The sequence below is a fragment of the Variovorax sp. EBFNA2 genome (assembly GCF_033802765.1).
Taxonomy (GTDB): Bacteria; Pseudomonadota; Gammaproteobacteria; order Burkholderiales; family Burkholderiaceae_C; genus Variovorax; species Variovorax paradoxus_H.
In genome coordinates this window covers 5,127,760-5,183,677 of the sequence record NZ_CP138496.1, presented here as the reverse complement: position 1 = coordinate 5,183,677, position 55,918 = coordinate 5,127,760, and the positions used below count along the sequence as shown (strand labels likewise).

The 55,918-nt window shown below is 68.5% G+C and carries 52 protein-coding genes and 1 riboswitch (2 of these 53 running past the window's edge); of the genes, 21 read left to right on the top strand and 31 right to left on the bottom strand.

The genetic code is table 11. The features are described 5' to 3' along the window. The 3 genes from RZE79_RS24350 to RZE79_RS24340 all read left to right on the top strand — a co-directional run. On the top strand, positions 1-765 hold the 3' portion of the coding sequence (locus tag RZE79_RS24350; protein WP_319357184.1) for a class I adenylate-forming enzyme family protein. 744 nt of this gene lie to the left of the window's left edge; 765 of the gene's 1,509 nt are visible here — the last part of the coding sequence; its start codon lies beyond the left edge, outside the window; the stop codon is at positions 763-765. A gap of 111 nt (positions 766-876) precedes the next feature. Further along, positions 877-1,056: a DUF3606 domain-containing protein gene (locus RZE79_RS24345; protein ID WP_056572234.1), complete on the top strand. Its 180-nt coding sequence runs from the start codon at positions 877-879 to the stop codon at positions 1,054-1,056. A gap of 173 nt (positions 1,057-1,229) precedes the next feature. Next, positions 1,230-1,910 carry a hypothetical protein gene (locus RZE79_RS24340; protein WP_319357183.1) on the top strand — a complete coding sequence of 227 codons (681 nt, stop codon included), beginning with the start codon at positions 1,230-1,232 and terminating at the stop codon, positions 1,908-1,910. On the opposite strand, the gene RZE79_RS24335 is transcribed toward RZE79_RS24340, so the two are convergent. Then, positions 1,856-3,022 carry a DNA topoisomerase IB gene (locus RZE79_RS24335; protein WP_319357182.1) on the bottom strand — a complete coding sequence of 389 codons (1,167 nt, stop codon included), beginning with the start codon at positions 3,020-3,022 and terminating at the stop codon, positions 1,856-1,858. The two genes, RZE79_RS24340 and RZE79_RS24335, sit on opposite strands and share 55 nt — an antisense overlap. Positions 3,023-3,130: 108 nt before the next feature. On the opposite strand from RZE79_RS24335, the gene RZE79_RS24330 reads away from it, so the two are divergent. Then, positions 3,131-4,192 carry a purine nucleoside permease gene (locus RZE79_RS24330; protein ID WP_319357181.1) on the top strand — a complete coding sequence of 354 codons (1,062 nt, stop codon included), beginning with the start codon at positions 3,131-3,133 and terminating at the stop codon, positions 4,190-4,192. A 6-nt stretch (positions 4,193-4,198) separates the two neighbouring features. Here the strand turns inward: RZE79_RS24330 and RZE79_RS24325 are convergent, their stop codons facing one another. Both RZE79_RS24325 and dinB read right to left on the bottom strand, forming a co-directional pair. Continuing rightward, positions 4,199-4,882 (bottom strand): TIGR02117 family protein, encoded by a 684-nt coding sequence (locus RZE79_RS24325; RefSeq protein WP_319357180.1) that lies wholly within the window; start codon positions 4,880-4,882, stop codon positions 4,199-4,201. Positions 4,883-4,892: 10 nt separating this feature from the next. After that, entirely contained in the window at positions 4,893-6,077 is a 1,185-nt protein-coding gene (dinB, locus tag RZE79_RS24320; RefSeq protein WP_319361280.1) for a DNA polymerase IV, read from the bottom strand. A gap of 210 nt (positions 6,078-6,287) precedes the next feature. Between dinB and RZE79_RS24315 the strand changes: the two genes are divergently transcribed. Further along, entirely contained in the window at positions 6,288-6,566 is a 279-nt protein-coding gene (locus RZE79_RS24315) for a contact-dependent growth inhibition system immunity protein (RefSeq protein ID WP_319357179.1), read from the top strand. Positions 6,567-6,581: 15 nt separating this feature from the next. Here the strand turns inward: RZE79_RS24315 and RZE79_RS24310 are convergent, their stop codons facing one another. After that, entirely contained in the window at positions 6,582-7,199 is a 618-nt protein-coding gene (locus tag RZE79_RS24310; RefSeq protein ID WP_319357178.1) for a YiiX family permuted papain-like enzyme, read from the bottom strand. A gap of 63 nt (positions 7,200-7,262) precedes the next feature. Between RZE79_RS24310 and RZE79_RS24305 the strand changes: the two genes are divergently transcribed. Then, positions 7,263-7,823 (top strand): putative glycolipid-binding domain-containing protein, encoded by a 561-nt coding sequence (locus tag RZE79_RS24305; RefSeq protein WP_319357177.1) that lies wholly within the window; start codon positions 7,263-7,265, stop codon positions 7,821-7,823. 44 nt (positions 7,824-7,867) lie between these two features. Next, a complete protein-coding gene (locus RZE79_RS24300; RefSeq protein WP_319357176.1) occupies positions 7,868-8,986 on the top strand; it encodes a hypothetical protein in 1,119 nt (372 codons plus the stop codon). Here the strand turns inward: RZE79_RS24300 and RZE79_RS24295 are convergent. Continuing rightward, positions 8,983-9,981 carry a tripartite tricarboxylate transporter substrate binding protein gene (locus tag RZE79_RS24295; RefSeq protein ID WP_319357175.1) on the bottom strand — a complete coding sequence of 333 codons (999 nt, stop codon included), beginning with the start codon at positions 9,979-9,981 and terminating at the stop codon, positions 8,983-8,985. The two genes, RZE79_RS24300 and RZE79_RS24295, sit on opposite strands and share 4 nt — an antisense overlap. Further along, complete coding sequence (locus RZE79_RS24290; protein WP_319357174.1) at positions 9,978-10,901, bottom strand: LysR family transcriptional regulator; 924 nt, start codon at positions 10,899-10,901, stop codon at positions 9,978-9,980. Before RZE79_RS24290 ends, RZE79_RS24295 begins: the two co-directional genes overlap by 4 nt. A 119-nt stretch (positions 10,902-11,020) precedes the next feature. Here RZE79_RS24290 and RZE79_RS24285 point away from each other — a divergent pair, with 119 nt between their 5' ends. From RZE79_RS24285 to RZE79_RS24275, 3 genes are read left to right on the top strand one after another with little or no spacing between them, the layout of a single operon-like run. Next, positions 11,021-13,798 carry a tannase/feruloyl esterase family alpha/beta hydrolase gene (locus tag RZE79_RS24285; protein WP_319357173.1) on the top strand — a complete coding sequence of 926 codons (2,778 nt, stop codon included), beginning with the start codon at positions 11,021-11,023 and terminating at the stop codon, positions 13,796-13,798. Then, positions 13,795-15,147: a hypothetical protein gene (locus RZE79_RS24280; RefSeq protein WP_319357172.1), complete on the top strand. Its 1,353-nt coding sequence runs from the start codon at positions 13,795-13,797 to the stop codon at positions 15,145-15,147. Before RZE79_RS24285 ends, RZE79_RS24280 begins: the two co-directional genes overlap by 4 nt. Positions 15,148-15,176: 29 nt before the next feature. Continuing rightward, positions 15,177-16,151: a tripartite tricarboxylate transporter substrate-binding protein gene (locus RZE79_RS24275; protein ID WP_319357171.1), complete on the top strand. Its 975-nt coding sequence runs from the start codon at positions 15,177-15,179 to the stop codon at positions 16,149-16,151. A gap of 71 nt (positions 16,152-16,222) precedes the next feature. Here RZE79_RS24275 and RZE79_RS24270 read toward each other — a convergent pair whose 3' ends face one another. Beyond that, a complete protein-coding gene (locus tag RZE79_RS24270; RefSeq protein WP_319357170.1) occupies positions 16,223-16,570 on the bottom strand; it encodes a hypothetical protein in 348 nt (115 codons plus the stop codon). Between the two features lie 231 nt (positions 16,571-16,801). On the opposite strand from RZE79_RS24270, the gene RZE79_RS24265 reads away from it, so the two are divergent. Beyond that, on the top strand, positions 16,802-17,242 hold the full coding sequence (locus RZE79_RS24265) for a hypothetical protein (protein ID WP_319357169.1): 441 nt from the start codon (positions 16,802-16,804) through the stop codon (positions 17,240-17,242). A 122-nt stretch (positions 17,243-17,364) separates the two neighbouring features. Here RZE79_RS24265 and RZE79_RS24260 read toward each other — a convergent pair whose 3' ends face one another. The 5 genes from RZE79_RS24260 to RZE79_RS24240 all read right to left on the bottom strand — a co-directional run bounded on the left by RZE79_RS24260 (position 17,365) and on the right by RZE79_RS24240 (position 21,919). After that, on the bottom strand, positions 17,365-17,781 hold the full coding sequence (locus tag RZE79_RS24260; protein WP_101493227.1) for a type II toxin-antitoxin system HicB family antitoxin: 417 nt from the start codon (positions 17,779-17,781) through the stop codon (positions 17,365-17,367). Between the two features lie 200 nt (positions 17,782-17,981). Then, on the bottom strand, positions 17,982-18,860 hold the full coding sequence (locus tag RZE79_RS24255; protein WP_319357168.1) for a hypothetical protein: 879 nt from the start codon (positions 18,858-18,860) through the stop codon (positions 17,982-17,984). Positions 18,861-19,116: 256 nt separating this feature from the next. Next, positions 19,117-20,274 (bottom strand): alpha-hydroxy acid oxidase, encoded by a 1,158-nt coding sequence (locus RZE79_RS24250; protein WP_319357167.1) that lies wholly within the window; start codon positions 20,272-20,274, stop codon positions 19,117-19,119. A gap of 135 nt (positions 20,275-20,409) precedes the next feature. Continuing rightward, the gene (locus RZE79_RS24245; protein WP_153282406.1) at positions 20,410-21,303 is read right to left on the bottom strand and encodes a LysR substrate-binding domain-containing protein; all 894 of its coding nucleotides are present in this window, start codon (positions 21,301-21,303) and stop codon (positions 20,410-20,412) included. Positions 21,304-21,337: 34 nt separating this feature from the next. Then, positions 21,338-21,919: a TetR/AcrR family transcriptional regulator gene (locus tag RZE79_RS24240; protein ID WP_153282407.1), complete on the bottom strand. Its 582-nt coding sequence runs from the start codon at positions 21,917-21,919 to the stop codon at positions 21,338-21,340. A gap of 88 nt (positions 21,920-22,007) precedes the next feature. Here RZE79_RS24240 and RZE79_RS24235 point away from each other — a divergent pair, with 88 nt between their 5' ends. Together RZE79_RS24235 and cynS are read left to right on the top strand one after the other, a co-directional pair. Then, complete coding sequence (locus RZE79_RS24235; protein WP_319357166.1) at positions 22,008-22,430, top strand: nuclear transport factor 2 family protein; 423 nt, start codon at positions 22,008-22,010, stop codon at positions 22,428-22,430. 200 nt (positions 22,431-22,630) lie between these two features. After that, positions 22,631-23,074, top strand: a complete 444-nt coding sequence (gene cynS, locus RZE79_RS24230) for a cyanase (protein WP_319357165.1) — start codon at positions 22,631-22,633, stop codon at positions 23,072-23,074. Positions 23,075-23,084: 10 nt separating this feature from the next. Here the strand turns inward: cynS and RZE79_RS24225 are convergent, their stop codons facing one another. From RZE79_RS24225 to RZE79_RS24210, 4 genes are all read right to left on the bottom strand, one after another. Continuing rightward, entirely contained in the window at positions 23,085-23,849 is a 765-nt protein-coding gene (locus tag RZE79_RS24225) for an SDR family oxidoreductase (protein ID WP_319361278.1), read from the bottom strand. Between the two features lie 161 nt (positions 23,850-24,010). Beyond that, entirely contained in the window at positions 24,011-24,613 is a 603-nt protein-coding gene (locus RZE79_RS24220) for a Pr6Pr family membrane protein (protein ID WP_319357164.1), read from the bottom strand. Between the two features lie 13 nt (positions 24,614-24,626). Beyond that, the gene (locus RZE79_RS24215) at positions 24,627-24,977 is read right to left on the bottom strand and encodes a DUF1161 domain-containing protein (protein ID WP_319357163.1); all 351 of its coding nucleotides are present in this window, start codon (positions 24,975-24,977) and stop codon (positions 24,627-24,629) included. A 184-nt stretch (positions 24,978-25,161) separates the two neighbouring features. Further along, positions 25,162-27,396: an NADP-dependent isocitrate dehydrogenase gene (locus RZE79_RS24210; RefSeq protein ID WP_319357162.1), complete on the bottom strand. Its 2,235-nt coding sequence runs from the start codon at positions 27,394-27,396 to the stop codon at positions 25,162-25,164. A gap of 266 nt (positions 27,397-27,662) precedes the next feature. Beyond that, positions 27,663-27,787: riboswitch (glycine riboswitch) on the top strand. A gap of 141 nt (positions 27,788-27,928) precedes the next feature. On the opposite strand from RZE79_RS24210, the gene RZE79_RS24205 reads away from it, so the two are divergent. The 6 genes from RZE79_RS24205 to RZE79_RS24180 are packed head-to-tail and all read left to right on the top strand — an operon-like array spanning position 27,929 to position 35,856. Then, complete coding sequence (locus RZE79_RS24205) at positions 27,929-29,512, top strand: ABC transporter substrate-binding protein (protein WP_319357161.1); 1,584 nt, start codon at positions 27,929-27,931, stop codon at positions 29,510-29,512. Positions 29,513-29,534: 22 nt separating this feature from the next. Further along, a complete protein-coding gene (locus RZE79_RS24200; RefSeq protein ID WP_319357160.1) occupies positions 29,535-30,476 on the top strand; it encodes an ABC transporter permease in 942 nt (313 codons plus the stop codon). A 20-nt stretch (positions 30,477-30,496) separates the two neighbouring features. Beyond that, positions 30,497-31,468: an ABC transporter permease gene (locus tag RZE79_RS24195; RefSeq protein ID WP_319357159.1), complete on the top strand. Its 972-nt coding sequence runs from the start codon at positions 30,497-30,499 to the stop codon at positions 31,466-31,468. 3 nt (positions 31,469-31,471) lie between these two features. After that, positions 31,472-33,091 (top strand): ABC transporter ATP-binding protein, encoded by a 1,620-nt coding sequence (locus RZE79_RS24190; RefSeq protein WP_319357158.1) that lies wholly within the window; start codon positions 31,472-31,474, stop codon positions 33,089-33,091. A 37-nt stretch (positions 33,092-33,128) separates the two neighbouring features. Then, positions 33,129-34,631, top strand: coding sequence for a M81 family metallopeptidase (locus RZE79_RS24185; protein ID WP_319357157.1), 1,503 nt, complete (start codon positions 33,129-33,131; stop codon positions 34,629-34,631). 40 nt (positions 34,632-34,671) lie between these two features. Next, positions 34,672-35,856, top strand: a complete 1,185-nt coding sequence (locus RZE79_RS24180; protein ID WP_319357156.1) for a M20 aminoacylase family protein — start codon at positions 34,672-34,674, stop codon at positions 35,854-35,856. 3 nt (positions 35,857-35,859) lie between these two features. On the opposite strand, the gene RZE79_RS24175 is transcribed toward RZE79_RS24180, so the two are convergent. From RZE79_RS24175 to RZE79_RS24145, 7 genes are all read right to left on the bottom strand, one after another. Beyond that, positions 35,860-37,173: an MFS transporter gene (locus RZE79_RS24175; protein WP_319361276.1), complete on the bottom strand. Its 1,314-nt coding sequence runs from the start codon at positions 37,171-37,173 to the stop codon at positions 35,860-35,862. Positions 37,174-37,178: 5 nt separating this feature from the next. Then, positions 37,179-37,859 (bottom strand): FadR/GntR family transcriptional regulator, encoded by a 681-nt coding sequence (locus tag RZE79_RS24170; RefSeq protein ID WP_319357155.1) that lies wholly within the window; start codon positions 37,857-37,859, stop codon positions 37,179-37,181. A 99-nt stretch (positions 37,860-37,958) separates the two neighbouring features. Continuing rightward, positions 37,959-39,389 (bottom strand): TPM domain-containing protein, encoded by a 1,431-nt coding sequence (locus RZE79_RS24165; RefSeq protein WP_319357154.1) that lies wholly within the window; start codon positions 39,387-39,389, stop codon positions 37,959-37,961. A 17-nt stretch (positions 39,390-39,406) separates the two neighbouring features. Then, complete coding sequence (gene pbpC, locus RZE79_RS24160; RefSeq protein ID WP_319357153.1) at positions 39,407-41,659, bottom strand: penicillin-binding protein 1C; 2,253 nt, start codon at positions 41,657-41,659, stop codon at positions 39,407-39,409. A gap of 85 nt (positions 41,660-41,744) precedes the next feature. Next, positions 41,745-44,138, bottom strand: coding sequence for an excinuclease ABC subunit UvrA (locus RZE79_RS24155; RefSeq protein WP_319357152.1), 2,394 nt, complete (start codon positions 44,136-44,138; stop codon positions 41,745-41,747). Between the two features lie 86 nt (positions 44,139-44,224). Continuing rightward, a complete protein-coding gene (locus tag RZE79_RS24150) occupies positions 44,225-44,635 on the bottom strand; it encodes a VOC family protein (RefSeq protein WP_153282417.1) in 411 nt (136 codons plus the stop codon). A gap of 31 nt (positions 44,636-44,666) precedes the next feature. Then, on the bottom strand, positions 44,667-45,113 hold the full coding sequence (locus tag RZE79_RS24145; protein WP_099795507.1) for a helix-turn-helix transcriptional regulator: 447 nt from the start codon (positions 45,111-45,113) through the stop codon (positions 44,667-44,669). 183 nt (positions 45,114-45,296) lie between these two features. Here RZE79_RS24145 and RZE79_RS24140 point away from each other — a divergent pair, with 183 nt between their 5' ends. After that, positions 45,297-45,503 (top strand): hypothetical protein, encoded by a 207-nt coding sequence (locus RZE79_RS24140; RefSeq protein ID WP_056572175.1) that lies wholly within the window; start codon positions 45,297-45,299, stop codon positions 45,501-45,503. Between the two features lie 79 nt (positions 45,504-45,582). Here RZE79_RS24140 and RZE79_RS24135 read toward each other — a convergent pair whose 3' ends face one another. The 8 genes from RZE79_RS24135 to RZE79_RS24100 all read right to left on the bottom strand — a co-directional run bounded on the left by RZE79_RS24135 (position 45,583) and on the right by RZE79_RS24100 (position 55,583). Next, complete coding sequence (locus RZE79_RS24135) at positions 45,583-46,209, bottom strand: LysE family translocator (protein WP_319357151.1); 627 nt, start codon at positions 46,207-46,209, stop codon at positions 45,583-45,585. A gap of 66 nt (positions 46,210-46,275) precedes the next feature. Next, positions 46,276-46,566 carry a DUF2277 domain-containing protein gene (locus RZE79_RS24130; protein WP_319357150.1) on the bottom strand — a complete coding sequence of 97 codons (291 nt, stop codon included), beginning with the start codon at positions 46,564-46,566 and terminating at the stop codon, positions 46,276-46,278. 112 nt (positions 46,567-46,678) lie between these two features. Then, positions 46,679-47,044 (bottom strand): nuclear transport factor 2 family protein, encoded by a 366-nt coding sequence (locus RZE79_RS24125; RefSeq protein ID WP_319357149.1) that lies wholly within the window; start codon positions 47,042-47,044, stop codon positions 46,679-46,681. A 75-nt stretch (positions 47,045-47,119) separates the two neighbouring features. Beyond that, positions 47,120-47,467, bottom strand: a complete 348-nt coding sequence (locus RZE79_RS24120) for an NIPSNAP family protein (protein WP_319357148.1) — start codon at positions 47,465-47,467, stop codon at positions 47,120-47,122. 19 nt (positions 47,468-47,486) lie between these two features. Then, positions 47,487-48,323: a hypothetical protein gene (locus tag RZE79_RS24115; RefSeq protein ID WP_319357147.1), complete on the bottom strand. Its 837-nt coding sequence runs from the start codon at positions 48,321-48,323 to the stop codon at positions 47,487-47,489. Then, entirely contained in the window at positions 48,320-48,832 is a 513-nt protein-coding gene (locus RZE79_RS24110) for a tyrosine-protein phosphatase (RefSeq protein ID WP_319357146.1), read from the bottom strand. Before RZE79_RS24110 ends, RZE79_RS24115 begins: the two co-directional genes overlap by 4 nt. A gap of 27 nt (positions 48,833-48,859) precedes the next feature. Continuing rightward, entirely contained in the window at positions 48,860-49,504 is a 645-nt protein-coding gene (locus tag RZE79_RS24105) for a hypothetical protein (RefSeq protein ID WP_319357145.1), read from the bottom strand. An 88-nt stretch (positions 49,505-49,592) separates the two neighbouring features. Next, positions 49,593-55,583 (bottom strand): MG2 domain-containing protein, encoded by a 5,991-nt coding sequence (locus RZE79_RS24100; protein WP_319361275.1) that lies wholly within the window; start codon positions 55,581-55,583, stop codon positions 49,593-49,595. Positions 55,584-55,766: 183 nt separating this feature from the next. Here RZE79_RS24100 and opgC point away from each other — a divergent pair, with 183 nt between their 5' ends. Further along, positions 55,767-55,918, top strand: partial view of an OpgC domain-containing protein gene (gene opgC, locus RZE79_RS24095; protein ID WP_319357144.1) — the 5' end (the start) only. 991 nt of this gene lie beyond the right edge of the window; only the first 152 of its 1,143 coding nucleotides appear in the window; its start codon is at positions 55,767-55,769; the stop codon falls past the right edge of the window.

Below are 55,918 nucleotides of genomic sequence, written 5' to 3'. Positions count from 1 at the left end.
ATGTACGCGCGGCTGCTGGCGCACATCGAGGCGCAACAGCTCGCGCCGCGCTTTCCGAATCTGCGCTACGTGTACACGGGCTCGGCGCCGCTCGACCCCGCGCTCAAGCAGCGCGTGGAGCAGTTGTTCGGCCAGCCGCTGCACTACGGGTATGGCCTTTCAGAGTACGCGGGGTCGGTGTTCCTCACGCGCACCGAGGCGCCGCGCGCCGACACGTCGGCGGGCTACGTGGTCGAGGGCGGCGAGGGGCGCATCGTCACGGCCGAGGGCACCGAAGCCGCACCGGGCGACACCGGCGAGATCTGGCTGCGCGGCCCGGGCCTGATGCTGGGCTACTTCCGCGACGCGGCCGCCACGGCGCAGGTGATGCGCCCGGGTGGCTGGTACGCCACCGGCGACCTCGGCCGGTTCGACGCCGACGGCGCGCTGTTCGTGGTCGGGCGGCTCAAGGAAATGATCATCCGCTCGGGCTTCAACGTGTACCCGGCCGAGGTCGAGGCGGTGATCGGCCGCTTTGCCGGCGTGCACCTGTGCGCCGTGGTCGGCGTGCCCGAGGCCGACGGCAACGAGCAGATCGTCGCGTTCGTCGAGCTGAACCCGGGCGCGTCGCTCGACGAGGCGGCCTTGCGCGCGCACCTGGCCGAGCACCTGTCGCCTTACAAGCGGCCGGCGCGCATCGAGGTGATCGACGCGATGCCGACCACGGCCAACGGCAAGCTGCTCAAGCGGGAGTTGCAGGCGCGGGCGCGCGCTGCCATGTCCTGAAGCGCATCGGCACGCGCTTCGGACTTTTCCTGCACGGGCGCGCGCCCGTGTCCTCTAACGGAGGGCGCGATCGGGTGCCATGGTGAAAGCATCTACCGAGGAGATCTTTCCATGGCCGATGACCTGAGCAAGCGCGGACCGCAGGATGCGAGCCGCATCAACGTCAATGAACTCCACGAGGTCCGCTACTGGACCCAGACGCTGGGCGTCACCGAGGCGCAGCTGCGCTCGGCCGTCGCGGCGGCGGGGGTCGAGGTGAAGGACGTGCGCGCGTACCTCGGCAAGCCCTGAGCGCACGGCGGCGCACATCGCAGGACGGGCGTAGGCAGGCTCCTACAGCCGCGGCGCGGAGCGGGCACGATACTCGTGGGCTTGTTTCCCGCCATCAGGAATCTTCCCTTGACCGTGTGTCCTGCCGCCTCCCGCCTTGCGGGCCGCGTGCCCTTGCGGGCCGCCGCGCCGCAATGAAGTCCTCGCCCAGCGCCCGCAGCTGGATCGCCGCCGGCGTGCGCCACGAGTTGCTCACGCGCGCGCTGCCGGCGCTTCGCCACGACATGACCGCGCCTGTCTCGGTGATCCGCATGGCGGTGCTGATGCTCAAGCGCCAGGTGGCGGCCGATCCCGTCGACGGTGCCGCCTGCGAGGAGCGCGTGAACCTCATCGACAGCCAGGTGTCCGAACTGGTCGGTGCGATCCGCTCGCTGCGCGACTGGGAGCTGGCCACCACCGACGACGGCGTCACGCGCAGCGCGCTGGTCGCGCAATGCATGACGCTGATGCGTTCGGCCTTCGACCTGCACGGCGTGACGCTCGAGGTCGACGAAGCACTCGCTGCCCCGCAGGCCGACGAGCCCCGCTGGCCCAATGCCGCCGCGCTGCGCTACCTGTTCCTCGGCGCGCTGGGCTACCTGCACGACGGCGTGGACGAAGCCGGCACGATCCGCATCGAAGCCGACGGCACCGACGCGCTGCGCCTGCACGCGCAGCTGCGCGCGCAGGGTGGCGCCAGCGCGGTGCTCGATGCACACCGTGCACCGCGCGCCCTGGCCATCGATCCCGTGGCATTGCAGAACCTGGCCGAAGACCTCGGCTATGCCGTGGTGCTCGACGCCGACACCGTGCGCTTCGGCCTCGCGGCCGGCTGAGCCGGGCGGCGTTTCGCGCGCAGGAAGGCGAGCAATCGCCGCTCCGCCGCGACCAGTCCGCGGGCCGGGCCAGCGGTCGCCGCGCGCGCCGCGATCTTCTCCAGCAGCGTGCCGGTGACCGCCGTGTCGTCCTCGCGTGCGAGTGTCTCGCCCAGGGCCAGCACGGCGGGATGCACGTACGCCTTCTTGCAGACCGCCGGCGTGTTGCCGAGCTGCCGCGCGACGGCCGCGAGGATGTCCCTGGCGCCGGGCCGGCGCTCTTCGCCTTCCCACGCGCAGGCCAGCCGCGTGAGTTCCAGCGCCTGCACCGTGCCGTGCCAGGTGCGGAAGTCCTTGGCGGTGAAGCGCTCGCCGTCGCCGCTGTCGGTGGCTTCGGCGATGTAGTCGTTCACGTCGTTGGACGACACGCCGCGCACCTCGCCCGCCTCGTCCGTGTACTGGAACAGCGCCTGGCCCGGCAGCTGCTGGCACTGGCGCACCACGCGGGCCACGCGCGGGTCGTCGACGCGCGCCTCGTGCGCCACGCCGCTCTTGCCGCGAAAGCGCAGCCGCAGCGCCGAGCCCTGCACCGCCGCGTGGCGATTGCGGAGCGTGGTGAGCCCGAACGATCCGTTGCTGCTCGCGTAGGCCTCGTTGCCAACGCGCAGCAAGGTGGTGTCGAGCAGCCGCACCAGCGTGGCGATGACCTGCGCACGCCCGGGGGTCTTCGTGCCGGCGCGCAGGTCGCGCGCCACGCGCGCACGCAAGCGGGGCAGGGCGCGCCCGAAGGCTTCGAGGCGCTCGAACTTGGTGCCGTCCTGCAGCGCGCGCCAGTCGGGGTGGTAGCGGTATTGCAGCCGGCCGCGCGCATCCAGGCCCGTGGCCTGCAGGTGGCCATGGGGCAGCGGGCAGATCCACACGTCGGTGTAGGCCGGCGGAATCGCCAGGCTGCGGATGCGCGCGAGCGTGTCGGCGTCGCGCACCCAGCGGCCTTGCGCGTCGCGGTAGCGAAAGCTGTCGCCCCACTTCAGGCGGCGGATGCCCGGCATGCCGGGGTTCACGTAGACCAGGCCGCGGGCCAGGGGCAGGGCGGACGCCGGTGCGGGCCGGCATGGGGTTTGCATCGAAGGCATGACATCGCGCTTGTGCCAGCATCGACAATCGTGCGGTGTAGGACGCCGCATGCTCACGCTGTTACCGAGGTGCGCTTTCCCTTCCTTCTTTCTCTTCGGATTCCACCCATGTCCCTCCTCAACTCACGCCGCTTTTCCCTCGGCGCCCGCGGCCTGACGCTGTGCGGCGCCGTGCTGCTTGCCACGGCCTGTGCCTCCACCTCGCCCACCGCCGACACCCGCGCAGCCGCAGCCACCGGCGCGCCCGTCAAGGTGAAGGTGTTCGTCGCCGCCATGTTCGAGATCGGCCAGAACACCGGCGACCGCGCCGGCGAGTTCCAGCACTGGTACGAGCGCTACTGGAAGGGCGCCAAGCCGATGGCCGTGCCCGGTGCGCTGCAGCCCGTGTACTGCAACACCGACGGCGTGTGCGGCGCGGTGCTGGGCATGGGCAAGGTCAACTCGTCGTCGTCGATGCAGGCCATTCTGCTGAACCCGCAGTTCGACTTCTCGCAGGCCTACTACGTGATCTCCGGCGTGGCCGGCACGCCGCCCCAGCGCGGCACCATCGGCGAGGTGAGCTGGGCCACCTGGCTCGTCGACTACGACCTCGGCCACCGCTGGGCCCCCGAAGAGAACAAACCCGGCGAACCCACCTTCATGCCGCGCAAGGGCTACGAGGAGTACCGCCGCTTCAAGCTCAACCCCGACCTCGTCGGCTGGGCCATGAAGCTGTCGGCCGACACGCCGCTGAAAGACTCCGAATCGGCCCGCAAATACCGCCTGCGCTATCCCGACGCGGCCGCACGCCGCGCGCCCTTCGTGGGCACCGGCACGCACATGACGGGCGACACCTTCTTCCACGGCCCCGGCATGTCGAAGCAGGCGCAGTACATCGCCAAGCTCTACGGCGCCGACGACTATGTGATCACCGAAATGGAAGCCGCCGCCATCACCCTCGTGATCAAGCGCACCCACGGCACCGACCGCGTGATGAGCCTGCGCGGCGCGGTCAACTTCGACCAGGGCAACCCGAAGGAAAGCACGCTGCAGCACCTCGACCCGGCCCCGGGCGAGACGGCGGGCGGCTTTGCCGAGACGGTGGAGAACATCGCGCTGGTGGGCACGCGCGTGGTCGATCACATCGTGAAGAACTGGCCGACGTGGTCGGCGGGCGTGCCCAAGCCCTGAAGATCGTCAGGGCTGCAGCACGGGCTGCAGATGCCACGTCACGTTGAAGTCGAACGGCGTCCATCGGCTCACCGTGACGCCTGCCTGGCGCAGGCCGCGGCCGGTCCAGGTGTTGCAGGTCTCGAACAGGTGGTAGCTGCCTTTCGCTTCGTAGAAGGCATCGTCATTCGCGTAGTGCGCACCCGCGATCGGCGTGGCGCGGCCTGAGGGCAGCGTGGCGCGCACGTGGGCCACGAGCTGCGCGTACTGCGCCTGCGAGAGAGGCAGCTTGTAGGCCCCGCGCCGCAGCTGCGCGCGCTGCAGGTAGGTCACGTGCAGCAGCGAACGATTGCCGCCCGACAGCGCCCCGAAGGCGCGCGCGGCCGTGAGGTCGGCCCAGGTCGGCGTGTGCAGGTAGAACTCGCGGTCGCCCCAGCCGATGGCGACGAACTCGGCATCGGGCGGCGGCGCCTTGAAGTCGGACCGCGGAAAGAGCTGCAGCCAGTCGACCGTGGCCGAGCGGACCGGAAACACCAGGTCGGTGTGCACGCCGTTGCTCAGCACCCAGGCCTCGACGGCCGGCGGCTCGGCCGGTGGTTTCGCGTTCGCCGGCAGGAAGACCAGCGCGCAGGCCACGGCCCCGTACAACGTGATCGCGAGCAGCAGCCCCAGCAGTGTGAGGGCGATGCGTCGCAGCCAGCGTCGGAGCATTGGGAAAGTGTCAGAAGAGCGACGCCGTGGTCGCCACCGGCTCCGCGCCGCGGGCGCTTGCGGCGGGCGCCGTCGCCTCGGGGCTGCCGGCCTTGGCCAGCGCGCCCACGCGCACGCCCAAGAGGCGCAGCGGGCGTTCCAGCGGCACGCGCTTGAGGCACTGCCCGCCGATCTGGCGGATGGTCTTGCCGTCGTCGGTGTAGCGGTCGATGGTCTGGTCGCGCGTGGCGATCTTGAAGTCGTCGTAGCGCAGCTTGATGCCGATGGTCTTGCCCACGTAGCCCTTGCGCTGCAGGTCTTCGGCCAGCTTCTCGCACAGGTGGGTGAAGATCGCGCCCAGCTCGGCGCGGTCGCGCACGGCGTGCAGGTCGCGCTCGAAGGTGGTTTCGCGGCTCATCGACACGGGCTCGCTCTCGGTGACCACGGGGCGGTTGTCGCGACCCCAGGCCACCTCGTGCATCCACGCGCCGGTGGCCTTGCCGAAGGTGTCGATGAGCCAGCCGCGCTCGCGCGCCGCGAGCTGGCCCACGGTCTCGATGCCGAAGCGCTTGAGCTTCTCGTCGGCCTTCGGCCCGATGCCGTTCACCTTGCGGCAGGGCAGGGGCCAGATGCGGGTTTCGAGGTCGTGTTCGTAGACCACCGAGATGCCGTTGGGCTTCTCGAACTCGCTGGCCATCTTGGCGATGAGCTTGTTGGGCGCCACGCCGATGGAGCACGTGAGGCCCGTGGCGTCGAAGATGGCTTTCTGGATCAGCCGCGCCAGCGAGCGCCCGCCGTCGCGCTGGCCGCCGGGCACGTCGGTGAAGTCGATGTAGACCTCGTCCACGCCGCGGTCTTCCATGAGCGGCGCGATCTCCAGGATGACCTGCTTGAAGGTGCGCGAAAAGCGCCGGTACTCGTCGAAGTCGACCGGCAGGATGAGCGCCTGCGGGCACAGCTTGGCGGCCTTCATGAGCCCCATGGCCGAGCCGATGCCGAACTGCCGCGCGGGGTAGGTGGCGGTGGTGATCACGCCGCGCCCCGTGTAGTCCTTCAGCCGCGGAAAGGCCTCGATGGGAATGTCGGCCAGCGTGGCGCCTTCGGGCAGGTCGCGGATCGCCTCGTCGACGCGGCGCCGGCCGCCGCCGATCACCACCGGCAGGCCCTTGAGCTGCGGATAGCGCAGCAGCTCGACCGACGCGTAGAACGCGTCCATGTCGAGGTGGGCGATGCGGCGGATCGGAGGGGCGGGGGGCGCTGGCTGGGAACTCACGGTGACAATTGTCTCGCTCTCGGCGCATGTTCGCCCGCGCCCGTGTCGCGTGCAAGAATGCGGCGGAGTTTCAATCCCCACCCGCGGGACGACGGGGCGCACTGCAGACATACGACGGCCGGCCGTCCCGACATTTCTTCCTCACGACCCACGATGCGATTCGAACTGATCGACCACCTCACCAAGGTTTATTTCGGCCAGGACGCCGACATCCTCTTCGGCGAAACCGGCGCCGAGATCATGGCCTCGTACCGCGAGTCGAGCACCCCGGCCGAACTGGCCGCGCTGCGTGCCGAGATTGCGGACTACCTCGGTTCGCGCGACGACATCGAGGCGGCCTTTGCGCGCGACTTTTCGCGCGACTACATCCCTGAAGATTTCGGCACGACGGCGAAGCAGTTTCTCGACAGCGTGCTGGCTGCGGTGCAGTAACGGGTCGGCGCGGGTTCAACGCGATTCGACCGTCACCAGCAGCGGCGAGTCGAACATCGCCACCGGCGAGATCACCGGCTCGTCCATCGGCACGGCGTCGCCGTAGCGCTCGCGCATCTTCGCGCGCACGGCCGGGTCGGCGAGGTTGAAGCTGCGGATCTTCTGCAGCTCGCCGATGCGCACGCCCAGTGCGCGGTCGTAGAGCTTCCACACCAGTTCCGAGCAGTAGATGCGCGAATCCGACCACTCGAAGGTCAGGTCGTACGGACGGCCCGCGAAGTCGGACGTGCGCGCATGCAGGCGCGCCACGGCGCCGGGCGTGAGCCGCGTGCCGGCGTCGCGCAGGCGCTTCACCACGTACTGCCCGCCGTTGCCGCGCGCCGTCCATTGCGCCAGCGGCGTGTAGCGCACCGTCGAGACGGCCTCGAACACGTAGGGTTTGCCCTCTCGCAGCAGCACGATGCCCATGTGGCTGTAGCGCGAGCCGGTGGCGCGCTGCACGGCGACGCTTTGCGCCGAGCGCGAGGTGTGGAAGATGATGTCGCCGTCTTTCAGCGCGGTGGCCGCGTGGCCGGTGCTGGCCATCAGGAGGGTGAAAAGGGCAGACAGCGACACGGAAAGGGCTTTCGACATGCAGGGCATTTTGCGGGATGCCGCTTGCGCCCCGCGGCATGCCGGTGCCATGATCCGCGCCATATGCAAACCGTCGCCTCCATCCTCTGGCGCAGGCTCGATGCACCGGGCCACGATGCCTGTCGCCTCGAACGCAACGCCTCGGCCTGGCAGCTCGACGGCGCGGCGGTGTTCCGCACCGAAGGCGGTCGCATCGCACAGCTGCACTACCGCGTGCGCTGCGACCTGCTCTGGCACACGCAATGGGGCACGGTGCGCGGCTGGCTCGGCGAATCGGCCATCGACCTGTCGATCACGCGCGACGCGCGCGGCCACTGGAAGCTCAACGACGAAGCGGTGTCCGACATGTCGCACTGCGTCGACCTCGACCTGGGTTTCACGCCCGCCACCAACCTGCTGCAGCTGCGCCGCCTGAACCTTGCCACGGGCGAAAGTGCCGATGCGCCGGCGGCCTGGGTCGATATCGAAGACGGCGGGCTCAGCGAGCTGATGCAGCGCTACGAGCGGCGCAGCGACAGCACGTACGCGTACGAGGCCAAGCGCTTCGATTACGCAGAGGTGCTGGCCGTCACGGCCGAAGGCTTCGTGCGCGACTATCCGCGGCTCTGGCGCGCGGAGGACTGACGCGTTGTCGGGAGTCATCGGGCGCTGCGCCTGAACGCAGCGGCATGGGCTTTCTGAGTTTCGCCTTCAACGCGGCCACCGTGGTGCTGCTGATGGTCGGCGTCGTGATCGTCGGCGTCGTCCTGCTGCGGGTCTTCGGGGCACTGGAGCGGCGGATGAGCTCCCGGGCGGCCGGGCGCTTCTTCAAGTTCGCGGGCTACTTCACGCTGGCGACCTGCGTTGCCGCGCTCGTGGGCGGCTTCGTTCTCTATGTGACGCGCGCGCCGGACAAGGCGGAACTCGAGCGGGGCATGGCCAAGCTCTTCACCTACCCGTCGAACCGCATCCGCATCGATCTGAACGAGGTCAGCGACGCGCAGCGCCAGGAACTGGTGCGCGCACTGCAGCCGCTGCTGACGAGCACGTCGCGCGAGTTCTACCAACGCGTCACCACGCGCCGCGGCGGCTACGGCGTGAAGGCGACGCTGCCGAGCTACTACCGCCTGACCGCCGATCGCCTGGAGATCGCCACGGGCGAGAGCTTCGGCAGCGGCAGGACGCTGCCCCCGCTGTTTCCGCAGGTGCTGGCGCACGCGGCCGACGCCGCCACCGTGCCGGCGCTGCCTGCCGCGATCGACGCACGGATCGTGACGGGCGACCAGGCACCGGTCCCGCTGTCGCTGGTGTCGAAGACCGCCGAGCTGATGGTGCTCACGCGCCAGACGCTGCGGGGCACGCAACCCTTGCCCGCGCCCTGCCTGATGGCGATCCAGGCGCAGGTGCCCACCGATCACTTCGAGTGGCTCTTCGACGCCGACCGGAACGGCCTGGGCAAGGACGTGCGCCTGCAGGTGAACGCCGTGCCCGGCGTGCTGCCGGCCGGCGAGTACGAACTGCGCCAGCTGACACTGCTGGGCTCCGAGCGCCGGCGCGTGCTCTGGGAACGCGCCGCCGCGCAGGGGCACGTCGCCGTGCAGCTGGGCCTGGCGCCGGTCGGCCTGCGCGAGAGCCCCGGCTGCGAGGCGCGCCTGCTCAAGCAGCTCGACCGCGCATGGACCGTGACGGCGTTGCGCAACGTGTCGTCGGCGCTGGCCAGCGCGGTGAAGCAGGTCGACATCGAACAGCGCCCCTCGCGCTTCAGCCCCTGGTACGCGGGCTTCGGCTGGACGGCCGCGCAGCCCTAATCGAACTGCGCCCGGGCGCCCGCCACCAGCGCGCGGTTGCGCCGCCGTTCCGCCGCAATCTCCTGCGCGAAGTCGTCGATGCTTCCTTCGGCCGGCAGGTTGTAGGCCTCGCGCAGGCGCGCGCGCAGCGTGTCGCCCTGCAGCAGCCGGTTGATCTCGGCGTTGAGGCGCTGCACCACCGCCGCCGGCGTGCGCGCGGGCGCGAAGATGCCGAACAGCGAATCGCGGTTCGCCTTCTCGTAGCCCAGCTCCGCGAGCGTGGGCACCGCAGGCAGCGCCTCGATGCGCGCGGGCGCGCCGACGGCCAGCGCCTGCAGCCGGCCGCTCTCGATGTACTGCAGCTGCTGCGCCGCGACGTTGGTCGACAGCACCTCGAACTGCCCGCCGAGCGCATCGTTGAGCTGCGGCCCGCCGCCCTGGTAGGGGATGTGCGTGATGTCGGTGCGGCTTTGCAGGCGCACCTGCGCCAGCACCATGTGGCCGATGGTCGCCATGCCCGAGGTGGCCCAGCGCACCGCGCCGGGCTGGCGACGCGCCAGTGCGATCAACTCCGCAAAGCCACGGCCCGCGAACGCCGGCGTGCCGACGACCAGCACCGGCGTGCGCATCACGCTGGCCACGGGCGCGAAGGCGCGCAGCGGGTCGTAGGGCGCGCGCGCGAGCAGCGGGTGCAGGGTGAGGGGGCTGATGGCGGAAAAAGCCAGCGTGTGGCCGTCGGGCGTGGCGCGTGCGAGCGCGTCCATGCCCAGGCTGCCGCCCGCGCCGGCGCGGTGTTCGATGAGCACCGGCACGCCCAGCGACTGCGCCAGCGGCTCGGCCAGCGCGCGCGCCATGCCGTCGCTCACGCCGCCCGGCGGGTAGACCACGATCAGGCGCACGGGGCGGCTGGGCCAGGGCGACGAGGCCGCGTGCGACAAGCGCGGCAATGCGCACGCGGCTGCAAGGCCAACGCCGACGCGTTGCAGGAAATGGCGGCGCAACAGCGGCAGGGTCATGCGACGGGCTTCCCCTCGGCCAGCCCACGCAGCAGCGCCGCGAAGTGCCGCGCCGGCAGGTTGTCTTCGTCCGCGCGCGACACCAGCGTGAGCGGCGCATCGAGCTGGCCGCCGTCGGCCAGCCGCGTGTAGGCGATGGCGTGCGCGTGCACGCCGGTCATCGAGGTCGGCACCACCGACAGGCCGACGCCCGCGGCCACGAGGTTCAGGTTGGTCATCATGCGATCGACTTCGGCCACCACGCGCGGGCGCAGGCCCTGCGCGTGGCACAGCGCGAGCAGCTCGGCATAGAGGCCGGGCGCGCCCGGGCGGCGCACGAGGATGATGCCTTCTTCGCAGAGCTTCGACAGCGACAGTGGCTTCGCCGGCTTCTTGCCATTTGTAGGTGCGAAGCGGTGGTCGCTCGGCATCGCGACCCGCACCGGCTCGCGCAGCAGCGTCTCGAACACCAGCCCCTCGGGCCGCGCCACCGGCACGCGCAGCAGGCCGCAGTGCAGCCGCCCCGCGGCCAGCGCCTCGGTGAGTTCGGCGGCGTTGTCTTCGCGCAGCTGCAGCTCCACGCCGGGGTGCGCGCGGCGGAACGCGCGCAGCGCCTCGGGCATGAAGCGGTGCGCCGCGGCCGAGCTGGTGAAGCCGACCGCGAGCGTGCCGGTCTGGCCCTGGGCCACGCGCGCCATGCGCTGCTTCATGGCCTCCATGTCCTGCAGCATGCGCAGCGCCTCGGCCTGGAACAGCCGGCCGGCGTCGGTGAGCGCCACGCCGCGCGGATGGCGCTTGAACAGCAGCACGCCCAGCTCGCGCTCCAGCGCCTTGATCTGCAGGCTCAGCGGCGGCTGCTGGATGCCCAGCTGCTCGGCGGCGCGCGTCATGTGGCCGGTGCCGGCCACGGCCACGAAGTACCTCAGCGCGCGTATGTCCATATGTTTTTTGTATTGAATAGGCCTTGTTATTTTATTTGACCCTAGGTCACACGGAATCTATCGTCCGGCCGCCTGTTCAAAAAAGCAGCCCACCGAGGCTGCATGCCGGAGACAAATCCATGCGCACACCGCGCCCTGCCTCGAAGTTTCGTGTCGTCGTTGCGCTGATCGGCGCGTCGTTGGTCCTGGCCGCCTGCGGTGGCGGCAGCGGGGGAGGAGGAAGCCCCGGCTTCTTCCTGCCGACCCCGCCGCCCGCCAGCGGCAACAACCCGCCTGCCGAGGACCCGCCCGGCACGGCGCCTCCTCCGGTGCTGCCCGTCGTGGCCTGCGCCGACCTCGCCGGCAAGAGCCTGCCCGCCTCCCTCATCAGCCTGCCCACGCAGGGCGCGACCGTCACCAGCGCCACGCCCGTGGCCGCCGGCGACGCGGGCAACACGCTGGGCGACCACTGCCGCGTGCGCGGCACCATCGCGCCGGTCGATCCGGCCTCGCAGCTCATCCACTTCGCGGTCAACCTGCCCGAGCAGTGGAACCAGAAGACCATCCACTTCGGCGGCGGCGGCTTCGACGGCGTGCTCATCGACGGCACCGAGGTCATCCGCTTCGGCCCCGCCGGCAAGCCCGCACCGCTGGCGCTGGGCTACGCGACCTACGGCGACGACTCGGGCCACCAGTCGAGCAGCATCACCGACGGCAAGTTCGCGGCCAACGACGAGCAGCTGGCCAACTACGGCGGCCAGTCGCTCAAGAAGACGCGCGACGTGGCGCAGGCGCTGGTGTTCACGCGCTACGCGGTCAAGCCCAAGCACGCCTACTTTCTCGGCACCTCGACCGGCGGGCGCGACGCGCTCGGCTACATCCAGCGCTGGCCGCAGGACTACGACGGCGTGATCGCCAACGAGCCCGCGCTCAACTACACCGGCACGCGGCTGTCGAACGTGGCGGTGGGCCGCGCGCTGTACAACAACAGCGCCGCGGGCTGGCTCAACCTCACCGAGACGCTGCTGGTGCAGAAGGCCGCGATGCAGGCCTGCGACAAGCTCGACGGCGCGGCCGACAGCATCGTGAGCAACGTCGAAAGCTGCCGCCAGCTCAACACGCAGATCCTCGCGTCGCTGCGCTGCGCCAACGGCGCCGACACGGCCGACACCTGCCTGTCGGACGCGCAGATCGACACGGTGCACGCCATCGAGTCGCCGCTGGAGTTCACGAGCTATTCGCTCGCCAACGGCGTGAAGCGCGCGGGCGGCTACAACATTCTCGAGGGCGCGCTCGTGGCGGGCCCGTACACCACGCGCGACCTCGGCACACGCAAGGTGCCGGGCAACCCGGCCACCTCGGCCGACGCCAACATGTACGTCACCGGCGACCAGTGGGTGAAGTTCTTCGTCACGCGCGATGCGGTCTTCAACACGCTGACCTTCGATCCGCAGAACCCGGGCACGTACACGGCGCGCGTGACCGAGGTGTCGAAGCTCACCGATGCGACCGACCCGAACCTCGCACCCTTCTTCGCGCGCGGCGGCAAGCTGCTCATGCTGCACGGCCTGGCCGACGAAGTGATCAGCCCGAACTCGACCATCGACTACTACCAGCAGCTCGTCGCCACGCTGGGCCAGGCCGCGGTCACGCAGAGCGTGCGCTTCTACACCGTGCCCGGCATGGGTCACGGCACCGGCAGCTTCATTCCCAACTGGGACTCGCTCGCGGCGCTCGAAGGCTGGGTCGAGGGCGGCCTCGCGCCCGCCACGCCCGTCGCGGTGGACGCCGTGGCCGGCAGCTATGGCCGCACGCGCCCGCTGTGCCAGTTTCCGTCGTGGCCCAAGTACCGCGGCAGCGGCAGCCTCGATGCGGCCGTCAACTTCAGCTGCGTGACCGAGGTCGGCGACCCGCTCGCCTGCCCGAACCTGCCGGCGAGCGCAACGCGCTACAAAGGCGGCAACAGCTTCGGCGAGGAACTGCAGGTGCAGATCGACCCGGCCAGCATGGCCTACACCGTCACCATCGATGCGAGCCACGAACCCACGCGGGTCGGCACGCAGCGCGCCGGCTCGCTCGTGTCGCAGGGCAGCTGCAGCTACACGAGTGGCGAGAGCGGGGCGGTGTTCAGCTTCGGCGCCGGTGGCGTGCTGCTGGGCGGCGTGAACCCGCCGAGCGGCACCGGCTTCTCGCCGCTGGTGGCGTTCCAGAACACCTTCCAGAACGTGTCGCCGTCGACGGATTTCCGCACGGTGTCGCTGATCTTCAATGCGGCCGGCGTGGAGCAGCTCGGCGCGGGGGCCACGGCGGCGTTCTCGTCGGCGGGGCGCCTGCGCAACGCGGGCACCTTCCAGTTCTGCCGCAGCCCGGCGTCGAACAGCTTCATGACCTACGACCAGACCTGCAAGAACACCGAGAAGGGCTACCTCAGCTACAGCACGGCGCGCGGTGCCTTCGACATGTACACGACCTCGACCTCGTCGAGCGGCACCGCCGAGACCACCGGCGGCACGCTCACCGGCTCGGTGGTGATCGGGCTGGTCAACGGCGTGTCCACGCCGCTGTACCTGCGCCGCGTGGCCACCGCCGTGCCGGCGGCCGACACCACCAGCGGCGTGGCCACCGTCATCCAGCCGGGCCTGCGCCTGCTGGCGGTGCAGCAGACGCTCATGCCTGGCGCGGCCGACGGCAGCTATGCCATGGCCAGCGTGAAGGGCGAGAGCCGCGAAGCCACCGTGGTCGCCACCGCCTTCAACCTCGGCGGCGCGGCCACCACGCTGGGCTACGACACACCGGTGCTCGGCGTGGCGCAAGCCGGCGCCGGCCGGCCAGGCCATTTCATCTTCAACAGCGGCGTGATGGCGTTCGTCACCACCGACGGAACGAACGCGGCGCTGGACCTCGGAGTACGCCATTGAAAAAACACCTCTCGCAACTGGCCGCCTTCGCACTGCTCGGCGCGGCGCCCTTGCTGTCCGCGCAGGCGGCACCCGCCACCGCGCCCAAGCCCACGGCCTGCCCGTCGCCCGTGCCGGAGACCGCCCGCTGCTACACCGGTGAAGACGGCACGGGCGCCTTCTACTGGATCGCCATTCCCAAAGACTGGCAGCGCGGCGTGCTCGTGATGCACGCGCACGGCGGACCGGAGACCGGCGCGCCCAAGCTCGCGCGCAGCGAAGAAGACCTGAAGCGTTGGGCCATCACCGTGAAGGCCGGCTATGCATGGGCCGGCTCCACCTACCGACGCGGCGGCTACGGCGTGACGATGGCGGCCGAAGACACCGAGCGGCTGCGGCAGATCGTCGTGCGCCACTTCGGCCAGCCGAAGCGCACGCTGCTGCACGGGCAGAGCTACGGCGCGGGCGTGGCAGCGAAGGCGGCCGAACTCTATGCGCCGGTGGGCGATGCGAAGAGTCCCTACGACGGCCTGCTGCTCACCAGCGGTGTGCTCGGCGGCGGCAACAGCGCCTACGACTTCCGGCTCGACCTGCGCGTGGTGTACCAGTACGTCTGCCGCAACCATCCGAAGCCCGACGAGCCGCAGTACCCGCTGTGGATGGGCCTGCCGATGGACGCGAAGCTCACGCGCGCCGACCTCGCCGCGCGCGTCAAGGACTGCACCGGCGTCGGCACGCCCGCCGCGCAGCGCACGCCCGAGCAGGCGGCGCGGCTGAAGACGATCCTGTCGGTCGTGAAGATCCCCGAGCGCTCGCTGGTCGGCCACCTCAACTGGGCGACGTGGCTGTTCCAGGACCTCGTGCAGCAGCGCCTGAATGGTCGCAACCCCTTCGGCAACATCGGCGTGGTCTACAGCGGCTCGACAGACGATGCGGCGCTCAATGCCGGCGTGCTGCGCTACGTGGCCGACCCGCAGGCGCAAGGCGCGCTCGCGGCCGACAGCCAGCCCACCGGCCGCACCTCGCTGCCCACCGTGGGCCTGCATGCCATCGACGACCCGACCGCCTTCGTCGAACTCGAGAACGCCTACCGCCGCATCCGCGACGCGGCCGGCACGGGCGGCCATCTGGTGCAGAGCTTCAGCGCCGAGCGCGAACACAGCTACCTCAGCGATTCGGAGTACCCCGCGCTCTTCGGCGCATTGCTCGACTGGATCGACACCGGCGAGAAGCCCACGCCCCAGAGCCTCGCCCAACGCTGCGCGTCGCTCAAGCCGCGCTACGACACCGACGGCAAGAACGGCTGCCACATCCAACCCGAGTGGCAACCCCCGCCGCTCGAAAGCCGCGTGCCTTCGCGCGCGCCCTGATTTTCTTTTTGACCTTGACGGAGACTCTGATGAAAAAACTGTTCGCCCTCGCGGTGGTGGCCCTTGCCGTGTGCGCCCACGCGCAAGACTTCCCCGCGGGCAAGCCCGTGACCATCGTCGTGCCCTTCGCGGCCGGCGGTCCGACCGACCGTGTGGCGCGCGACTTGGCCGAGGCGCTGCGCAAGCCGCTGGGCGGTGCCAGCGTCATCATCGACAACGTGCCCGGCGCGGGAAGTTCCATCGGCGCGGCCAAGGTCGCGCGTGCCAACCCCGACGGCTACACGCTGCTGCTCAACCACATCGCGATGGCGACCGTGCCGACGCTGGTGCGCAACGTGCCGTTCAAGGTCGAGACCGACTTCGAGTACCTGGGCATCGTCAACGACGTGCCGATGACGCTCATCGCCAAGCCCAGCCTGCCGGCCACCAACTACAAGGAGCTGACGGCCTGGATTGCTGCGAACAAGGGCAAGATCAACCTGGGCAACGCGGGCATCGGCTCGGCCTCGCACCTGTGCGGCCTGCTCTACCAGAGCGCCATGAAGACCGAGATGACGCCCGTGCCCTACAAGGGCACGGCGCCCGCCATCATCGACCTCATCGGCGGCCAGATCGACCTGCTGTGCGACCAGAGCACCAACACCTCGCCGCAGATCGAAGCCAAGAAGGTCAAGGCCTACGCCGTGACCACGCCCAAGCGCCTGACCACGCCGCTCTTGAAAGACCTGCCCACGCTCGACGAGGCCGGCCTGAAGAACTTCCAGGTGACGATCTGGCACGGCCTGTACGCGCCCAAGGGCACGCCCGCGCCGGTGCTCAAGAAGATCAGCGATGCGCTGAAGCTGGCACTGAAAGACGCGGACTTCATCAAGCGCGAAGAAGCGCTCGGCGCCGTGGTCGCCACCGACGGCCGCATCGACCCCGAGGGCCACAAGAAGTTCGTGGCGGCGGAGATCGCGAAGTGGAGCCCGATCATCAAGGCGGCGGGGGTGTACGCGGATTGAGCTTGACGGCTGACGTCAGCCGCCCGGTGGTGCGACTGGTTCGCCGCACCATCGGGCAGCACGCAGCACGCTCAGAGCCCGTAGATGGCAACGGTGGCCCAGAAGGCGGCCCATAAGCCGATCAGCCCCAGCAGGGCCGTGACGGCGACGTACGCAATGAAATACGTGATGCGCCTTGCGATGCTGCGGGTGGCTGGAACCTGCCACCAGTAGATCAACCCGGCCCACAAGAGCAGGGCGGCGGCAACGAGTGCAACCGCGGTCCCTGTCAATGTCAGGGCCTGCCGTCGCTCCAGGCCGCCGAGCAGGACATTGAGGGCCGGGATCGAAGCGGCCCACGACAGTACGCTCAGCACCAGCCGCGAGCCGGCACTCATTGGGCCGCTTCGCGTGGTGCTGCCTAAGTCTTGTGCTGTCATTTCTACTCTCCCTGTTGGAGTGTTGTTGCCTCTCTCAAAATCATAGGGAGACTGGTCTCATGCACACGCAGCAGGTCGCGCGGGAATCAGCAATGACCGTGACGCAAGTTGCTTGCTTACCGTGGCAATCGCAAACCGATCGTGAACGCATCAGCCCAACCGCATCGAAAGCACCAAGGCGCAGCCCAGAGCCATTACCCTCACCGATCCTGTTCATCAGAAATTGGCGCCATGAGCTTCAGCATCTACTACGACGCAAGACGCGACAGTCCCCTGACCCCCGAGGAAGCGCAGCGCCTGGAGGCGATCGTGGGGGCCTTCGACAAGATCGACGAAGCCGACCGCCACGCGCATTCAGGCAAGGGCCTCAACTGGGAGACTTTCACGCTCTACGAAGCGTCCAGACTCACCGGGGGCAAGGTGCTGGAAGGCGCCACGAAACTCCCCGACAACAAGGCGTTCGCCCTGCACAAGGGGGCCAGTCATTGGGTGGCTTGCCTCAACCGGATTCGCCGTGACGTGCTGCCGGATGCCAGGTGGAGCGTGAGCATCGATGACAGGACGCTGCTCTGGAGCGACAAGAGCGGCTGGCACGACGAGGCGTCGGACGGGTTGGCGACGCTCTGGCTGGGCTGCCTGTTGAGCGCACCATTCCGGCTGTTCACGAAGTGAGCGGCTGACCGCCGGGCATGGCGCTGCCAGCCGTGGTCGCCGCTGACGGCCGCATGGAGCCTGAAGGCCACAGGAAGTTCGTGGCGGGGGAGACTGCAATTCCGAAGATGCAGCTTGACGTTTCAGACGAGAGAAAATTCCAGGCGTTTACCCAAGGCCTGCAATGCAGCGGCAACCGTATCGATCTTCGTCGGGTGATGCAAATCCAGGAGGCGGGTGACTTCTTGAGGCCTCGCATCCATTCGGCGCGCCAACTCAGCGGGACGCGCACCTTGGGCAATCATCTCGTTCAGCAAAAGTACTTTGGCTGAAACGCTTGCGGGAAGGTCGATGGCAACCTGCCCTCGCTTCAACGAAGATGGCAAAGGCACCGGGCGTCGATCTTCAAAATAGAAGTCCATTGCAGTGGTGAGCGCGTCCAGTGCAAGCTCCAGCGCTTTCGTTCGACTCTTGGCGCCCGTCAATGCTTCCGGGATGTCTGGAAACGACACCACGAATCCATCACCATCCCGCGCAATTCTTGCAGGGTAACTAAACATTCATTTTCCCTTGGGGTTCACGCCTGACTGGCGAAGGATGAGCATGCGCAGTCCCAGACCCAGCTCTTCCGTCGCATGACGAGGCAGCGTTGTTTGTTTGCCGTTCAAATAGACCTTGCTCGGCAAGAGGGCTGCGCGATCGCCATCAACGAAAACGGACCCCGAAAGGTCCGTGGACAGAGACTGAAAACCCGTCGTGCTTACTTGGGCACGTAGGTCATCTTCGTCACAACCATCGACGTCTTCGTATCGCCGCCCTTCAGCAGCTGGCCGCGATACGGGCCTTCGGCTGCGAGCCAGAACTCTCGCGTGATGTCCTTGCTGATCCCCGCCGCACCCACTGTGATCTTGAGCGAGAGCTTGCAGGTGTTGAACGTGCCCAAGGGCGTTTCCAGCTGCTCGCGGCCGTGGTAGGTGAGTTCTCCACTTGCGGGCAGTGACACGGTCGTGCCGCTCTGGCCGTTGAGGACCGACGTCTTCGCCGCCGTGGATTGTTGGCTGACGACCTGCCCCGGTGCCATGTTGACCGGGAACGCGAACGGGGGCGTGAAGGTCTGGGACACCGTACTGATATTTTCCAGCGGAAAGCCGGGAGGCACCGAAGACGCCATCGACGGATCGATCGTGTTCTTGTACGTGGTCGATTTTCCGTAGAGCAGGAAGCTGCCGTTCACGAGGTCCTTGTATTCCTTCTTGACGGTGCTCTGTTGAAACTGCGGAGATTTGAAGGTTTCCGAGCCCACGTTCACCGCGATCGGATTCGCACCGCCAAACGCCTCGCGGGCTTCGATCACCGCTTTTCTGCGGAAGGAGGGCGTCGCCGGATCTGTTCCTGGCTTGGCTGCCTCGAATTCCACAACCGTGCCTTCGCGGAAGTCGGCCTCATTGAAGCAAGGCCCCGAGCTGTCCGACACGGGCGCCGGCGTCGGCGGCGGGGCGGGTTCAGCGATGGGCAAGATGGGAAAGGCGGGAGCGCCGCCGCCGTCTCCGCCACCGCCGCATGCGGAAATCGCTGCGACTGCGGCAACGATCGCAAGCAGTCGTGCGCGCGAAATGTTGTTGGAACGTGCTTTTTTCAAGATTCCTCCCTGTTGTTGAGGGCCGAATCTTGGAGGGCGATCTTCTACGTTCGAACGAGGTGTGTATTTCGTTTGCAGTTGACCTTTCGCCGTTGGGGAATAAGTCACACAAGCGCGTGAAGGCCTTGTTGGTGGCCCTCAGCGCGGGTGTCGATCGGCCCGCAAGCGAAAGCGCCATGCGCACACGCCCTCGATGTCCGGGAGCGAGGTTTTCAACCGCCGCAACCTGCCCCCGGGCGAAGTCTTCAACCGCCCCTCAGAACGTCCCCGGCAACAGGATGTCCGACTTCACATCATCGATCTGCGTGCGCCCGCAGAAGGCCATCGTGATGTCCAGTTCCTTGTGAATGATCTGCAGCGCGCGCGTCACGCCTTCCTGGCCGTAGGCGCCCAGGCCGTACAAAAAGCTGCGGCCGATGAGCGTGCCGCGTGCGCCGAGCGCGCGGGCCTTGAGCACGTCTTGCCCGCTGCGCACGCCGCCGTCCATCCACACCTCGATCTGGCTGCCCACGGCGTCGGCGATGGCCGGCAGGGCGGCGATGGAGGAGGGCGCGCCGTCGAGCTGGCGACCGCCGTGGTTGGAGACGATGAGCGCGTCGGCGCCGCTGGCCACGGCCAGGCGCGCGTCTTCGGCGTCCATGATGCCCTTGAGGATCAGCTTGCCGCCCCAGCGCTTCTTGATCCACTCGACGTCCGCCCAGCTCAGGGCCGGGTCGAACTGCTCGGCGGTCCATGACGACAGCGACGACAGGTCTTTCACGCCCTTGGCGTGGCCCGCGATGTTGCCGAAGGTGCGGCGCTTGGTGCCCAGCATGCCCATGCACCAGCGCGGCTTGGTCGCCAGGTTGATGAGGTTCTTGATGGTGGGCTTGGGCGGCGTGGACAGGCCGTTCTTGATGTCCTTGTGGCGCTGGCCGAGGATCTGCAGGTCGAGCGTGAGCTGCAGCGCCGACACGTTGGCGGCCTTGGCGCGGTCGATGAGGCGCTCGATGAAGTCGCGGTCCTTCATCACGTAGAGCTGGAACCAGAAGGGGTGACGGTCGGTGTGCTCGGCAATGTCTTCCAGCGAGCAGATGCTCATGGTCGAGAGCGTGAACGGAATGCCGAAGGCCTTGGCCGCGCGTGCGCCCAGGATTTCGCCGTCGGCGTGCTGCATGCCGGTCAGGCCCGTGGGCGCGATGGCCACGGGCATGGCGACCTCCTGGCCGATCATGGTGGTGCGCGTGGAGCGGCCTTCCATGTTGACGGCCACGCGCTGGCGCAGCTTGATCTTCTGGAAGTCGCTCTCGTTGGCGCGGTAGGTGCCCTCGGTCCAGGCGCCGGAATCGGCGTAGTCGTAGAACATTTTCGGCACGCGCCGCTGGGCGATCGCCCGCAGGTCTTCGATGCAGGTGATCTTGGAAAGGTCGGGCAAGGGGAAGTCTCCAGGCTGGTGTTATTGGGGGTCAAGGCGGGCCGGCTACGCAGGCCACGGCAGCGCCGGGGGTCGAGTCTGCAGGGGAAACGCGCCGGCCATCTGAAAAAAGCCCGCACCTTGTCTGAAAATTATTCAGCCCGGCTCGCGCAGCGCCTGGCGCAGCCATTCGACGAAGGTGGCGCATTCCCAGCGCTCCATGGTGCCCGGGCGCCAGCACAGGAAGTAGGCGTTGGGCGAGGGCGCGCTGTGCGGCGACAGGCGCACCAGCCGGCCATTGTCGATCCAGGCGCGGCCCAGCCGCAGGTGCATGAGCACCACGCCGAAGTCTTCGGCCGCGGCGTCGAGCGCCAGGCCCAGGTCGTTGAACTGGTGGCCCACGGCCGGCTCGGGCAGGCCGATGCCGCAGGCCTTGAACCAGATGCGCCACGACTCCAGCGGCGTGCGCAGCAGCTGCACGCGCGCCACCTCGGCGTCGGTCGAAAAGTGGTCGTCGAAGGGGCCGTGGCGTTCCAGGTAGGCCGGGCTGCACACCGGCGAGACGTCGTCGGCCAGCAGCTGGCAGAACTCGCGGTCGTGGAACGGGCCGGTGCCGAAGCGCAGCTCGATGTCGGCGTCTTCGGCCGTGAAGTTACGCACCGGCATGGTCACCTGCAGCATCAGCTCGATGGTCGGGTAGGCGTCGCGGAACTCGGCCAGCCGGGGCAGCAGCATCTGGCGCGAGAAGGTGGGCGTGACCGCCACGCGCAGCCGTCGCACCTGCGACGCGGGCTCGCGCCCCGGCACCTGCTGCAGCGCCGCAATGGCCTCGCGCACGCGCGCCAGGTAGGCCACGCCGTCGGCGCTCAGGCCGAAGTCGTTGCCCGTGAAGAGCTTGAGCTCGAGCTGCGTCTCGAGCTGCCGGATGCGGTGGCTGACCGCGCTGGGCGTGACGCTGAGCTCCTCGGCCGCGACGTTCACGCTGCGCAGCCGCGCGACGGCCTCGAAGGCCTGCAGGCCCTGGGTCGAGGGGAGTCGCGTCGATGCCATGTGTTTTTGGGGGGAGAGAGTGAGCGATGCGATGTTATCGAAGGGCGACGAGCGCATCGAGCAGCCGCCGCAGGTCGTCGACCGCCTCGCGCGCCAGCGCCGCATCGCCCATCTGCGCCTTGACGATGGCGCCGTCGACGCCGAGCGCAGCCGCCTGCGCGATGGCCATGCGCTGCGGGCCGTCGGGCAGCAGGCCGGCGATCACCTCGACCATCTCGCGCTTGTGCTCGCGTGCGATGTCGGCGGCGCCGGCCACGCTGGCACCGACTTCCACCACCGAGTTGATGAAGGCACAGCCCCGAAAGAGCGGGTCGGCGAACCACTCGGCCATCACGTCGGCCAGCACCGGCAGCGCCTGCCCCTGCGCGATGCGCTGCTGCGCATCGCGCCGGCCCAGCGCATCGACGAACCAGGCCATCCACACGCCGTGCCGATGCGCGAGAAAGGCACGCACCAGGTCGTCCTTCGAGGGGAAGTGCCGGTAGAAGGTGACCTTGGTGACGCCTGACGCGGCGATCACGCGGTCGATGCCGGTGGCGCGGATGCCGTCGGCATAGAAGAGCTCATGCGCCGTGAGCAGGATGCGCTCGCGTGCGGGCAGTGCAGAGATGTCCATGCGGCGATTGTAGGCATGTAGACAGGTCTGTCTACTCGTGGCACATTGCGGGCCTTCATCACTTCATTTCTTTGACTGAAAGACTGCCATGGAATCCCGTCCGCCGCTGCCGCCCTTCACCCTCGAATCTGCGACCCAGAAAGTCCAGGCCGCCGAAGACGCCTGGAACTCGCGCGACCCGGTTCGCGTGAGCCTGGCCTACACGCCCGACACCGAGTGGCGCAACCGCGCCGACTTCGTCAATGGCCGCGAGCAGGTGGTGGAGTTCCTGTCGCGCAAGTGGGAGCGCGAGCACGACTACCGCCTGAAGAAGACGCTGTGGGCCTTCATGGACAACCGCATTGCGGTGCGCTTCGAGTACGAATGGCATGACGCCGCGGGCCAGTGGTTTCGCAGCCATGGGAATGAGAACTGGGAGTTTGCGGAGAACGGGTTGATGCAGAAGCGCTACGCGAGCATCAATGATCAGCCGATTGCAGAGTCGGAGCGCAAGTTCCACTGGGAGCGCTGAGCTCTTCCTGTCTTGTCCCCTCTCCCGCTTGCGGGAGAGGGTTAGGGTGAGGGCTTGCGGCCTTCGCAAAGCCACGCCTCACACCATCGCCGTCGCACCCTCACCCCAACCCTCTCCCCGAGGGGAGAGGGAGCAAGTCAGGTGGGCATGTCTGTTGCTTGTCCTGTTGCATCCATTTCAAACCCCAGGAGCCAACCCGCATGAACCGCAACGACGTCACCGAGAAGATCATCACCGCCAAGGTGTCCAAGGGCATCCAGTGGGCCGACGTGGCCAGGAAGGTCGGCCTTTCGAAAGAATGGACCACCGCGGCCTGCCTCGGCCAGATGACGCTCGACGACAAGCAGGCCAAGGTCATCGGCAAGATCTTCGGCCTCACGCCCGAGGAGCAGAAGTGGCTGCAGGTGGTGCCTTACAAAGGCTCGCTGCCCACGCCCGTGCCCACCGATCCGCTGATCTACCGCTGGTACGAGGTGGTGAGCGTGTACGGCACCACCATCAAGGAGCTGATCCACGAGGAGTTCGGCGACGGCATCATGAGCGCCATCGACTTCAGCATGGACATCCAGCGCCAGGCCGACCCGAAGGGCGACCGCGTCAACGTGGTGCTGTCGGGCAAGTTCCTGCCGTACAAGAGCTACTGACGTCCGGCTTTCAGCACACCGGCTCTGCAGGCTTCGGCCGTGGCGTCGGGGCCGGGCGCCAACCCGGGCCCGCCATGCCGTAGCTCGCCCCTTCGATCGCTCCGGCAATGGCACGCGCCACGCCCTCGACAGGCGTCGTCAGCCGCCGCCGCGTGCGCATGCGTTCGAACGTGTAGCTCGCGGCGATGCGCTCGGCCAGCGGGTCGGCAGCCTCGGCCACGTCGGGGCTCACCAGCGTGACGTGCAGACGCCCCGCGTGTTCCCGTCGCAGCCCTTCGGAGATCGCCTGCACCGCGTACTGCGTGCCGTGGTACACGGCCGAGTCGGGCGTCGCGCCGCCCATGGCCACTGGCGCGACGTTGACGATGTGGCCCCAGCCCTGCTCCTGCATCGCCGGCAGCACGGCCGCCACGCCCAGCAGCATGCCGCGCAGGTTGACGTCGATCATCAGCTCCCACTCCTCGATCTTGCGCTGCCACAGCGGCGACAGCGGCATCACGCCGGCGGCGTTCACGAGCACGTCGATGCGGTCGTGCGTGTCGAGGGCGAACTCGGCAAAGGCCTCCATGTCGGGCCGGTGCGTCACGTCCAGCCGCCGGAAGCTCGCCGAGCCGCCGGTGGCGTTGATCTCGGCCGCCAGCGCGGCCAGCCGTTCGGTGCGGCGCGCGCCGAGCACCACATGGGCGCCACGCCGCGCGAGCCGCCGCGCCGTCGCCTCGCCGATGCCGCTGCTGGCGCCGGTGACGAGAACCACTGTGTCCTGGATTGCACTCATACAAAACTCCTCATGCAGGTCGGTGCGCCACGGCGCGAAGGGTGCGCCGGGCATGGGGATGAGTCTCGGGGCGAAGGGGCCTGAGGCGGTATCCGGATCGAACGAGGTTTTTGCCTGATCCTGCGAAATGCAGAAAAAGGCAGGCCGTGCGCGTGGCCGCGTCAGACGCGCCGGCCCAGCCGGTTCCCCAACGCCAGCAACCCCCATCCCGCCATCCCGAAGGTCAGCGCGATGCCTGCTGCGTAGACAGCCACGCCGCCGTAGCCGCCCACGTTGGCGGGGTTGAGGAAGGGGTAGGGGTACCAGCCGATGCGGCTGCCGCGCACCAGCGTGTAGGCCAGATAAACCATCGGGACGACGAGTATCCACAGCAGCTGCCGGCTGCCGAGCCGCTTGCGCGGTGGTTGCAGCAGCCAGTCGAGCAGCACGACGCAGGGCATCACGTGGTGCAGCAGCGTGTTGATCCACGGCCGCAGCGCGCCGAGGTCGACATCGCGCAGCAGCAGCGAGAAGACGATGCCGACCACCACCATGTTCACGGCCGACATGGCGCGCAGCCCTTCGTCGGGCCCTGTAAACGCCGGCTGCCAGAGGCGGCGCGCGCCGAGCACCAGCACGATCGCCGCGAACAGGTTCGAGAGGTTGGTGAAGAAGCTGAAGAAGTTGACGACGTTGAAGCCCATGCGGACATGGATCGTCAGCTGCCAGCCGATGGCCACGAGGGTCAGCAGGCCGAAGAAGAGGCGCAGGGCAGGCCAAGCCATGGGTTGCCGATCCTCAGGGCTTGCAAGTGCCGCCCATGGACACCGAGCCGTCCTTGCACTCGGTGAGCAGGGGCTCGCCGCGTGGCGCGGGGGCTGACGTGGAGGCGGGGGGCGGCGAGGCCGTACCGCCTTCGCGCTGGTAGACGATCTTCTTGGTGCCGAGGTCGCAGCTGCCCACGATCTGGCCGCTCGCCGTGGCGGCGGCATCGACGGTGAGGACGCTGAAATTGGTGACGCCCGACGCGGCGATCTTGGCTTCGATCTCGGCGCGCAGCGTGTCGCAGTTGCTCTGGGCGTGGGCGCTGCCAAAGGCCACGAACAGGGTCGAAGCGGCAGCAGCAACAGCAAGCAGACGAAGTTTCATGAGGGGCCTGCCTTTCTTTTCTCTTGCAGTGGAGTGGGGCGGGGAATCGACGTCTAGTTTCGCGCTGCACGGCGGCAGACGCAAAGACAAACACAAAAACAAACGGCCTGCCGCGCGAGCAACAGGCCGTTGGTAGGAAGGCTTCCGGGTCAGCACAGACCCGGAAGACGCAGGCGCAGCGGGATCAGACCGCCGGGGCCAGCACCGCGTTCAGCGTGGGGCTGGGGCGCATCACGGCTTCGTACTTGGCCTTGTCGGCCAGGTAGTAGCCGCCGATGTCCACGGGCTTGCCCTGCACGGCCGCGAGTTCGTCGACGATCTTCTTCTCGTTGGCGGTGAGCGCCTCGGCGAGCTTCTTGAACTTGGCTTGCAGGTCCTTGTCCTCGGTCTGCGCGGCGAGTTCCTGGGCCCAGTACATGGCCAGGTAGAACTGGCTGCCGCGGTTGTCGAGCTGACCGGTCTTGGGCGACGGGTTCTTGTTGTTGTCGAGCAGCTGGCCCGTGGCCGCGTCGAGCGTCTTGGACAGGATCTTGGCTTGCGCGTTGCCGGTCTTCAGGCCCAGGTCTTCCAGGCTCACGGCCAGCGCGAGGAATTCGCCGAGCGAATCCCAGCGCAGGTGGTTTTCTTCCACCAGCTGCTGCACGTGCTTGGGGGCCGAGCCGCCCGCGCCGGTTTCGTACATGCCGCCGCCGGCCATCAGGGGCACGATCGACAGCATCTTGGCCGAGGTACCCAGTTCCATGATGGGGAACAGGTCGGTCAGGTAGTCGCGCAGGATGTTGCCGGTGGCGCTGATGGTGTCCAGGCCGCGCACGACGCGCTCCAGCGTGTAGCGCATGGCACGCACCTGGCTCATGATCTGGATGTCCAGGCCCGTGGTGTCGTGCTCGTGCAGGTACATCTTGACCTTGGTGATCAGCTGCGCCTCGTGCGGGCGGTAGGCGTCGAGCCAGAACACGACCGGCATGCCGGAGTTGCGTGCGCGGTTGACGGCCAGCTTCACCCAGTCGCGAATGGCGGCGTCCTTGACCTGGCACATGCGCCAGATGTCGCCCTTTTCGACGTCTTCGCTCATCAGCACTTCGCCGGTGTCCAGGTCGGTGATGTTGGCCACGCCGTCTTCGGCGATCTCGAAGGTCTTGTCATGCGAGCCGTACTCTTCGGCCTTCTGGGCCATGAGGCCGACGTTGGGCACGGTGCCCATGGTCTTGGGGTCGAAGGCGCCGTGCCACTTGCAGAAGTTGATGATCTCCTGGTAGATGCGGGCGAAGGTCGATTCGGGCATCACGGCCTTGACGTCCTTCAGGCGGCCGTCGGCGCCCCACATCTTGCCGCCGTTGCGGATCATGGCGGGCATCGAGGCGTCCACGATCACGTCGTTGGGCGAGTGGAAGTTGGTGATGCCCTTGGCCGAGTCGACCATGGCCAGCTCGGGGCGGCCTTCGTGGCAGGCGTGCAGGTCGCGCTTGATCTCGTCCTGCGTGCTCTGGGGCAGCGTGGCGATCTTGTTGTACAGGTCGACCATGCCGTTGTTGACGTTGATGCCCAGCTCGTCGAACAGCTTGCCGTGTTTCTCGAAGGCTTCCTTGTAGAAGATCTTCACGCAGTGGCCGAACACGATGGGGTGCGAGACCTTCATCATGGTCGCCTTGACGTGCAGCGAGAACATGACGCCGGTCTTGTGCGCGTCTTCGATTTCCTTTTCATAGAAGGCCAGCAGGGCCTTCTTGCTCATGAACATCGAGTCGATGATTTCGCGGTCGAGCAGGGCGACCTTGGGCTTGAGCACGATGGTCTTGCCGCTCTTGGTGATCAGCTCCATCTTGACGTTGCGCGCGCGGTCCAGGGTCATGGACTTTTCGCCGTGATAGAAGTCGCCGCCGTGCATGTGCGAGACGTGCGAGCGCGAGGCCTGGCTCCACTCGGCCATGCTGTGCGGGTTCTTGCGGGCGTATTCCTTCACGGCGCGGGGCGCGCGGCGGTCGGAGTTGCCTTCGCGCAGCACGGGGTTCACGGCGCTGCCGGTGCACTTGTTGTAGCGCGCGCGGATGTCCTTGTCCTCGTCCGAGGTCGGGTTCTCCGGATAGTCGGGAATCTTGTAGCCCTTGCCCTGCAGTTCCTTGATGGCCGACTTGAGCTGCGACACCGAGGCGCTGATGTTGGGCAGCTTGATGATGTTGGCGTCAGGCCGCAGCGTGAGCTTGCCCAGTTCGGCCAGGTTGTCGGGCACCTTCTGGTCGTCGCTCAGGAACTCGGGGAACTCGCCCAGGATGCGGGCGGCCACCGAGATGTCGCTCGTCGTCACGTTGATGCCGGCCGGCGCGGTGAAGGCGCGCACGATGGGCAGGAAGGCGTAGGTCGCCAGCAGCGGCGCCTCGTCGGTGAGGGTGTAGACGATGGTGGGTTGCTTCGTGCTCATGCGCTTGCTTCCGTAGGTTCTGGGTTGTCGAGAGGGCTGAAATTTCATTGGGCGAAATGGACTTTCGCCGGAGCCCCCCATTGTCGCCCGGTCGGGCCGGGGCGCTGTCGGAGAAACCCCGATGACCCCGCTGCCGCGGCCCATGCCACCCCGTGGCACGCAAACTGCTTTGAAGAAAGCATCCAGGAGAAATGCCTAGCTCGATGCGTCGAGCTGGTGCATTACCGAAGGCGATAGCCCATAACGCTCAGGTCCCAAGACTGGATTTTTCTAACGCTGGAGAGCGCTGACCGGCCCCCTTGCAGGGGATCGAGGGCAGCCGCCGAAGGGGCAAGCCCTCGCGATGTGCGTGCAGGGTGAATCTCTCAGGCAAAAGGACAGCAGGGGCACGCCGCGCGATGCGCGCGGTGTGTCCGTGTTCGCTCCGGAGCCTTTCATTTTCATGACCTGTTTCCCGCACCGCCGCACGACGCCCGCGCCCCCGGCGTTGCCCGCGCGCGCGCCCCTCTTTTTTCAACCGGAGAACTGACCCATGCTGAAGACACGACAACTGAAAGCCCTGTTCGCAGGCGCCTTGCTGGCCGCGGCAGCGGCCTCCTCCTTCGCGCAGGACACCGGTAAGGTGCTGCGCCTCGTGCCGCAGTCCGACCTGAAGATCCTCGACCCGATCTGGACCACTGCCTTCGTCACGCGCAACCACGGCTACATGGTCTACGACACGCTCTTCGGCGTGGACGCCCAGGGCAAGGTGCTCCCGCAGATGGTCGACAAGTACACGACCAGCGCCGACGGCAAGACCTGGACCTTCACGCTGCGCAAGGGCCTGGCCTTCCATGACGGCAAGCCCGTCACCTCGGAAGACGTGCTCGCCTCGCTCAAGCGATGGGGCCAGCGCGACGGGCTGGGCCAGAAGATGTTCACTGCCCTGGACAAGACCGAGGCGGTCGATGCCAACAGCTTCAGGTTCGTCTTCAAGGAGCCCTTCGGCATGGTGCTCGACGCGCTGAGCAAGCCGTCGTCGAACCCGCCCTTCATCATGCCGGCGCGCGTGGCCGCCACGCCGGCCGACAAGCAGATCGACGACGCCACCGGCTCTGGCCCCTACATCTTCAAGAAGGACGAATACCGCCCCGGCGAAAAGATCGTCTACCTGAAGAACACCAGGTACGTGCCGCGCGCCGAGGCGCCGTCGGGCACGGCCGGTGGCAAGAACGTGTACGTCGACCGCATGGAGTGGATCGTCCTGAAGGACGCACAAACGCAGGCCAATGCGCTGGCCAACGGCGAGGTCGACATGATCGAGTGGGTGCCCTCCGAGCAGTACACCGCGCTCAAGAACAACCCCGCCATCACGCTCGACAGCCCCGTGTCGAAGGGCTCGTTCGCGCTGCACCTGAACCACCTGATTCCGCCCTTCGACAACCCGAAGATCGCGCAGGCCGCCTTCATGGCCATCAACCAGGAGGCGCTGATGCGCGCCCAGCTGGTGCACAAGGAGCTGTACAACGGCTGCGCGTCCATCTACCCCTGCGGCTCGGCCTTCGCCTCCGACAAGACCGGCTACTTCACCGGCAAGCCGCAGTTCGAAAAGGCCAAGGCGCTGCTCAAGGAGGCAGGCTATGACGGCAAGCCCGTGGTGCTGATGTACCCGGCCGATTTCGCGGTGCTCAACAAGTTTCCACCGGTGATGGCGCAACTGCTCAAGCAGGCCGGCTTCAACGTCGACATGCAGTCGATGGACTGGCCCACGCTGGTCACGCGCCGCGCCAAGAAAGACCCGGTTGCCAACGGCGGCTGGAACCTGTTCATCACCGGCTGGGGCATTGCCGACAACATGAACCCGATGTTCTTCGCGCCGCTCACGGGCAATGGCGAGAAGGGCTGGTTCGGCTGGGCCACCGACGACAAGCTGGAGCAGCTCAAGTCCGACTTCCTTGCCAGCAGCGACGAACCCCAACGCAAGGAGCTGGCCACCGCCATCCAGCAGCGCGTGTACGACACCGGCATCTACGCACCCATCGGCGAGTACAAGCCGCTCACGGCCTACCGCAAGGGCGTGGTGAGCGGCGTGGTGCGCTCGCCGGTCGCCGTGTTCTGGAACCTGAAGAAGAACTGACGCGGCCGGACCGGGAGTCACCATGCTGCTCTTTCTTGCACGCCGCATTCTCTCGACCGTGCCGGTGCTCGTCATCGTCGCGCTCATCGTGTTCCTGATGCTGCGGCTCGCGCCCGGCGACCCGGCTGCCGCCATCGTGGGCGACAGCGGCACCAGCGAGAACATCGCCAAGGTGCGCGAGCAGCTGGGGCTCAACCAGTCGCTGCCCGTGCAGTTCTTCCACTGGAGTGCACAACTGCTGCAGGGCAACCTCGGTGAGTCGTACTTCATGAAGAAGACGGTGGTGGAGCTGATCGGCCAGCGCATCGAAGCCACGGTGTCGCTCGCGGCCGTGACGCTGGTGGCCACCATCCTCATCGCGGTGCCGCTCGGCGTGCTCGCGGCGTGGCGCCACGGCGGCTGGCTCGACCGCATGCTGATGGGCTTCTCGGTCATGGGCTTTTCGATCCCCGCGTTCGTGATCGGCTACGTGCTCATCTGGATCTTTGCGCTGCACCTGCAGTGGCTGCCGGTGCAGGGTTACCAGCGACTGAGCCAGGGGCCTTTGCTGTGGCTCAAGCACCTGATCCTGCCGTCGATCACGCTGTCGATCATCTACGTGGCGCTGATCGCGCGCGTCACGCGTGCGGCCGTGGCCGAGGCGATGACCGAGGACTACATCCGCACCGCGCGCGCCAAGGGCATCTCCGAGACGCGGCTGCTGATGCGCCACGCGCTCGCCAACGCGGCCATTCCCATCGTCACGGTCATCGGCATCGGCATCGCGCTCCTGATCGGTGGCGTGGTGGTCACCGAAACCGTGTTCGCCATTCCGGGACTCGGGCAGCTCACGGTCGACGCGGTGCTGTCGCGCGACTTTCCGCTGATCCAGGGCATCACGCTGTTCTTTTCCGTCATCTACGTGCTCATCAATCTGCTGATCGACCTGAGCTACCTGGTGTTCGATCCCCGCATCCGGTACTGAACGAAGTGAACGAAAACACCATGACCGATTCGACCCTTTCCATGTCGGCCGCCACCGGCGCTGCAGCAGCAGTGGCGCCGGACATCGCCATCGAGCCGCTGGCACCGCAGAAACGCCGCTCGCTGCTCCAACGCATCCTGGCCGATTGGTCGGTGCGCGCAGGCGGCAGCGTGCTGCTGCTGCTCGTGCTGATGTCGCTGGCCGCGCCGTGGCTCGGCACCATCGACCCCACGGCCATCGACCCCGGCAGCGGCAACCTCATGCCCGGCACGCGCGGCGAGTTCAACAGCCTGGCCGGCGACACCTTCGAGCATCTGTTCGTGATGGGCACCGACAGCCTGGGGCGCGACATCTGGAGCCGCACGCTGTACGGCGCGCGCGTGTCGCTCACGGTGGGCGTGGCCGTGGCCGCGCTCGCCATGGTGCTCGGCATGCTCGTGGGCCTGCTGGGCGGTTACTTTCGCCGCATCGACAGCGTGATCATGCGGCTGATGGACGGCGTCATGGCCATCCCCGGCATCCTGTTCGCGATCAGTCTCGTGGCCTTGTTCGGCGGCAGCCTGCTCACCGTGGTGGTCGCCATCGCGGTGCCCGAGATTCCGCGCGTGGCGCGGCTGGTGCGTTCGGTGGTGCTCACGGTGCGCGAAGAGCCGTATGTCGAGGCGGCCATCGCGCTCGACACGCCGACCTGGAAGATCCTCGCGCGGCACATCCTGCCGAATGCGATTGCGCCGCTGATCATTCAGGCGACCTACGTGTGCGCCTCGGCGATCCTGGTGGAGGCCATTCTGTCGTTCCTCGGCGTGGGCCTGCCGGCGGACATGGCGACCTGGGGAAACATCATGGCCGAGGGCCGTGCGCAGTTCAACCAGTACCCGCACAACGTGCTGTTCCCGGGCATCTTCCTGGCGCTCACCGTGCTGGCGGTGAACATCCTGGGCGACGGACTGCGCGACACGCTCGACCCCAAGTTCAACAAGCGCGGAGGCTGAACCATGACGCAACAAGCCCCTGTCCTTTCCGTTCGCGACCTTGCCATCGCATTGCCGCGCGGCGGCGACCGGCCGCATGCGGTCGACAAGGTGTCCTTCGACGTGCCGCCCGGCAAGATCGTCTGCCTGCTCGGCGAATCGGGCTCGGGAAAATCGGTCATCGCCAATGCGGTGATGGGCCTGCTGCCCGCGGGGCTCGCGCCGGTGCGCGGCACCATCGAACTGCAGGGCGAGAACCTGCTCGCCGCGCCGACGTCGCGCCTGCGCCAGTTGCGCGGCCCGTCGATGGCGATGGTGTTCCAGGAGCCGATGACCGCGCTCAACCCCGTGATGACCTGCGGCGCGCAGATCGACGAAATGCTGGCGCAGCACGTGCACATGGGCGCGGCCGAGCGGCGGCAGAAGATCCTTGCGATCATGGCGCGCGTGCGGCTGCCGGAGCCCGAGCGCATCTACGCCTCGTACCCGCACCAGCTCTCGGGCGGGCAGCGCCAGCGCATCGTGATCGCGATGGCGCTCATCCTCAAGCCCGCGCTCCTGATCTGCGACGAGCCGACCACCGCGCTCGACGTGACCACGCAGGCCGAGATCCTCAAGCTCATCCTCGAACTGCAGACCGAGAACGGCACGGCCGTGCTCTTCATCACGCACGACTTCGGCGTGGTGGCCGAGATTGCCGACGAGGTGGTGGTGCTGCAGCTCGGCGCCATGATCGAGAAGGACGACAAGATGGCGGTGCTCACGGCGCCGCGCGAGCCCTACACGAAGATGCTGCTCGATGCGGTGCCCGAGCTTTCCGCGCACAAGCGCCCACCGGTCGTGGACGCGTATCCGCTGCTCAACGCGGTGAACATCTGCAAGACCTACGTCACGGGCAGCTGGCCCGGCAAGCGCCGCACGGTGAAGGCCGCGCGCGACGTCTCGCTCGAAGTGCGCCCAGGAGAAACCGTGGGCATCGTGGGCGAATCGGGCTCGGGCAAGTCGACGGTGGCGCGCTGCATCGCGCGGCTGATCGACCCGACCTCGGGCGACATCTTTGCCGACGGCCGGTCGGTCGCGCATGTCAGGGGGCGCGCGCTGTCGCCGTTCCGGCGCACGGTGCAGGTGATCTTCCAGGACCCGTACCGCTCGCTCAACCCGCGCCAGACCGTGGGCGACTCCATCATCGAAGGGCCGGTGAACTTCGGCACGCCGCACGGCCAGGCCTGGGCGCGCGCCGAAGAGCTGATGCGTCTGGTGCGCCTGTCGCCCGACGCGCTGCGCCGCTACCCGAGCGAGTTCTCGGGCGGCCAGCGCCAGCGCATCTCGATTGCGCGCGCGCTGGCCTGCGACCCCAAGGTGCTGATCGCCGATGAGGCCGTGTCGGCGCTCGACGTGTCGGTGCAGGCGCAGATCCTGCGGCTGCTCGACGAGATCCAGCAGCGGCTGAAGATCGGCATTCTCTTCATCACCCACGACCTGCGCGTGGCCAGTCAGATCTGCGACAGCGTGCTCGTGATGAGCCAGGGTGAAATCGTGGAACGCGGTGACGTGAAGGACGTGTTCTTCGCGCCGCAGCACGACTACACGCGCAAACTGCTGGCTGCCGCGCCGGGCCGCGACTTTGCCTTTGCACGCAGCTGAAATTCCTTCGTCCCACGTCAATGAAAAAAAGGATGCCATGAAAGTCTTCATCGCCGGTTTCCAGCACGAGACCAACACCTTCGCACCCAGCAAGGCCGACTGGGCCGCGTTCAATGCGGGCTCCAGCTTTCCGCCGTACCGGCGCGGTGCAGCGATCGTCGAGGCCTATGCGGGCCGCAACATTCCTGTCGGCGGCTTCATCGACGCGGCGCGCGAAAAGGGCTGGTCGCTGGTGCCTTCGGCCTGGGCCGGCGCCACGCCTTCGGCGCACGTGACCGAGGACGCCTTCGAGCGCATCTCGGGCGCCATCACCGAAGACCTGGCGGCCGCGCTGGCCGATGGCGGCATCGACGCGGTCTACCTCGACCTGCACGGCGCGGCCGTGACCGAACACCTCGAAGACCCCGAGGGCGAGCTGATCGCGCGCATCCGCACGCTCGTGGGCCCCGACCTGCCGATCGTCGCGAGCCTCGACCTGCACGGCAACATCACCGCGCAGATGCTGGCCGAGGCCGATGCGCTGGCCACCTACCGCACCTACCCGCACATCGACATGGCCGACACGGGCCGCCTGGCCGCGACCCTGCTGGAGCGCCGCATGGCGCGCGGCACGCGCGAGCCGCTGCATGCGCGGCGCTTCACCTTCCTGCTGCCGTTGAATGTGCAGTCGACCATGATCGAACCCGCCGCGTCGGTGTACGGACTGCTGAAGGCGCTCGACGCGCAGCACGACGCGGTGTTGAGTTTTGCCACCGGTTTTCCAGCCGCCGACATCGCCGAGTGCGGCCCGGTGGTCTGGGGCTACGGTGACGATGCCGGCGCGGCCGTGGCCACGCTGTACGAGCGCATCGACCAGCCGCGTTCGCAGTGGCGGCTCGACGTGCTCGAGCCGCGGGTGGCCGTGGCGCGTGCGCTCGAACTGGCCGAGGGCGCGAGCCAGCCGGTCGTCGTCGCCGACACGCAGGACAACCCCGGCGCGGGCGCCGACAGCAACACCACCGGCATGCTGCATGCGCTGCTGGCCGAGGGCGCGGGTAAGCGCTTTCCAGGCAAGGTCGCGCTCGGGCTGATGTTCGATCCGGCCGCGGCGGCCGCGGCACACGCCGCTGGCGTGGGCGCGCAGATCCGCATCGCGCTCGGCACCTCGGTGCCCACATGGGGCGGCCAGTTCAGCGATGCGCCGGTCGAAGGCGTGTTCACCGTGACGGCGCTCAGCGACGGTCAGGTGAAGGGCAAGGGGCCGATGTCGCGAGGCGGCACGGTGTCGCTGGGCCCGAGCGCCTGCCTGGAGATCGAGGGCGTGCGCATCGCCGTGGCCAGCGGCAAGAGCCAGATGCTCGACCGCGAGTTCTTCCGCTACCTGGGCATCGAGCCCGAGGCGATGAAGGTGCTGGTCAACAAGAGCTCGGTGCATTTCCGGGCCGACTTCGCGCCCATCGCCAGCACCATCCTCGTGGCCAAGGCGCCGGGGCCGATGGCCGCCGACCCGGCCGACCTGCCGTGGACGCGGTTGCCCGCCACGATGGCGCTGCGGCCTTGAGCACCCCTTCTTTTTTCTTCCATCTCACACAGAGCACACGATGCCTCAAGACGCACAGCATTACCTCGAGTACATGAGAAAGCACGCCGCCGAATTCGTCACGGTGCGCCAGCAGATCCACCAGAACCCCGAGCTCGGCTTCGAGGAGTTCGGCACCAGCGACCTGGTCGCCGAGCGCCTTGCGGGCTGGGGCTACGAGGTCGAGCGCGGGTTGGGCGTGACCGGCCTCGTCGGCCGCCTGAAACGCGGCAGCGGCACGCGCACCATCGGCATCCGTGCCGACATGGACGCGCTGCCCATCGAGGAGAAGACGGGCCTAGCCTACCGCAGCGGACGGCCCGGCATCATGCACGCCTGCGGCCATGACGGCCACACGGCCATGCTGCTGGGCGCGGCCAAGTACCTGGCGCAGCACGGCGAGTTTTCGGGCACGCTGAACCTGATCTTCCAGCCGGCCGAAGAGGGCATGGGCGGCGCCGTGAAGATGATGGACGACGGCCTGTTCGAGAAGTACCCGTGCGACGCGGTGTACGCCATGCACAACTCCCCGGGCCGCAGGCAGGGCGACCTGGTGTTCCGCGAAGGCGCGGCCATGGCCTCGTCGGACTACGCCACCGTCACGCTCACCGGCGTGGGCGGCCACGGCGCCATGCCGCACCGCACGGCCGACCCGATCGTGGCGGCGTCGAGCATCGTCATGGCGCTGCAGACCATCGTCTCGCGCAACGCCGATCCGCAGGAGATGTCGATCGTCACCGTCGGCGCCATCCATGCCGGCAAGGCCAACAACGTGATCCCGGAGACCTGCACGCTGGAGATCAGCGTGCGCTCGCTGGACCGCGAGGTGCGCATGCTGCTGGAGAAGCGGCTCAAGGCCATCGTGAACGCGCAGGCCGAGAGCTTCGGCGTGCGCGCGCACATCGACTACCGCAAGGGCTATGCGGTGCTGGTCAACACGCCGCAAGAAACCGAGTTCGCGCGCCGCATCGGCCGCGAGCTGGTGGGCGAGGCCCACGTCGAGCCGCAGGGCCCGGCCGTCACGGGCAGCGAAGACTTCGCCTTCATGCTGGAGAAGAAGCCCGGCTGCTACCTGTTCATCGGCAATGGCGCGCCGGGCGAGCACGGCGGCTGCATGGTGCACAACCCCGGCTACGACTTCAACGACAGCAACCTGCCGATCGGCGCCGCCTACTGGGCGCTGCTCGCCGAGAGCTACCTGCAGTGAGGCTCAGTGGCGCGGCACCGTCACCGCGCCCACATGCAGCGTGCGCCCGGCGCCCAGCCCCGCGATGACCAGCGCCACGCCCAGGCCGACGAACAGCCAGGCCGAGGCGTGGAAGCTGCCGGTCCAGCCGTGCAGCAGCCCGGCCAGCAAGGGGCCGAAGGCCGCCACCATGTAGCCCACGCCCTGCGCCATGCCCGACAGGTGCGCGGCGATGTGCGAATCGGGCGAGCGCAGCACGATCATGGTGAGCGCCAGCGCGAAGGTGCCGCCCTGCGAAATGCCGAGCACCACGGCCCAGGTCCACATGCCGCCGGGGGCGTTGACCGGCGCGAACAGCATGGCCAGCATGGCCGCCACGGTCATCGCCGACAGCACCACCGCCAGCGCGCGCTGGTTGCGCAGCTTCACGGCCAGTGCGGGCACCACGAGGCAGGTCACGACCTGCGTCATGACCGACAGCGACACCACGTAGCCGGCCATTTCGCCGCTGAGCCCGCGCTCGCGCAGGATCGGCGCGAGCCAGCCCATCACGATGTACGCCAGGGCCGATTGCAGCCCCATGAAGAAGGTGACCTGCCAGGCCAGCCGGTCGCGCCACAGGCCGCGCACGGTGAAGCCTGATTCGCTCGCCACCGGCTTGAGCGGCAGCGCCTGCGGCGCCCAGATGAAGGTGACCAGCGCGGCCGGCACGGCCCACATGGCGAGCGCCAGCGTCCAGCCGCCGCCCAGTGCGTGCTCCAGCGGCACCGTGAGGCCCGCGGCACTGGCGGCGCCGCCGCACACGGCCATGGTGTACAGGCCCATCATCAGCGCGGCCTGCCTGGCGAAGTCGCGCTTCACCAGGCCCGAGAGCAGCACGTTCGACACCGCGATGCCGCTGCCCGCGATGGCCGAAGCCAGGAACAGCAGCGGGATGTTGCCGGTGCCGCGCAGCAGCGTGCCCACGCCGATCAGCACCATGCAGCCCAGCAGCGTGCGTTCGGTGCCGAAGCGGCGCCCGAGCCAGGGCGCCATCGGCGCGAACACGCCCAGGCAGACGATCGGCAGCGTGGTCAACAAGCTCGCGGCGGTGGCCGACAGGCCGGTGGCGCGGATGATCTCCGGCAGCACCACCGACAGGCTGGCGAACACCGGCCGCAGGTTGAAGGCGATGAGCACCACCGTGAGGCCAAGCAGCAGTTGGCGGCCCCGGCTGGGTGTCGGTGTGGGGCGCGGCGCGGGCAGGCTGTCGACCTCGGCGTCGATCAGCAGTTCTTCGGCGCTGGATGGCGCCGCCTGGGTGCGCGCCGTGGTGGCCGCACCCGTGGGCAAGGTCATGGAGTTCATGCGGTGCCCAGCGCCAGGACGTGCATCGTGGGCGCCATCAGGTCGCGCACGGCGGCGGCCGCACGCGCGGGGTCGCGGCTCGCAATGCCCTCGACGATGGCGCGGTGCGCGGCCTCGTCGGGCTCGGGCAGGTTGGTGCTCAGCGTGCTGGCGATGGTTTCCTTGATGTAGCCGGTGATGAAGCGGCAGGTTTCGACCAGCGCCAGGTTGCCCGACACATCGACGATGGCGAGATGAAAGGCCAGGTCGCGCTCGATGAAGGCGGCGCCGCCGTCGGCCGCATCGGGCTGGCCGCGCTTGTCGAGCAGGGCATTGAGACGGCGCAGGTCTTTCGCGGTGTGGCGCACGGCGGCGAGCCGGGCGGCTTCGACCTCGAGCGCGCGGCGCACCTCGAACTGGTCGCGCAAGCTCGCCAGGCGCAGCTTCTGCAGGCTGGCCGAAGGGTCGAAGCCCGAGCGCACGTAGGTGCCCGAACCCTGGCGCACCTCGAGCAGGCCGCGCGACACCAGCGTCTTCACCGCCTCGCGCACCGTGCCGCGGCTCACGCCCAGCAGCTGCGCCAGCTGCGGCTCGATCGGAATGCGCGAGCCGATGGGCCAGCGGCCCGCGGCGATCTCGGTGCGGATGCTGTTCGCGGCGGCGTCGGCCAGGGAGGTGCGGGGAGGTTGGACGAGCATGGGTCAGGCCGGCTTATTCATTGAATGATTGGATGAATTTAATCATCCTTGAAAAGTCGCAGTCGGCGGCAGGGGCATGGGCCCCGGGCGCCGCCCGCCTCACCAACTGCCCGAGGCGCCGCCGCCGCTGCTCGAACCGCCGCTGTCCGAGGAGGACGAAGACGACGAGGAAGACGATGACGAACTGCCGCTGTCGTCATCGTCGCTGCTGCCCGATTCCCAGACGCCAGGCGGCAGGAAGCCGATCAGCATCGAGAAGAACGCCGCCAGCGCGATGGGAATCCAAGAGGTGTCCGGCACCGGGCCGGGCGAGGTTTCATGGAACACGTAGCCGCAGATGCCCGCCACGATGACCAGCCGGACGAAAAAGCTGACCACGCTGCGCTGAAAGGTGTTGACCATGCAGCGCAGGATGATCACCGCGAACAGCGTCACGCCGCCGATGCACAGCGCCCACAGGAAGCCCCACCAGAAGCGCTCGGCGCCGACCGTGAATGCGATGGCGACCAGCGACGCGATCACGAGCACGAAGCCGCCCATGAAGATGGCTGCCGTGCGCGACATGCCGCAGAGAAAGCCCAGCCCGTAGCCGAAGGCCGCCGGCATCGCCAGCACCAGTGCGATGGGCGGGTTCAGCAGCGCTGCGCCGGCTGCCAGCGGGCCGGCCCCGAGCAGGCCGAGCACCAGGCGCAGGTCGCGCGGGGCAGGGCGCGCATGCGCCGGTTCGGGCTTCATGGCCGCCAGGGCGTCGGCCCAGGGCTCGGGGCCCGCACTGCCTTTGCGCGTGCTCTTGCGTTTTTTCTCTTCGGCACGCCGCGAGGCCGAGGTGCCGCGCGGCGGGTCGCGCTCGATGCCGCGGCCGTGGTAGATGCCCAGGCCCAGGCCCCACAGCAGCACGCCCAGCAGGCTCCAGCCTTCGGGTGTGACCTTGCCGCCGCTCGTCAGGCTGGTGACTTTCTCGTCGTCGGGTGCGGGGGCGGGTGCGGCGGCGTGGTCCACGGCGATCTGCTGCGACTCGGGTTCGCTGACGCCCACCTCGCCCTGAAGCAGCCGCGCGAGCGCGCCCACGGCCGACTGCACGCCGCCGGCAAAGTCGCCCTCGCGAAAGCGCGGCGCCATCTCGCGGTCGATGATGCGGGCCGCCTGGATGTCGGTCACCGTGCCCTCGAGGCCGGTGCCGACCTCGATGCGCATGCGGCGGTCTTTCTGCGCCACGAGCAGCAGGATGCCGTCGTCGGCCTCGCTGCGGCCCAGCCGCCATTTGGCGAAGACGCGCGTGGCGTAGGCCTCGATGCTGTCCTCGCCCGTGGTCGGCACGATGAGCACCGCGAGCTGGGCTTCGGTACGGGACTGGATATCGGCGATCTGTTGGCGCAGCGCATCGGCCTCGCGGGGCGACAGCGCCTGTGCGAGGTCGACCACGCGCGAACTCATCGGCGGCACCGGCACGGGCTTGGCCTGCGCGACACGCGGGCCGGCGAGGCACAGCACGAACAGCAGGCCGAGGCACAGCGAGAGCCAGCGGGGCATCCATGTCAGTCCGTTCATCATCTACGCGTTCCCTTCGCTGCCACCACACCCGCGCCGCGCACTTCGACGCGGCGCTGATCAACCACCTTGCCGCTGGCGTCGACCAGCTCGATCAGGTGCCGGCCCGGCCATGGCAGCCACTGCGCGCTGTTGCCGCGCGCGTGGAACTTGCCGTCGATGCGCCACTGCACGCCGCGCCCTTCGGACTCGAAGCGCACGCGCTGGCGCTGCGGCGGAATGTCGGGGTCGAGCGCGAGGATCGTGCCGTCGGACGGCGCCGTGATGCGCGCCGAGGCTGCGTCGCTCGCCATGCCGGTGTCGAGCGCGAACAGCGGCTGCTCGGTGCCTTGCAAAAACCATTCACTGCGCGCCGCTTCGAGCGGGCTGCCGTCGGCGCCGGGGCCGAAGCTCACGGGCGCCTCGACCAACCCGGCGGGCGGCGTGGGCGCGCGGCTGGGTTCGCGGGCGTGCAGGAAGCGCATCACCTCGGCCCACACGGGTGCGGCGCCGCTGGTGCCGCTCACGTCCCACATCGAGGCGCCGCTCGCGTTGCCGACCCACACGCCGACCGTGTAACGCTGCGACCAGCCCACGGCCCAGTTGTCGCGCATGTCCTTGCTGGTGCCGGTCTTCACGGCGGTCCAGAAGCGGGTCGAGAGGATGCTGTCCAGCCCGAAGGTGCGCGTGCGCGCGTTCGGGTCGGACAGGATGTCGCCGACGATGAAGGCGGCGCGCGGATCGAGCAGCGGCGCAGCTTCAACGGGCTTCGTCTTGGTGGCCGGGGCAGACGGTCGTGGCGTGAGGGGCGTGAGCGTGGTCGCCCCGAAGCGTCCGCCGTTGGCCACCATGCGGTAGGCGTTGGCCAGCGACAGCAGCGACACCTCGGCGCTGCCGAGCGCCAGGCTGTAGCCGTAGTAGTCGCCGCTCTCGCGCAGCGGCAGGCCGGCGGCGCGCAGCTCGCGCGCAAAAGCCTCGGGCGACACCATCACCAGCGTGCGCACGGCCGGCACGTTGAGCGAGGCGGCCAGCGCGGTGCGCGCCGACACGGGGCCCTTGAAGCGGCGGTCGTAGTTCTGCGGAATGTAGAGGCCGCTCGCGGTGCTGATCTGCGCCGACGAGTCCTCGATGAGCGAAGCCGCCGTGATGCGCTTCTCGGCGATGGCCTGTGCGTACAGCAGCGGCTTGAGCGTGGAGCCGGGCTGGCGCAGCGCGGTCACGCCGTCGACCTCGGCGGCCTGGCTCAGCGGGCCCGAGGAGCCGACCCAGGCCAGCACCTCGCCGCTGGCGTTGTCGAGCACCACGAGCGCGCCGTCTTCGACGTGGCGGTCGCGCAGCTCGCGCAGGTGGCGCTGCAGGCTGTCGAGCGCGTAGCGCTGCAGCGGCGCGCGCAAGGTGGTGCGGACGCTGACGGGTGCGGTGGACTTTTCATCCGCGGCACCACGCAGCTCGCGCAGCACCCGCCGCGCGGCATGCGGCGCGATGCCTTCGTTGGGCTCGAATGCGCGCCGCTGCACCACCGCGCTGGTGAACATGTCGAGCGCCTCGCAGTCGGTCTTCGCGCCGGGCTCCATCACGCGCAGCACCTCGCAGGCGCGCTGCGCCACCAGCGCGGGGCGGGCGTTGGGTGCGCGCACCAGCGCGGCGGCCACGGCGGCCTCGCGCGCGTCGAGCCCGCTCGGGGCCTTGCTGAAGAGCGTGCGCGAGAGCGCGTCGATGCCGACGATCTCGCCGCGGAACGGCACCGTGTTCAGGTAGGCCTCGAGGATCTGGTCCTTGCGCCAGCGGCGCTCCAGCTGCGTGGCCGCCACGGTCTGGCCGATCTTCTGCGTGAAGCTGCGCCCGCCTGCCGCGCGGCGCAGGTCGTCGTCGAGCAGGCCCGCGAGCTGCATGGTGATGGTCGAGGCGCCGCGCGTGCGCGTGTTCCAGAGGTTGCCCCAGGCCGCGGCCGAGGCGGCGCGCCAGTCGACGCCGCTGTGTTCGTAGAAGCGCTTGTCCTCGCTCAGCAGCATGGCCGCGCGCAACGCGGGCGACACGTCGGCCAGTGCGATCCACTGGCCGCGCCGCACCGTGGGATCGGTGCGCACGCGCTGCAGCAGCTCGCCCTGGCGGTCGAGCACGGCGGTTTCGGAGGAGCGGAAGTCGCGCTTCACGTCCTCGAAGCTGGCCAGCGCCCAGGCCGCCGGCGCGCTGGCTGCCGCCAGCAGGACCACGGCCAGGCTCAGCGTGCGGCGGGCGGTGGAAGGAAACGAAGACGAAGGCGCAGGAGGCATCGCAGCAGACGGGGCCGCAGGGCGGCCGGCAAAGCGGAGACGGCCCATTCTCCGCCATGCCTTCCGGGGCCCGCCCACGGGCGCGTCAGGTGCGGACGTACGCCGCGAGGTGCTGGCCGGTGAGCGTGGCGCGCTTGGCGACCAGGTCGGCCGGCGTGCCCTCGAAGACCACGCGCCCGCCGTCGTGGCCGGCGCCGGGGCCCAGGTCGATGATCCAGTCGGCGTGCGCCATCACCGCCTGATGGTGCTCGATGACGATGACCGACTTGCCCGCATCCACCAGCCGGTCGAGCAGGGCCAGCAGCTGCGCCACGTCGGCCAGGTGCAGGCCGGTGGTCGGCTCGTCGAGCACGTACACGCCGCCCTTTTCGGCCATGTGCGTGGCCAGCTTGAGCCGCTGGCGCTCGCCGCCCGACAGCGTGGTGAGCGGCTGGCCCAGGCTCAGGTAGCCCAGGCCCACATCGGCCAGGCGTTCCAGGATGGCGTGCGCGGCCGGCGTGCGGGCCGGGCCTTCGCCGAAGAAGGCCGCGGCCTCGGTCACCGGCATCGTGAGCACCTCGCTGATGTCGCGCCCGCCGAAGCGGTGCTCGAGCACCGAGGCGTGGAAGCGCTTGCCTTCGCACTCTTCGCAGACGGTGGCCACGCCGGCCATCATCGCCAGGTCGGTGTAGATCACGCCCGCGCCGTTGCAGGTGGGGCAGGCGCCTTCGGAGTTGGCGCTGAACAGCGCCGGCTTCACGCCGTTGGCCTTGGCGAAGGCGTTGCGGATCGGGTCGAGCAGGCCGGTGTAGGTGGCCGGGTTGCTGCGCCGCGAGCCGCGGATCGCGCCCTGGTCGACCGCCACCACGCCCGCGCCGGCCGGAATCGATCCGTGCACCAGCGAGCTCTTGCCCGAGCCCGCGACGCCGGTCACGACCACCAGCACGCCCAGCGGAATGTCGACATCGACATTGCGCAGGTTGTGCGCCTTGGCGCCACGGATCGGCAGCGCGCCCGTGGGCTGGCGCACCTTTTTCTTGAGCGCGGCCCGGTCGTCCAGATGCCGGCCCGTGAGCGTGCCGCTGCTGCGCAGTTCTTCGACGGTGCCTTCGAAGCAGACCGTGCCGCCCGCCGCGCCCGCGCCGGGGCCGAGGTCGACGACGTGGTCGGCGATGGCGATGGCCTCGGGCTTGTGTTCGACCACGAGCACCGTGTTGCCCTTGTCGCGCAGCCGCAGCAGCAGCTCGTTCATGCGCTGGATGTCGTGCGGGTGCAGGCCGATGGTCGGCTCGTCGAAGACGTAGGTCACATCGGTAAGCGAAGAGCCCAGGTGGCGGATCATCTTCACGCGCTGCGCCTCGCCGCCCGAAAGGGTGCCCGAGGGGCGGTCGAGGCTGAGGTACCCAAGGCCGATTTCGACGAACGAGTCGAGCGTGTGCGCCAGCTTGGCGAGCAGCGGCGCCACCGAGGGCTCGCTCAGGCCGCGCACCCACACGGCGAGGTCGCTGATCTGCATCGCGCAGGCGTCGGCGATGTTGAGCTTCTTGATGCGCGACGAGCGCGCCGCTTCGCTGAGCCGCGTGCCGCCGCATTCGGGGCCGGTGGTGAAGGTCACGGCCCGTTCCACGAAGGCGCGGATGTGCGGCTGCATCGCCTCGACGTCCTTGGCCAAAAACGACTTCTGCACCTGCGGAATGAGGCCCAGGTAGGTGAGGTTGATGCCGTCGATCTTGATCTTGGTCGGCTCCTTGTGGAGCAGGGCGTCGAGCTCTTTCTTGGTGAACTTGCGGATCGGCTTGTCGGGGTCGAAGAAGCCGCAGCCGTTGAAGATGCGCCCGTACCAGCCTTCCATGCTGAAGCCCGGGATGGTGAGCGCGCCTTCGTTGAGCGACTTGCTGTCGTCGTAGAACGCGCTCAGGTCGAAGTCGGTGACCGCGCCCCGGCCTTCGCAGCGCGGGCACATGCCGCCGGTGCGGCTGAAGGTCTGCTTCACCGTTTTGCTCGCGCCGCGCTCCACGGTGATGGCGCCGGTGGCCTTCACCGAGGGCACGTTGAAGGCGAAGGCGCTGGGCGAGCCGATGTGCGGCTTGCCCAGCCGGCTGAAGAGAATGCGCAGCATCGCGTTGGCATCGGTGGCGGTGCCGACGGTGGAGCGCGGGTCGCCGCCCATGCGCTCCTGGTCCACGATGATCGCGGTCGTCAGGCCGTCGAGCACGTCGACCTCGGGCCGCGCCAGCGTCGGCATGAAGCCCTGCACGAAGGCGCTGTAGGTTTCGTTGATGAGCCGCTGCGACTCGGCCGCGATGGTGCCGAACACCAGCGAACTCTTGCCCGAGCCCGAGACGCCCGTGAACACCGTGAGCCGCCGCTTGGGCAGCTCGATGCTGATGTCCTTCAGGTTGTTGACGCGCGCGCCCTGCACGCGAATGAGGTCGTGGTCGTCGGCGGCGTGCCGGTCCTGCGTTTTTTTCGTGTCCTTCTTCGGGGCCTTGCTGCTCATCGGATCTTTCGTCTCTGGAAGGGGCACGGGGCCGCCACGGCGGAGGCGCCCGTGCAGGTCGATTGGGTGCGGGTGCCCGGATCGGCTCAGCGCGTCTGCTGGATGCGGATCAGGTTGCCCGCCGGGTCGCGCACCGCGCAGTCGCGCACGCCATAGGGCTGGTCGGTGGGCTCCTGCACGATCTCGGTGTTGCGGGCCTGCAGCCGATCGAAGGTGCCTTCGAGGTCGGGCGTGGCCAGCAGCAGCGAGGCGAAGGTGCCCTTGGCCATCATCTCGGCGATGGTGCGGCGTTCGTCGTCGGTGAGCCCGGGCGTGGCGGCCGGCGGGTACAGCACGATGGAGGTGGCAGGCTGGCCGGCCGGGCCGACCGTGATCCAGTGCATGCCGCCGTAGGCGACGTCGTTGCGCACCTCGAAGCCGAGGGTGTCGCGATAGAAGGCCAGCGAGGCCTCGGGGTCGGTGTGCGGAAGAAAGCTCGAATGGATGCTGAGGTTCATGGTGATGAGGGTCCGGTGTGTGTACGGGCCGTCATGCTAGGTGCGAGGCGGGGTTTCGCGCTTCTCGATTCCTGATCGGCCGCGTCACTTGTTTGGCGATGCACGCCGGCATGCCCGCCGTGGCCTGCGCCGCCTCGCGCCGATAGACGCCGGGCGACACGCCGACCAGCTCGGTGAAGCGCGTGGTGAAGGTGCCCAGCGACGCGCAGCCGACCTCGAAGCAGACCTCGGTCACGCTGAGGTCGCCGCGGCGCAGCAGCGCCATCGCGCGCTCGATGCGCCGTGTCATCAGGTACGCGTAGGGCGACTCGCCATACGCCAGCCGGAACTGGCGGCTCAGGTGCCCGGCCGACATGTTCGCGTCGCGCGCGAGCGCTTCCACGTCGAGCGGCTGCGCGTGCTCGCGGTCGATGCGGTCACGCACGCGGCGCAGCCGTGCGAGGTCGGGCAGGGAGGGTTGGGGCTGCGTGGCACTCATCGGGGCGGATCGTGCCACGTCGCTCCGGCGTGCTCAAGCGCAGGCAAAGGTTCCACATCCGGTAACGAACTTCACACAAGCACCTGCATCTGGAAACCCGAAGCGAACGCGGCGGGGCTTCAATACGGTACGGGCTCGCAGGAGGCGCGCCCGGCCGTACCGCTCACCCAAGGAGAACTTCGCATGACAAAAACACTCGCGCTTCTGCTGGCTGCCTCGGCCATCCTGGCCGGTTGCGTCGTCGCACCCTACGACCGCGGACCGCCCCCGCGCGGCCATGGCTACGACCGCGACCGTGACGGCGTGCCCAACCGCTACGACCGCGATCGCGACAACGACGGCGTGCCCAACCGCTACGACCGCCGTCCGAACAACCCGTACCGCAACTGACGCCGGGCTGAAGCCCCAAAAGAAAGACCGCGAGGCGCACAGCCCCGCGGTCTTTTTTTCTTGTGCGCTGCAGGCGTGCTCAGCTCGTGCGGCGCGCCATCAGCGCCCACAGGCCGGCCGCGCTCAGCAGCGAGCCGCCTGCCAGGTGAAAGCGCCGCTGCACGCGCGGCGAGGCGAGCAGCCGGCCCGCCGAACTCGCGAACACGGCATAGAGCGTGGCATTGAGCGTCGCCAGCGCCACGAAGGTCAGGGCCAGCACCCACATCTGCTGCGACACGTCGGCGCCCGGGCGGATGAACTGCGGCAGGAAGGCGACGAAGAACACGATGCCCTTCGGGTTCAGCGCCGTCACCAGGTAGGTGTTGGCAAACAGGCGCCAGCGCGAGGCGGGCGCGGCCGGCGCGGCGGTCTCGGTGGACGAGATGCCGGCGCGCAGCAGCTTGATGCCCAGATACAGCAGGTACAGGCCGCCGGCCCACTTCACCACCGTGAACCAGAACGCCGACGTGGCCAGCAACGCGCCCAGGCCCAGCAGCGACACCACCAGCGCGGTCGAATCGCCCAGCGCCACGGCGGCCACCAGCGGCACGTTGGCGCGTCGGCCGTGCGACATCGAATAGCTGATCACCGTGAGGATGGTCGGCCCCGGAATGATCAGGAGCAACGCGGAGGCGGCGACGAAGGCGAGCCAGAGTTCGATGGGCATGGGGACGGATGCTCCTGATGGTGTGGGAGGGGCGGTGCGCCGTTCAGCGCGGGAACGAAGTCTTTTTCATGCATCCGATGTCGACGCGGGCGCACCGAAGCGCAGCGCGGACCGCGCCTTGGCGCGCTCGGCCTCGATGGTACGGTCGCGCGGCTCGGCCGTGGTCACCAGCGATTCGATCAACCGCCCGGCCGTGGCGGCCACCTCGTCGACGGCTCGCTCGAAGGCCTGCTCGTTGGCGCGCGAGGGCACGCTGAAGCCGCTGAGCTTGCGCACGAACTGCAGGGCGGCGGCGCGGATTTCCTGCTCGGTGGCAGGGGGCTCGAAGTTGTAGAGGGTCTTGATGCTGCGGCACATGGCGGATGCTCCGGTCAGACGCGGCGCAGGGGCCGCGCGGCCAGTCTAGCGAACCCGATCTTCTTGCGCAGCGCCCGCGGGGGAAGGCTGCGAGAGGCCCGGGGACACCCGATCAGCTGCCTTCGTAGAAGAACTCTTCGCGCACGATCTTGCCGTCCTTGACGGTGTACAGCGCCATTTCTTCCATCGTGAAGCGCTGGCCCGTGGGCTTCATCGTCACGTCGAAGCGGAAGCCGACGATGAAACGGTCGCCGTGCGGCCAGGGGCCGGCCACCTGGAACGAATGCACCTCGTGGTTGGCGACCCACCATTCGCCCTTGGCGCGGATCGCCGAGAGGCCCACCGACTCGCGCGACATGCCGGGCGGTGCGCTGGCCTCGACGCTGACGGCCTCTGGCGCATAGAGCGCCAGGGCTTCATCGAAGGTCCCTGCTTTGCACAGCGCCACGAGCTTCGCGGCGATTTGCTGGGTGTTCATGCGTTTCTCCAGTGAGGTGGGGGAATGACGGGAGGCGCAGTGTAGGCCCGCGCACCGCGCGGCGTCGACAGGCGTTTACCGCGCCGGGTCGTTGAGCGCGCGCAGACTGTCGACGCCCTCCGGCGAGAGCCACAGCAGCGTGTTCAGGTAGGTCTCGATGCGATCGACCAGCGCGCTGCGCGGGCCCTCGCGCCATTCGGTCGAACCGTAGAACGCTGCCTGCTCGGCCTCCAGCGCCTCGCGGCTCGCGTAGGCGCGCACGAGGTAGTAGCTCTCTTCCTCGTGGTCCGACTTGCCGTAGCTCACCACGTCCATGCCCTTGCTGCGCAGCATGGGCACCGAGCGTTCATGCATCGTGCGGTGGAAGTCGTCGAGGGTGCCGGGCTTGAGGCGGTAGATGCGAATTTCGAGGAGGCGGGTCATGAGGAATGGACTCTGCAGTTCATGCGGGAATGCGCGGCGCTTCGATGTCGTGCAGCTGCGCGCTGAAGTCGTACCTGTATGCGTAGTCGCCCGTGTAGGCCAGCGCGATCTTCCCGGTCCACGTGATGTGGAAGCGGTCGGTGCCCGCGATGCGGTCGAAGCGGATGCGATGCTGGGCCGCGGCGTCGTGTCCGAGCAGGTAGATGTGAAAGACGTTGTCTTCCATGTCTTCGGGCGGTGGCAGGTCGATGCTGACCTCGAGCCCGTCGAGCCGCGCCAGGCTGAAGTCGGGCAGTGCGCAGACCGCGAAGCCGCCGCCGTCGCCCCAGGCGGTCGACGACAGCGTGCAGCGGTGGTAGTTGTTCCAGACCCCGGGTGCCTCCCAATCGGACGGGTGGTCGATGTCCTCGTCTTCGGGCTCGTCGATCTCGCGCTCGGCGTCGTAGTCTGCGCTGCGCAGGTGCAGGTCGAACCAGACCTCGTTGTCCCGCACGGACGCGGTCCAGCGGAATTCCTTGACGGGATGGCCTTCGGGCCAGGGGTTGCCGGCGAAGTGAATGCGGTTTTGAGGGCGTGCCATGGGAGGAGTGTTCGCTGCGCCGTCGTGTGTGCGGGCGTAGGCGCTGTCGTCTGCGATCGCGACGCAGCGGTCCAGCAGGCCGGCCTCGCGCACCTCTTGCTCGGTGTCCACCTGGAACACGTTCTTGCGGCAATCGCTGCAGTACCGGACGCCGGGCGTGGCGGTTTCTTCGAGTGCGTCCCAGGGCTTGGGGCACGAGAGTGATCCGTCGTGCGCGCTTCTCGACGACGCTTGTGGATCGACCGGCGCGCGACCGATGCGGAGGGACTTCTTCATGGAGGCGGTGGGCGGCGGGTGCCGAAGACGTACTGCGCGACCCATTCCGCCTGCTCCGATGTATCGGGCATCTCGATGCCCCGGGAGCGGCTCAGCAGGTGGAAGATGTTCTGGCCCGGAACGCCGAGCCCGTGGAGCAGGCTGCCCGCGATGAGGCCCGTGCGGCCGATGCCTGCGTGGCAGTGAATCGCGATGGCCTTGCCGCTCGCCAGTTCGACGCCCAGTTCGGCAATGAGGTCCGCCGCGTCCCGTTGCGATGCCGGGATGCCGTGGTCCGGAATCGGGAAATGCCGGAACACGATCCCATGCTCGGCGCAGAGCGCAGGCTCGTCGTCGAGTTCAAGCGCCCTGATTTCCTGCGCCTCGAGCAAGGAGACCACGATGTTCAGCGAGGCACGCTGCCAGGACGCCACCTCCTCGCGCAGCGAGTCGCCGCCGCGCGGGCGTGCCATCAGGCCCAGCCGATGCGGCGGTATGCCGCGGACCCAGTGGATGGTGGTCTCGAACATGGCCTCTGGATCCGGCAGTGATGCCTCTCAGGTGAAAACAATCGCCGTCTTGTGCGCGATGCTCAGCCGCGCCGATTCATACAGCAGCAGCCAGGACTCGATCTCCCGGTAGATGCCTTCGTCCTCTCCCATGCTGTCGCCGAGCCGCGCGGCTTCCTCGTCCGACAGCTCGCCGTCCGAGAGCGTGATGCCGAGCGCCGGGGCGACCAGCACCAGTTCTTCGAGCAGGCGGTACGACGAGCCGAGCATGCCGCCGGGCAGGTCGGTCTCGTCTTCCTCGGCAAAGATCACGTCCTCGAAGTCGATCGGCAGATAGAAGCCTTCCGCGTCGGAGTGGCACAGCAGGTGGCTTTCGAACATGTGGGCCACGTCTTCGAGCGTCTCGTCTTCCGTGGGATCGGTGTCTTCCGGCAAGGGCGTGGCGATCCAGTCGGGTGTCGTCACGCGGTGCGCATAGGCGCGGCGCAGGTAGTGGATGAACGAGTAGGGCAGGCCGTCGAGCGGCGCGCGGGAGTCGAGCGGCGGCAAGCTGCGCGGCTCGACGTGCGGCGGCAGGCCGGCTTCGGCGAGCTTGCGATTCGCGGCGGCGAAATCGGCCTCGAAGTGTTCGATGCTCTCGGGATCGTTCTCGATCAGGTCGGCGAGGATGCCGACGCCAATGGCCAGGCCCATGGGGTTCTCCAGTTGGTGGGTTCGTCGCGATGGTGACGAGGACCGGTGAAGGCGGGATGACGGCCTGCCTTCACCGTTCGTTGTCCGGTTACTTCGCCGCCTCCACCTTCACCCGCGCATTCGGCGTCTCGCCAAACATCTCGGGCGCGTACATCGCTTCGACGCGGCTCGGCGGCAGCGCGAAGTCGCCGACGTTGTTCAGGCGCACGGTGTATTCCATCTTCACGACGCCCTTGGGCAGGTACTCGTAGTAGCTGCGGAAGGCCTCGAAGCTGCGTTCTTCGAACGCCGGCCAGCCGCTGCCCGACTTCTTCTCGCCCTGCGTGGCGATCTGCGAGTCGCGTCCCAGGCCACTGCCCAGGATGGTGGCGCCGCCCGGGATCGGGTCGCTGATCACGACCCAGGTCATGTCGGTGCTGGCGTTGACCTCGATGCTCACGCGCAGCACGTCGCCGCGCGTGTACTTGCCGGCCACGGCCTGCTCGACCGGGGTGATGGTCTTCTTGAGCGCATAGCCCGCCGCGAACGGCGCCTTCAGCTGCACGGCAGCCAGCGACTGCAGCGTGAGCCACGGCTTGCCGGTGCCTTGCTGCGTGACCAGCAGCGTGTCGCGCACCGATGCGCCGGAAGGCGATGTGGCCCACGGCAGGAACATCGTGTTGTTGCGCAGGTTGCCGGGCGATGCGGGCGCGCCGAACATCGTGGTCTGGTTCGGGGCGCCGGTCGCGTCGCTGGCCTTCACGCGCTCGACCTTGCTCCAGTCGACTTGCGCCTTCACCGCGCCCAGCGTGGCGGCCGTGACGCCGGCCACCGGGGTGCTCTCGAACACCTTGCTGAACTTCTCCAGCGCCAGCCCGCCCCAGAGGTTGGCGGTGGTGGTGTGCCACGCGCCGTTCTGCTGGCGGCCGATGAAGCCGTTGGCGAGCTTGCCGATGTCGTCTTTCCAGGCCGGGTCTTCCATCACCGTGAGCAGCAGGCGCGCGGTGTTGACGTCGCCGTTGGTCATGAGCCACCACCAGTAGTCGTCCTGCTCGGTGCTGAAGATGAGCTTGGTGCCCTGGTACGAGAGGCGCGCCTTCAACGCGTTGTTGGCTTCGTCCAGGCGCTGCTGGCGCTGCGGCACGTCGTTCACGCGCTTGAGGATGTTGAGCCAGTCGATCACCGCGCTGGTGGGCCACTGGTTCGGCGCGATGGTGATGCTGCCGAGCATGCTGCCCTTGGCCTTGCCGTAGCGCGAGAGCGCTTCGAGCGCGGCGAGCTTGCGCACGTCCAGGTCCTTGCGTGGGCTCCAGAACTCGCGCGTGACGCGGCCTTCGACGAACGCGATCAGGCCCGATTCCATCGGCGCGCGCGCATCGTCGGCGAGCGCGAAGGCGGGGTTGAGCTGCGCCGCTTCGTGCGTGGCCGCGAGCAGGTACGACGTGAGGATGTCGCTGCCGCGGTTGGCTTCGCCGTCGCGCGGCGGGAAGTAGCTGGCGAGGCCGTCGCTGTCCAGGTAGGTGGGCAACGTGGCCAGCACGCCCTGCCACATCTTCGCGTCGCGCAGGCCGACCGCCTTGCTGGTCTTCTGTTCGAGGCAGCTGAAGGGGTAGTTGGCGAACCAGTCGCGCACGCCCGGCAGGCCTTCGGCCAGCTTGGGCTGCAGCGACATCTTCAGGCCGCCGCGGCCGGGCAGGGCGTCGGCGGGCGGTGCCACGTCGAGCGTGAACGGCCCGTCGATCTGCACCAGCGTGGCTTGCTGCACGGTGAGCGGCACGGCGGGCACGATGCGCTGGCGCACCTTGAGTGCGTCGCGCGCGCCACCGACCGTGTCCTTCGCCTCGATCTCCCACAGGATCGCTTCGGCGCGCGTCTGCGCGAGCTGCGCGGGCGCGGTCACGTTCCAGGCCACTTCACGCGATTCGCCGGCCGGAATGTCGACGGTCTGCGTTTCGAGCGTGAGCAGCGTGGCGCGCGGCGTGGCTTCCACCTTCATCGGCTTCTGCGTGGTGTTGCGCAAGGTGATCTGCGCGCGGAACTGGTCGTCCTCGCGCACCAGCGGCGGCAGGCCGCTGATGATCTGCAGATCTTGCGTGGCCTGGATGCTGGCCTGGCCGGTGCCGAACAGGCTGGTGCCCGCATCGGCCACGGCCACGATCTTGAAGGTGGTGAGCGCGTCGTTCAGCGGCACCGTCACCACGGCCTGGCCGTTGGCGTCGAGCACGATCTTCGGGTTCCACACGAGCAGGGTGTCGAGCAGTTCCCGCGTCTGGCCCTTGCCGCCGCCGCCGCCCGCGGGCACGGCCTTGCGACCGTAGTGGCGCCGGCCGACGATTTCCATCTGCGCGGTGGAGGTGCTCACGCCCCAGCTGCGTCGCTGCAGCATCGCGTTGAGCAGGTTCCAGCTGTCGTTGGGCATGAGCTCCAGCAGCGCCTGGTCGACCGCGGCCAGCGCCACTTCGGCGCCGGCGGCCGGCTTGCCGTCGGGCAGCTTGGCGGTGATGGTGACCTGCGCCTTGCTGCGGATCGGGTAGCTGGGCTTGTCGCTGGTGACGGTCACGTCGAGCTGGTGCGCGCGCGTGCCGACGCGGATCTCGGCCATGCCCAGGCGGTAGGCGGGCTTGCTCAGGTCGACCATGGCCGTGGGCGCGACGTATTCCTTGCCCTCGTACCAGAAGGCGGTCCACCACTCGCGCGGCGCCTTGAAGCCCCAGGTGAAGAAGCTGTACCACGGCACTTCACGCAGGCGCCCGCGCAGCGCGAGCACGCTGATGTAGGCGTTCGGGCCCCACTCGGGCTTGACCTGCAGCGAGACCGTCGGGTCCTTGCCGTCGAGCTGCACCACGTGCGTCTCGATGATGCCTTCGCGTTCCACGGCCACCAGCGCGGTCGCGAAGCGGAACGGGCTGCGCACCTGGAACTTGGCGACCTCGCCGGGTTGGTAGCTCTTCTTCTCGGGCAGCACGTCGATGCGGTCGTTGTCCTCGCCGCCGAACCAGAGTTCGCCCTGCTTGGTCACGTAGACCGAGCTCACGGCGCTGGCGCTGCGGCCGTCGCTGTCGGTGGCGCTGGCGATCAACTCGACCTCGCCCGCTTCCTTGAGCTCCGACTCGCACAGCAGCAGGCCGCGCGAATCGCTCTTGCCGGTGCAGACGGTGCCGATGTCCTTGGTCTCGGTCTTGTTGTCGTAGGTGTAGAAGCCGCCCACCATGCGCTTGCGGCTGGTGGTGGTGATGCGCGCCACGGCACGCACGTTGAGCGTCACGCCGGCCTGGGGCTTGCCCGTGAGGTCGAGCGCGAGCGCCTGGAACTTGAGCTTCTGGCTGGTCGAGACCCAGCCTTCGGTCTTGATGCCGGCAATGACCGACGCGGGCCACAGCGTTTGCGTGCTGCGGAGGGTCTGCACCTCGCCGTTCGGGTCGGCATACGTGGCTTCGAGCAGCAGCTCGCGCGCGGCCTTCACCTTGGGCACCTTGTCGATCGTGACCTTGCCGGCGCCGTCCTTGTTCAGCGTGAGCGGCAGCTTGTCGGCGATCACGCGGGTGTCGTTCACGCTGTTGAGGTCTTCCTCGCCGGCGCCCGTGTCGGCGGCGGTGGCGGCTTCGCTGCCATCGCCCGCCGCGCGTGGCGGGTTGAAGCTGAAGGCGTCGTAGTCGGAAAAACTCAGGCCCTTGCCGCGCACCATGGCCGACACGCGCACCGGCAGGTTGGCGGCGCCGCCGCCGGCAACGTAGTTGATCTGCACGTCGGTCGGCACGCTCGTGGCGGCCACCAGCGGTTTCTTCTCGGTGGGCGCAATGCGGCCTTCGAGCACCGGCAGGCGGAACTCCTCGACGCGGAAGATGCCGGTCGAGTAGCTGCGGCTGTTGCCTTCGTCGCTGGTGCCGTCGCCGGAGCGCAGCTCGACCTGGTACACGCCGAGCTTGGCGGCGGGCGGAATGGCAAAGCTGTTCTCGGCGCTCAGGCCGCCGGTGGCGGTCTTGCGCCAGGGCAGCGGCTGGGTGAAGCGCTGGCCGCTGCCCATGTGGGTGACGACCAGCGTGTCGGGCCGGTCTGCCGGCAGGCCGAAGCCCTTGCTGGTCTGCGTGCGCAGCAGGCTCTTCATCGACACCGTTTCACCGGCGCGCAGCAGCGTGCGGTCGAAGATGGTGTGGGCGATGCCGTCGGGGCGCACGTCCAGGCTGGTGGGCACGTTGAAGCGCCAGGGCTCGATGCCGCGCTGCCAGTCGCTCCAGGTGAAGGCGAGGTCTTCCACGCCCTTGTCGTCCTTGGCGCGCGCGCTCACGAACCAGGCGCTGGTTTCGTATTCGTTCGGGCCGTTGCAGCTCGGTGCATCGGGCGACACGCCGTTGAGCATCACGATGCCGCTGGCGTCGGTGGTGCCGGTGGCCACGGCCTTGCCGTCGCAACTGGACACGCGCACCTCGGCGCCCGCCACCACCTTGCCCTTGTCGAGCGTGGTGACCCAGGCCATCGAGTTCTCGCGGCCCAGCTTGAAGTGCACGGCCAGGTTGGTGGCCAGCGCGGTGGTGCGCACGTACATCGTGCGGCCGGCGTTGTAGCGCTCGTCGAGCAGGGCTTCGCCGAGTTTCTGCGAAGCGATTTCGAGCACGTGGAAGCCCGGCGTCAGCGGGATGCCGATGACTTCAAACGGGCGCGGATCGCCGCTCTCGGCCTTGGGCATGTCGAGCGCCTTCACGCCCGGCTGGCCGCCGAGCAGCGACAGCATGCGGGTCTGCACGTGCGAGCGCTCGTTCTTGTCGATCACCGGAGGCAGCGCGCCCTTCACGTCGCGGCGCGCGGTGTCGCGGCTGATCGTGTAGTTGTCGTAGCGGCGCACCTTGCGGTACCACGCGATGATCTCGGCGTCGGTCTTGGGGTTGAGGTCGCTCACCTTGCCGGGCGTGAGGGCCTGCACCATGAGCTGCGGCTCCACGCGGCGCACGGTGACCGGCATCATGGCCGGGGTGTCGGGTTCGGCCAGCCGCTCGATCACGCCGAAGGGCGAGGCCGCGAACTTGGCGAGCGGCGGCATCGCGCCGGTCGCCACCTTCAGCGGAAAACTGCCGGGCGTGCCCAGCGGGCGGCCCGAGGCGTCCTGGAAGCCGGAAGGCAGTTCGATGCTGAACTGCGCGCTCTCGGCCAGCGGCGGGCCGAAGCTCGCGCTGTTGACCACGTCGTCGTCGTTCTGCGAGCCGCCGCCGCTCTCGAGCGTGGCCTTGATCGTCTTGCCGTCGCCCTTGAGCTCGATCTGCGACGCCACCTTGCGCGTCACCGGCGCATTGAACTGCAGCTGCATCGGGCGCAGCGGCAGGCAGGCGGCCTGCGCGTTCTCGCGCTCGCAGCTGAACGACACGGCGAAGGGCTCGCGCACCTGGTAATCGAAACGGCGTTCCGTGGCGTTGGCGACGCCCGACGGCGTGGCCACGCCCTTGCCGTAGACGACCTGCACCTTGGCGCCCGGCGTGAGCGTGCGGTTGCACTGCATCGTGATGAAGCGCAGCGGGTCTTTCGCGGCTTCCTTCTCACGGTGGAAGGCCTTGAGCAGTTCGGTGCGGGCCTCGCCCTCGAGCAGCTTGGCGGGAATGCGTTCGCCGACACCGTCGGCCGCGCACCAGACGTTCTGGCGCACGCTGTCGATCGTGGCCGCGCCGTTGAGCTCGAGCACGAACATCTGCTGTTCGTCGATGCGGGCGTAGGTGCCCGGCATGTAGTTGCGCACGAACGGGCCGCCGCTATTGAATTGATAGCGTTCGGGGCCGGTCAGCTCGCCGCCGCCGGCCGGCTTGAAGGTGGGAATGCGGGTGACCGAGCAGCGCACGCCGGGCGGCAGGTCGTTCTCGAAGTCGTAGACCCAGGCCTTGGCGTCGGTCCAGCGGCCGGTGCCCTTGCCGGCCTGCGCGTCGGAGCAGCTCACGGTGAGCGGGGCGGGCGCCTTGGGGTCGCCGAAGTTGACCGCCGCCTGATCGAATTTGGCGACGACCTGGCGCACGCGCGCCACTTCGCCCTGCGGGGTCAGGCTGGTGATCTGAAGTGCAAAGCCCGGGCCCGCCGCGAGCGCGCCGGCGGCCAGTAGCAATGTCGGAATGAAACGGTTCACGGAGTTCTCCACCTTGAGGCAGCGCGCAGCGTAGCCGATTTGCATGGCGCTTCGGGAGTGCCAAGCGTCATAGGCCGCCCATGTTTCGAGCGCGCGTTCTGTTGACGTACGCCGGTCTTCTTACAATCGCCGACGTCGTGCGTGCGCTGCGCAGACCGCCACCAAGACCTCGCCGCCGACCGAATGAAACGCTACTGGGAAATAGACGCCTTGCGCGGGCTGATGCTCGTGCTGATGACCGTCACCCACCTTCCCACGCGGCTGACCGACCCGCTGGGTCAACCTTTTGGCTTCGTGTCGGCCGCCGAGGGCTTCGTCTTGCTGTCGGCCTTCGT

Bases quoted from the DNA above. Each gene is read 5' to 3' on its own strand.
- RZE79_RS24245 (WP_153282406.1), bottom strand. From the start codon at position 21,303: ATGGCATCGACGCGACTCCCCTCGACCCAGGGCCTGCAGGCCTTCGAG.
- RZE79_RS24330 (WP_319357181.1), top strand. From the start codon at position 3,131: ATGTCCCTCCTCAACTCACGCCGCTTTTCCCTCGGCGCCCGCGGCCTG.
- RZE79_RS24205 (WP_319357161.1), top strand. From the start codon at position 27,929: ATGCTGAAGACACGACAACTGAAAGCCCTGTTCGCAGGCGCCTTGCTG.
- RZE79_RS24125 (WP_319357149.1), bottom strand. From the start codon at position 47,044: ATGAACACCCAGCAAATCGCCGCGAAGCTCGTGGCGCTGTGCAAAGCA.
- RZE79_RS24140 (WP_056572175.1), top strand. From the start codon at position 45,297: ATGACAAAAACACTCGCGCTTCTGCTGGCTGCCTCGGCCATCCTGGCC.
- RZE79_RS24200 (WP_319357160.1), top strand. From the start codon at position 29,535: ATGCTGCTCTTTCTTGCACGCCGCATTCTCTCGACCGTGCCGGTGCTC.
- RZE79_RS24325 (WP_319357180.1), bottom strand. From the start codon at position 4,882: ATGCTCCGACGCTGGCTGCGACGCATCGCCCTCACACTGCTGGGGCTG.
- RZE79_RS24155 (WP_319357152.1), bottom strand. From the start codon at position 44,138: ATGAGCAGCAAGGCCCCGAAGAAGGACACGAAAAAAACGCAGGACCGG.
- RZE79_RS24220 (WP_319357164.1), bottom strand. From the start codon at position 24,613: ATGGCTTGGCCTGCCCTGCGCCTCTTCTTCGGCCTGCTGACCCTCGTG.
- RZE79_RS24265 (WP_319357169.1), top strand. From the start codon at position 16,802: ATGAGCTTCAGCATCTACTACGACGCAAGACGCGACAGTCCCCTGACC.
- RZE79_RS24185 (WP_319357157.1), top strand. From the start codon at position 33,129: ATGAAAGTCTTCATCGCCGGTTTCCAGCACGAGACCAACACCTTCGCA.
- RZE79_RS24345 (WP_056572234.1), top strand. From the start codon at position 877: ATGGCCGATGACCTGAGCAAGCGCGGACCGCAGGATGCGAGCCGCATC.
- RZE79_RS24270 (WP_319357170.1), bottom strand. From the start codon at position 16,570: ATGACAGCACAAGACTTAGGCAGCACCACGCGAAGCGGCCCAATGAGT.
- RZE79_RS24310 (WP_319357178.1), bottom strand. From the start codon at position 7,199: ATGTCGAAAGCCCTTTCCGTGTCGCTGTCTGCCCTTTTCACCCTCCTG.
- pbpC (WP_319357153.1), bottom strand. From the start codon at position 41,659: ATGCCTCCTGCGCCTTCGTCTTCGTTTCCTTCCACCGCCCGCCGCACG.
- RZE79_RS24260 (WP_101493227.1), bottom strand. From the start codon at position 17,781: ATGTTTAGTTACCCTGCAAGAATTGCGCGGGATGGTGATGGATTCGTG.
- RZE79_RS24290 (WP_319357174.1), bottom strand. From the start codon at position 10,901: ATGGACATACGCGCGCTGAGGTACTTCGTGGCCGTGGCCGGCACCGGC.
- RZE79_RS24300 (WP_319357176.1), top strand. From the start codon at position 7,868: ATGGGCTTTCTGAGTTTCGCCTTCAACGCGGCCACCGTGGTGCTGCTG.
- RZE79_RS24285 (WP_319357173.1), top strand. From the start codon at position 11,021: ATGCGCACACCGCGCCCTGCCTCGAAGTTTCGTGTCGTCGTTGCGCTG.
- RZE79_RS24335 (WP_319357182.1), bottom strand. From the start codon at position 3,022: ATGCCTTCGATGCAAACCCCATGCCGGCCCGCACCGGCGTCCGCCCTG.
- RZE79_RS24115 (WP_319357147.1), bottom strand. From the start codon at position 48,323: ATGAAGAAGTCCCTCCGCATCGGTCGCGCGCCGGTCGATCCACAAGCG.
- RZE79_RS24210 (WP_319357162.1), bottom strand. From the start codon at position 27,396: ATGAGCACGAAGCAACCCACCATCGTCTACACCCTCACCGACGAGGCG.
- RZE79_RS24275 (WP_319357171.1), top strand. From the start codon at position 15,177: ATGAAAAAACTGTTCGCCCTCGCGGTGGTGGCCCTTGCCGTGTGCGCC.
- RZE79_RS24235 (WP_319357166.1), top strand. From the start codon at position 22,008: ATGGAATCCCGTCCGCCGCTGCCGCCCTTCACCCTCGAATCTGCGACC.
- RZE79_RS24130 (WP_319357150.1), bottom strand. From the start codon at position 46,566: ATGTGCCGCAGCATCAAGACCCTCTACAACTTCGAGCCCCCTGCCACC.
- RZE79_RS24190 (WP_319357158.1), top strand. From the start codon at position 31,472: ATGACGCAACAAGCCCCTGTCCTTTCCGTTCGCGACCTTGCCATCGCA.
- RZE79_RS24145 (WP_099795507.1), bottom strand. From the start codon at position 45,113: ATGAGTGCCACGCAGCCCCAACCCTCCCTGCCCGACCTCGCACGGCTG.
- RZE79_RS24240 (WP_153282407.1), bottom strand. From the start codon at position 21,919: ATGGACATCTCTGCACTGCCCGCACGCGAGCGCATCCTGCTCACGGCG.
- RZE79_RS24165 (WP_319357154.1), bottom strand. From the start codon at position 39,389: ATGCCCCGCTGGCTCTCGCTGTGCCTCGGCCTGCTGTTCGTGCTGTGC.
- RZE79_RS24215 (WP_319357163.1), bottom strand. From the start codon at position 24,977: ATGAAACTTCGTCTGCTTGCTGTTGCTGCTGCCGCTTCGACCCTGTTC.
- RZE79_RS24135 (WP_319357151.1), bottom strand. From the start codon at position 46,209: ATGCCCATCGAACTCTGGCTCGCCTTCGTCGCCGCCTCCGCGTTGCTC.
- RZE79_RS24150 (WP_153282417.1), bottom strand. From the start codon at position 44,635: ATGAACCTCAGCATCCATTCGAGCTTTCTTCCGCACACCGACCCCGAG.
- RZE79_RS24195 (WP_319357159.1), top strand. From the start codon at position 30,497: ATGACCGATTCGACCCTTTCCATGTCGGCCGCCACCGGCGCTGCAGCA.
- RZE79_RS24175 (WP_319361276.1), bottom strand. From the start codon at position 37,173: ATGACCTTGCCCACGGGTGCGGCCACCACGGCGCGCACCCAGGCGGCG.
- RZE79_RS24170 (WP_319357155.1), bottom strand. From the start codon at position 37,859: ATGCTCGTCCAACCTCCCCGCACCTCCCTGGCCGACGCCGCCGCGAAC.
- RZE79_RS24105 (WP_319357145.1), bottom strand. From the start codon at position 49,504: ATGGGCCTGGCCATTGGCGTCGGCATCCTCGCCGACCTGATCGAGAAC.
- dinB (WP_319361280.1), bottom strand. From the start codon at position 6,077: ATGGACGCGTTCTACGCGTCGGTCGAGCTGCTGCGCTATCCGCAGCTC.
- RZE79_RS24305 (WP_319357177.1), top strand. From the start codon at position 7,263: ATGCAAACCGTCGCCTCCATCCTCTGGCGCAGGCTCGATGCACCGGGC.
- RZE79_RS24225 (WP_319361278.1), bottom strand. From the start codon at position 23,849: ATGAGTGCAATCCAGGACACAGTGGTTCTCGTCACCGGCGCCAGCAGC.
- RZE79_RS24180 (WP_319357156.1), top strand. From the start codon at position 34,672: ATGCCTCAAGACGCACAGCATTACCTCGAGTACATGAGAAAGCACGCC.
- RZE79_RS24120 (WP_319357148.1), bottom strand. From the start codon at position 47,467: ATGACCCGCCTCCTCGAAATTCGCATCTACCGCCTCAAGCCCGGCACC.
- RZE79_RS24340 (WP_319357183.1), top strand. From the start codon at position 1,230: ATGAAGTCCTCGCCCAGCGCCCGCAGCTGGATCGCCGCCGGCGTGCGC.
- cynS (WP_319357165.1), top strand. From the start codon at position 22,631: ATGAACCGCAACGACGTCACCGAGAAGATCATCACCGCCAAGGTGTCC.
- RZE79_RS24295 (WP_319357175.1), bottom strand. From the start codon at position 9,981: ATGACCCTGCCGCTGTTGCGCCGCCATTTCCTGCAACGCGTCGGCGTT.
- RZE79_RS24315 (WP_319357179.1), top strand. From the start codon at position 6,288: ATGCGATTCGAACTGATCGACCACCTCACCAAGGTTTATTTCGGCCAG.
- RZE79_RS24110 (WP_319357146.1), bottom strand. From the start codon at position 48,832: ATGTTCGAGACCACCATCCACTGGGTCCGCGGCATACCGCCGCATCGG.